Origin of the sequence: Aestuariibaculum sp. YM273 (assembly GCF_030908365.1) — a bacterium.
Classification (GTDB): Bacteria; Bacteroidota; Bacteroidia; order Flavobacteriales; family Flavobacteriaceae; genus Aestuariibaculum; species Aestuariibaculum marinum.
In genome coordinates this window covers 2,726,717-2,784,387 of record NZ_CP133090.1, presented here as the reverse complement: position 1 = coordinate 2,784,387, position 57,671 = coordinate 2,726,717, and the positions used below count along the sequence as shown (strand labels likewise).

52 protein-coding genes and 1 tRNA gene (2 of these 53 running past the window's edge) are annotated in these 57,671 nt (G+C 34.8%); 19 read left to right on the top strand and 34 right to left on the bottom strand.

Going from position 1 to position 57,671, the window contains the following annotated elements:
• The 14 genes from RBH94_RS12000 to RBH94_RS11935 form a co-directional block, all read right to left on the bottom strand.
• Positions 1-98: the beginning of an ABC transporter ATP-binding protein gene (locus RBH94_RS12000; RefSeq protein WP_307881112.1), read on the bottom strand. Its footprint begins 775 nt before the window's first position; only the first 98 of its 873 coding nucleotides appear in the window; its start codon is at positions 96-98; its stop codon lies beyond the left edge, outside the window.
• Between the two features lie 32 nt (positions 99-130).
• Complete coding sequence (locus RBH94_RS11995) at positions 131-1,357, bottom strand: alpha/beta hydrolase-fold protein (protein ID WP_307881111.1); 1,227 nt, start codon at positions 1,355-1,357, stop codon at positions 131-133.
• Positions 1,354-2,079 (bottom strand): DUF4386 domain-containing protein, encoded by a 726-nt coding sequence (locus RBH94_RS11990; RefSeq protein ID WP_307881110.1) that lies wholly within the window; start codon positions 2,077-2,079, stop codon positions 1,354-1,356. Before RBH94_RS11990 ends, RBH94_RS11995 begins: the two co-directional genes overlap by 4 nt.
• A gap of 98 nt (positions 2,080-2,177) precedes the next feature.
• Positions 2,178-3,155: an AraC family transcriptional regulator gene (locus RBH94_RS11985; RefSeq protein WP_307881109.1), complete on the bottom strand. Its 978-nt coding sequence runs from the start codon at positions 3,153-3,155 to the stop codon at positions 2,178-2,180.
• Positions 3,156-3,159: 4 nt separating this feature from the next.
• Complete coding sequence (locus tag RBH94_RS11980; protein ID WP_307881108.1) at positions 3,160-3,783, bottom strand: CatB-related O-acetyltransferase; 624 nt, start codon at positions 3,781-3,783, stop codon at positions 3,160-3,162.
• Between the two features lie 583 nt (positions 3,784-4,366).
• Positions 4,367-4,711: a 5-carboxymethyl-2-hydroxymuconate Delta-isomerase gene (locus RBH94_RS11975; RefSeq protein WP_307881107.1), complete on the bottom strand. Its 345-nt coding sequence runs from the start codon at positions 4,709-4,711 to the stop codon at positions 4,367-4,369.
• A 7-nt stretch (positions 4,712-4,718) separates the two neighbouring features.
• Positions 4,719-5,252: an NADPH-dependent FMN reductase gene (locus tag RBH94_RS11970; RefSeq protein ID WP_307881106.1), complete on the bottom strand. Its 534-nt coding sequence runs from the start codon at positions 5,250-5,252 to the stop codon at positions 4,719-4,721.
• Between the two features lie 174 nt (positions 5,253-5,426).
• Positions 5,427-5,798 (bottom strand): DoxX family protein, encoded by a 372-nt coding sequence (locus RBH94_RS11965; RefSeq protein ID WP_307881105.1) that lies wholly within the window; start codon positions 5,796-5,798, stop codon positions 5,427-5,429.
• Between the two features lie 22 nt (positions 5,799-5,820).
• Complete coding sequence (locus RBH94_RS11960) at positions 5,821-6,465, bottom strand: hypothetical protein (protein ID WP_307881104.1); 645 nt, start codon at positions 6,463-6,465, stop codon at positions 5,821-5,823.
• Between the two features lie 53 nt (positions 6,466-6,518).
• Positions 6,519-7,112 (bottom strand): Crp/Fnr family transcriptional regulator, encoded by a 594-nt coding sequence (locus RBH94_RS11955; protein WP_307881103.1) that lies wholly within the window; start codon positions 7,110-7,112, stop codon positions 6,519-6,521.
• Between the two features lie 464 nt (positions 7,113-7,576).
• Entirely contained in the window at positions 7,577-8,032 is a 456-nt protein-coding gene (locus tag RBH94_RS11950) for a hypothetical protein (RefSeq protein WP_307881102.1), read from the bottom strand.
• A gap of 52 nt (positions 8,033-8,084) precedes the next feature.
• Complete coding sequence (locus tag RBH94_RS11945; RefSeq protein WP_307881101.1) at positions 8,085-8,807, bottom strand: hypothetical protein; 723 nt, start codon at positions 8,805-8,807, stop codon at positions 8,085-8,087.
• A complete protein-coding gene (locus tag RBH94_RS11940; protein ID WP_307881100.1) occupies positions 8,800-10,128 on the bottom strand; it encodes a site-specific integrase in 1,329 nt (442 codons plus the stop codon). The genes RBH94_RS11945 and RBH94_RS11940 overlap by 8 nt, the downstream gene beginning before the upstream one ends.
• 54 nt (positions 10,129-10,182) lie before the next feature.
• Positions 10,183-10,256, bottom strand: a tRNA-Met gene (locus RBH94_RS11935).
• A 133-nt stretch (positions 10,257-10,389) separates the two neighbouring features.
• Here RBH94_RS11935 and RBH94_RS11930 point away from each other — a divergent pair.
• Positions 10,390-10,779 carry an START-like domain-containing protein gene (locus RBH94_RS11930; protein WP_188221731.1) on the top strand — a complete coding sequence of 130 codons (390 nt, stop codon included), beginning with the start codon at positions 10,390-10,392 and terminating at the stop codon, positions 10,777-10,779.
• Between the two features lie 69 nt (positions 10,780-10,848).
• Entirely contained in the window at positions 10,849-11,691 is an 843-nt protein-coding gene (locus tag RBH94_RS11925; RefSeq protein WP_307881099.1) for an aminotransferase class IV, read from the top strand.
• Here RBH94_RS11925 and RBH94_RS11920 read toward each other — a convergent pair.
• From RBH94_RS11920 to RBH94_RS11900, 5 genes are all read right to left on the bottom strand, one after another.
• The gene (locus RBH94_RS11920; RefSeq protein WP_188221733.1) at positions 11,688-12,248 is read right to left on the bottom strand and encodes a YqgE/AlgH family protein; all 561 of its coding nucleotides are present in this window, start codon (positions 12,246-12,248) and stop codon (positions 11,688-11,690) included. The two genes, RBH94_RS11925 and RBH94_RS11920, sit on opposite strands and share 4 nt — an antisense overlap.
• A 124-nt stretch (positions 12,249-12,372) precedes the next feature.
• Positions 12,373-12,645: an HU family DNA-binding protein gene (locus RBH94_RS11915; protein WP_188221734.1), complete on the bottom strand. Its 273-nt coding sequence runs from the start codon at positions 12,643-12,645 to the stop codon at positions 12,373-12,375.
• Positions 12,646-12,834: 189 nt separating this feature from the next.
• On the bottom strand, positions 12,835-13,782 hold the full coding sequence (gene fmt, locus RBH94_RS11910) for a methionyl-tRNA formyltransferase (protein ID WP_307881098.1): 948 nt from the start codon (positions 13,780-13,782) through the stop codon (positions 12,835-12,837).
• A 45-nt stretch (positions 13,783-13,827) separates the two neighbouring features.
• Positions 13,828-15,735: an ATP-dependent DNA helicase RecQ gene (locus RBH94_RS11905; protein ID WP_307881097.1), complete on the bottom strand. Its 1,908-nt coding sequence runs from the start codon at positions 15,733-15,735 to the stop codon at positions 13,828-13,830.
• Complete coding sequence (locus RBH94_RS11900; RefSeq protein ID WP_307881096.1) at positions 15,736-16,275, bottom strand: ATP-binding protein; 540 nt, start codon at positions 16,273-16,275, stop codon at positions 15,736-15,738.
• Positions 16,276-16,422: 147 nt separating this feature from the next.
• Between RBH94_RS11900 and RBH94_RS11895 the strand changes: the two genes are divergently transcribed.
• The 3 genes from RBH94_RS11895 to murA all read left to right on the top strand — a co-directional run bounded on the left by RBH94_RS11895 (position 16,423) and on the right by murA (position 18,748).
• Positions 16,423-16,716, top strand: coding sequence for a DUF493 family protein (locus RBH94_RS11895; RefSeq protein ID WP_307881095.1), 294 nt, complete (start codon positions 16,423-16,425; stop codon positions 16,714-16,716).
• 67 nt (positions 16,717-16,783) lie between these two features.
• Positions 16,784-17,431: a DUF4290 domain-containing protein gene (locus tag RBH94_RS11890; RefSeq protein ID WP_188221739.1), complete on the top strand. Its 648-nt coding sequence runs from the start codon at positions 16,784-16,786 to the stop codon at positions 17,429-17,431.
• A gap of 6 nt (positions 17,432-17,437) precedes the next feature.
• Positions 17,438-18,748 (top strand): UDP-N-acetylglucosamine 1-carboxyvinyltransferase, encoded by a 1,311-nt coding sequence (gene murA / locus RBH94_RS11885; RefSeq protein WP_307881094.1) that lies wholly within the window; start codon positions 17,438-17,440, stop codon positions 18,746-18,748.
• Positions 18,749-18,817: 69 nt separating this feature from the next.
• Here murA and RBH94_RS11880 read toward each other — a convergent pair whose 3' ends face one another.
• The gene (locus tag RBH94_RS11880; RefSeq protein ID WP_307881093.1) at positions 18,818-19,837 is read right to left on the bottom strand and encodes an LLM class flavin-dependent oxidoreductase; all 1,020 of its coding nucleotides are present in this window, start codon (positions 19,835-19,837) and stop codon (positions 18,818-18,820) included.
• Between the two features lie 90 nt (positions 19,838-19,927).
• On the bottom strand, positions 19,928-20,308 hold the full coding sequence (locus RBH94_RS11875) for a helix-turn-helix domain-containing protein (RefSeq protein WP_307881092.1): 381 nt from the start codon (positions 20,306-20,308) through the stop codon (positions 19,928-19,930).
• 160 nt (positions 20,309-20,468) lie between these two features.
• Here RBH94_RS11875 and RBH94_RS11870 point away from each other — a divergent pair, with 160 nt between their 5' ends.
• From RBH94_RS11870 to ygiD, 6 genes are all read left to right on the top strand, one after another.
• Positions 20,469-21,311 (top strand): SDR family oxidoreductase, encoded by an 843-nt coding sequence (locus RBH94_RS11870; RefSeq protein WP_307881091.1) that lies wholly within the window; start codon positions 20,469-20,471, stop codon positions 21,309-21,311.
• An 89-nt stretch (positions 21,312-21,400) separates the two neighbouring features.
• Entirely contained in the window at positions 21,401-22,234 is an 834-nt protein-coding gene (locus RBH94_RS11865; protein ID WP_307881090.1) for an AraC family transcriptional regulator, read from the top strand.
• An 84-nt stretch (positions 22,235-22,318) separates the two neighbouring features.
• Complete coding sequence (locus RBH94_RS11860) at positions 22,319-22,915, top strand: YceI family protein (RefSeq protein ID WP_307881089.1); 597 nt, start codon at positions 22,319-22,321, stop codon at positions 22,913-22,915.
• Between the two features lie 132 nt (positions 22,916-23,047).
• Positions 23,048-23,635: an ester cyclase gene (locus RBH94_RS11855; protein ID WP_307881088.1), complete on the top strand. Its 588-nt coding sequence runs from the start codon at positions 23,048-23,050 to the stop codon at positions 23,633-23,635.
• Positions 23,636-23,671: 36 nt separating this feature from the next.
• Entirely contained in the window at positions 23,672-24,199 is a 528-nt protein-coding gene (locus RBH94_RS11850) for a YceI family protein (protein ID WP_307881087.1), read from the top strand.
• Positions 24,200-24,213: 14 nt separating this feature from the next.
• Positions 24,214-25,101, top strand: a complete 888-nt coding sequence (gene ygiD, locus RBH94_RS11845) for a 4,5-DOPA dioxygenase extradiol (protein ID WP_307881086.1) — start codon at positions 24,214-24,216, stop codon at positions 25,099-25,101.
• Positions 25,102-25,134: 33 nt separating this feature from the next.
• On the opposite strand, the gene RBH94_RS11840 is transcribed toward ygiD, so the two are convergent.
• The 8 genes from RBH94_RS11840 to RBH94_RS11805 form a co-directional block, all read right to left on the bottom strand.
• Positions 25,135-26,718 carry a BCCT family transporter gene (locus tag RBH94_RS11840; RefSeq protein WP_307881085.1) on the bottom strand — a complete coding sequence of 528 codons (1,584 nt, stop codon included), beginning with the start codon at positions 26,716-26,718 and terminating at the stop codon, positions 25,135-25,137.
• A gap of 352 nt (positions 26,719-27,070) precedes the next feature.
• On the bottom strand, positions 27,071-29,182 hold the full coding sequence (locus RBH94_RS11835; RefSeq protein WP_307881084.1) for a glycoside hydrolase family 97 protein: 2,112 nt from the start codon (positions 29,180-29,182) through the stop codon (positions 27,071-27,073).
• Between the two features lie 28 nt (positions 29,183-29,210).
• The gene (locus tag RBH94_RS11830) at positions 29,211-30,656 is read right to left on the bottom strand and encodes an alpha-amylase family glycosyl hydrolase (protein WP_307881083.1); all 1,446 of its coding nucleotides are present in this window, start codon (positions 30,654-30,656) and stop codon (positions 29,211-29,213) included.
• 21 nt (positions 30,657-30,677) lie between these two features.
• The gene (locus RBH94_RS11825; RefSeq protein ID WP_307881082.1) at positions 30,678-32,567 is read right to left on the bottom strand and encodes a glycoside hydrolase family 13 protein; all 1,890 of its coding nucleotides are present in this window, start codon (positions 32,565-32,567) and stop codon (positions 30,678-30,680) included.
• A gap of 46 nt (positions 32,568-32,613) precedes the next feature.
• Complete coding sequence (locus RBH94_RS11820) at positions 32,614-34,926, bottom strand: glycoside hydrolase family 65 protein (RefSeq protein WP_307881081.1); 2,313 nt, start codon at positions 34,924-34,926, stop codon at positions 32,614-32,616.
• 47 nt (positions 34,927-34,973) lie between these two features.
• The gene (pgmB, locus tag RBH94_RS11815) at positions 34,974-35,630 is read right to left on the bottom strand and encodes a beta-phosphoglucomutase (RefSeq protein ID WP_307881080.1); all 657 of its coding nucleotides are present in this window, start codon (positions 35,628-35,630) and stop codon (positions 34,974-34,976) included.
• A gap of 12 nt (positions 35,631-35,642) precedes the next feature.
• Positions 35,643-36,998, bottom strand: coding sequence for an MFS transporter (locus RBH94_RS11810; protein ID WP_307881079.1), 1,356 nt, complete (start codon positions 36,996-36,998; stop codon positions 35,643-35,645).
• A 131-nt stretch (positions 36,999-37,129) separates the two neighbouring features.
• Complete coding sequence (locus RBH94_RS11805; RefSeq protein WP_307881078.1) at positions 37,130-38,203, bottom strand: LacI family DNA-binding transcriptional regulator; 1,074 nt, start codon at positions 38,201-38,203, stop codon at positions 37,130-37,132.
• Between the two features lie 279 nt (positions 38,204-38,482).
• Here RBH94_RS11805 and RBH94_RS11800 point away from each other — a divergent pair, with 279 nt between their 5' ends.
• From RBH94_RS11800 to RBH94_RS11775, 6 genes are all read left to right on the top strand, one after another.
• On the top strand, positions 38,483-41,602 hold the full coding sequence (locus RBH94_RS11800; RefSeq protein WP_307881077.1) for a SusC/RagA family TonB-linked outer membrane protein: 3,120 nt from the start codon (positions 38,483-38,485) through the stop codon (positions 41,600-41,602).
• Between the two features lie 10 nt (positions 41,603-41,612).
• Positions 41,613-43,157, top strand: coding sequence for a RagB/SusD family nutrient uptake outer membrane protein (locus tag RBH94_RS11795; RefSeq protein WP_307881076.1), 1,545 nt, complete (start codon positions 41,613-41,615; stop codon positions 43,155-43,157).
• 18 nt (positions 43,158-43,175) lie between these two features.
• Positions 43,176-44,528: a SusE domain-containing protein gene (locus tag RBH94_RS11790; RefSeq protein ID WP_307881075.1), complete on the top strand. Its 1,353-nt coding sequence runs from the start codon at positions 43,176-43,178 to the stop codon at positions 44,526-44,528.
• A 94-nt stretch (positions 44,529-44,622) separates the two neighbouring features.
• The gene (locus RBH94_RS11785; protein WP_307881074.1) at positions 44,623-47,511 is read left to right on the top strand and encodes an alpha-amylase family glycosyl hydrolase; all 2,889 of its coding nucleotides are present in this window, start codon (positions 44,623-44,625) and stop codon (positions 47,509-47,511) included.
• Positions 47,512-47,755: 244 nt separating this feature from the next.
• Positions 47,756-48,583 carry a universal stress protein gene (locus RBH94_RS11780; protein WP_188224643.1) on the top strand — a complete coding sequence of 276 codons (828 nt, stop codon included), beginning with the start codon at positions 47,756-47,758 and terminating at the stop codon, positions 48,581-48,583.
• A gap of 232 nt (positions 48,584-48,815) precedes the next feature.
• Positions 48,816-49,667: a hypothetical protein gene (locus tag RBH94_RS11775; protein WP_307881073.1), complete on the top strand. Its 852-nt coding sequence runs from the start codon at positions 48,816-48,818 to the stop codon at positions 49,665-49,667.
• A 14-nt stretch (positions 49,668-49,681) separates the two neighbouring features.
• On the opposite strand, the gene RBH94_RS11770 is transcribed toward RBH94_RS11775, so the two are convergent.
• The 3 genes from RBH94_RS11770 to RBH94_RS11760 are packed head-to-tail and all read right to left on the bottom strand — an operon-like array spanning position 49,682 to position 52,546.
• The gene (locus RBH94_RS11770; protein ID WP_307881072.1) at positions 49,682-50,722 is read right to left on the bottom strand and encodes a DUF481 domain-containing protein; all 1,041 of its coding nucleotides are present in this window, start codon (positions 50,720-50,722) and stop codon (positions 49,682-49,684) included.
• A gap of 43 nt (positions 50,723-50,765) precedes the next feature.
• Positions 50,766-51,476: a porin family protein gene (locus RBH94_RS11765; protein WP_307881071.1), complete on the bottom strand. Its 711-nt coding sequence runs from the start codon at positions 51,474-51,476 to the stop codon at positions 50,766-50,768.
• Entirely contained in the window at positions 51,473-52,546 is a 1,074-nt protein-coding gene (locus RBH94_RS11760; protein WP_307881070.1) for a hypothetical protein, read from the bottom strand. Before RBH94_RS11760 ends, RBH94_RS11765 begins: the two co-directional genes overlap by 4 nt.
• A 321-nt stretch (positions 52,547-52,867) precedes the next feature.
• On the opposite strand from RBH94_RS11760, the gene RBH94_RS11755 reads away from it, so the two are divergent.
• The gene (locus RBH94_RS11755) at positions 52,868-54,556 is read left to right on the top strand and encodes a histidinol-phosphatase HisJ family protein (RefSeq protein WP_188224647.1); all 1,689 of its coding nucleotides are present in this window, start codon (positions 52,868-52,870) and stop codon (positions 54,554-54,556) included.
• A gap of 198 nt (positions 54,557-54,754) precedes the next feature.
• Here the strand turns inward: RBH94_RS11755 and RBH94_RS11750 are convergent, their stop codons facing one another.
• Positions 54,755-55,420 (bottom strand): response regulator, encoded by a 666-nt coding sequence (locus tag RBH94_RS11750; RefSeq protein ID WP_307881069.1) that lies wholly within the window; start codon positions 55,418-55,420, stop codon positions 54,755-54,757.
• A 2-nt stretch (positions 55,421-55,422) separates the two neighbouring features.
• Positions 55,423-57,096: a tetratricopeptide repeat-containing sensor histidine kinase gene (locus RBH94_RS11745; protein WP_307881068.1), complete on the bottom strand. Its 1,674-nt coding sequence runs from the start codon at positions 57,094-57,096 to the stop codon at positions 55,423-55,425.
• 209 nt (positions 57,097-57,305) lie between these two features.
• On the opposite strand from RBH94_RS11745, the gene RBH94_RS11740 reads away from it, so the two are divergent.
• Positions 57,306-57,671 carry the 5' end (the start) of a hypothetical protein gene (locus RBH94_RS11740; RefSeq protein WP_307881067.1) on the top strand. The gene runs 756 nt beyond the window's last position, so 366 of the gene's 1,122 nt are visible here — the first part of the coding sequence; it begins with the start codon at positions 57,306-57,308; its stop codon lies beyond the right edge, outside the window.

Here is a 57,671-nt window from a genome sequence, read left to right as displayed (position 1 = left end):
CCAAACATTCCATTTTTAATGTTTAGAGAAATTCCATTAATAGCGTTGTAACCATTCTTGTAGGTGAGATTAAGGTTTGTAATTTTTAAATTATTCATAATGTTCATCTCTTTATTGATTATTAATGGGTTTAGTTTTGAATTTCATGCAATCTGTCTATTTCTATTTGCAAATCATCTTCTTGTCCAAGCTGATATCTTTTTGAAACTTCAACTCCAAGTAGATAGGTATCAATTGCTTCATTCTTTTGATCTGTCCTTTCATATAACTTTGCCAAATACGTTAACAACCCAATGTACCTAGGGTATGCTTCTGAAGCACTTTTGAGTACTGTTATGGCACCTAAATTATTTTCTTGGTCAACCAATACTGAAACAAGATTAAAATACTCTTCAGCAGGTCGCCGTGCCATTGGACCATATTTATCCTTTAACTGTTCTTCTGCTGTTAGAAAAGCCTTAGCACTAAAATTACCAATCAAATCTTCGTTTATTCCTAAATCTGAGAATAAAAACCTTAAACCATTGTAGTTTAATAATAATCTAGATGCCATGTGACCTTCATCTCCATCCTCTTCATGAAGCCATTTAAAGTTTTTTGGATTGTTTCGCTTTATAACATTAATATATCTAATCAGTTCCTGACGCATTCCCCAACCATCTCCACCACCAATTCCGAAATAGACTGTTTTGTTTAGGCTCAAATCGGGTTTAAAGAAGATTTTTGCTTTTTCCGTCATTTCTTCCTCATTCCACCAAAGTGCAGGTGCTTCAACTATAAACGCATCAAAAAGATCGTTGTTTTCCATAAGTGCATAAACACTGAACAAACCTCCCAATGAATGCCCTTCCAGAATACGATAAGGATGTGTCCTATAATTAGAGTCCACATATGGAACCAATTCTTCGCTCAAAAACTCAAGAAATTTAGGAGCACCTCCACTTTGTGATAAACCCGTGTTTCCAACACCTCCATGGATATTCTGTCCTGCCTTGGAAGGAGTTAAATCTCTAGTTCTATCTAAACTCTCTATACCAACTACAATTATTGGAGGTATTAAACCTGATTCGGTTAAAAGTTCTACTGTTCCAACAGTGTGTTTAATATTTTGTAGCCCATCCAATACATATATTACTGGATAATTTGCTTTTGAATTGTCATACCCAACAGGTAATGAAATGATAATTGGACGCTCTTCATTCAAAATATCAGACTTAATAATATGTTGTGTGCCCAAACCCAATAGTTGATTATCATTTGTCATTTCAATCTTATTGGCTAACTGCCCATATAATTCTACTTTAACTAATCCTAAAATGATTAGGAATGTCAAAATCTTTAAAACCCTCTTTTTCATTCTGTTATTTTTTTTAAACGTTTGTATGATGTTGTGGCTCCTTTAGTTAGCATATAAATCGTAATTCCCACTTCTCCTATGGCAGCAGTAAAACCAACTATTAAAGCGGTGTAGGTTTCATACCCAGGAAAATTGAAGTTTCCAAACGTTTCTATCAGGTACCCTATTCCGGACCCCAAAAGCAAGCCTCCGAAGAATTTTGGAAATACATTAGATTTATAGATAAGTACACCAAGTAAAACACAGTGAATACCAAAGAATCCCCCAGCAATCAGATAGCCATAGTGATGTGCTTCCATTAATAGACCGCTCATTTCCTGAAGTTGACCAATGCTAAAAGACCCCGTCAAAACATTAAAATCCAACACCTTCATTGCCATATAGTGGTTTAGAAGATTAATACTACCTATGGCAGGATGTGCAATGAGTCTAAAACTGGAACTTATTAGAGCGAGACCTTTGTGAAAAGGCTTAAAAATTTGAAATAATAGCACCGAAATGACAACATCGAGTAAAAAAGCAATAAGGTCTGTCGTAAGCCCCAATCTAAAAAGCGTTTTATTTTGTAAAATGTTTTCAGCGTTTACAATGGCGTCTCCTGGCACTACTAAAGTGCCTCGAACATAACCTTGACTAAATCCCGCACAAATAATTACCAACACGTAAAATAAACCGGTAAGACGTATCAGTTTTAAACTGACAAATGAGTTGTTGCGCTCCATAACTTCTTAGTAATTGTTATAAAAGCAAATTTCTAAGAAAAGAACGACTATTTTTTGACTGAATGTTCCAAACAGTTGACAATTGAGGACAATTATTATTAATTGGCCTTACGGTATTGATTTGGTGTTTGACCGGTCCATTTTTTAAATGCCCTGTTGAATGCACTTTGTTCAGAAAAGCCTGTTAGAAAGGCAATTTCTCCAATAGATTGTGAGGTTTGAGATAATAATTCAATAGCTGTTTGTTCTCGGTTCTTTTGAACTAAATCCCTAAAAGTTAAATTACGGTCGGAAAGTCTTCGTTTTAGCGTTCTACCACTAATTCCTAAATAGTCACCAATCTGAGTTAAACTTGGAATACCACTTGCCATCGATTCCTTGAGAATTGTATTGATTTCTTCAGTAAGCTCATCCTCTTTTTGGGATAGCTTTTTCTTTTCCTCCTCCATACGCTGGGTTAGGAAATCGTGGATAAATCGATCAGCTTTAAGAGTGGCTATTTGAAGTGTTTTCGAATCAAACTTTATTGAGTTTACTCTGGCATTTGATTTCACATGGCAACCGAAATAGGCGATAAAATCTTCTAGATTAGAACTATCATGTTTAAAACAAACCTCTATTGGATTTATTTTTTTTCCTGTTACTTCATTTATGACTTCAAGTAACATTACAAAAGGCACCTCGATAGTAGTTTTAACTCCTTTTCGGTAAACATCTCGGTCTAAAGTTAAAGTAATTGTAGACGTGTTTTCACTTAAGTCAATACTTCCATCATTAGTCACTAAAACCATGTAACGCTTAACATTGCGTAAAACATCTATAGCCTGTAAACAAGTCTTCCATGACAAACCTAAGGTACCATAATCATTAGAATTTAATTGTTTTCCTTGTCGTAACCCAAAATTTGGTAATAAGTGTTCTTCGGCAAGCTCATATACATCCAAAAGCGATGTCATCGGTACATAAGCATCAGTCTGCTTTAAAGGGTAATGGTTACCCAATAACTCAGTTGACAATCCTTCACTTATGACAAGTTGTAATGCTTTTTTATAAATTGAAGAAGAAACAAAGGGCATAATATTATTCCATTAATTTACCTAGGTCTTTGCCTGTTAATAGCTGTACATTTTTGGTAATCTTTTCAATACTCCAATGCCACCACTGTAATTCTAAAAGTTGGTTAATCTTATTGTCATCAAAACGTTTTCGTATAGCTTTTGCAGGGTTTCCGCCCACAATGGTATATGGTTCAACATCTTTAGTTACTACAGATTTGGTAGCAATAATAGCGCCATCTCCTATCGTCACTCCCGGCATAATCGTCGCATCATGTCCAATCCAAACATCATTACCAATAACTGTGTCTCCCTTACTTGGATAACTTTTTCCTTCCATGGCATTCAGCCAATCTCCACCAAATACGGCAAAAGGATATGTAGTTATTGCCTCAGTAAGATGATTTCCTCCATTCATAATAAAAGTAACGCCTGAAGCTATCATACAGAACTTTCCAATAATTAGTTTATCTCCAATAAAATCAAAGTGGTATTTTACGTTGTTCTCAAAATTCTGAACATCTTCAAAATCATCATAATACGTGTAGTCACCAACAATGATATTAGGATTTTTAATAATATTCTTTAAATAGCAAAGCTTGTTGTAATGCTCTAGCGGAAAAGTTGTATTTGCGTCAGGGATTTTCATAGGATGAATTTAAAAATACTTTTTAATACTACGAAGGTTAATCAACAACTTTTAAGTAATAGAAGAATTAATTACCATTATTTACCAATATACGCGGTAACAAAAAAGAACTTCAATCGTTGAAAAGTAAAGCCAATTAACAATGAAAAACTTCTTATTACTACTTACTTTTTTAGTATCAATAACAGCATATTGTCAAACGACTAAAATAGATGACTTCATTAAAACAAAAATGACTGAAAGAAACATTCCTGGTCTTCAGCTTGCTATTGTAAAATTTCTACATTTTCAAAATCATAGTAACAGGTATAATCTTCTAAAATAATATTTGGGTTCGGAATAATGCTTTTAAGAACACACAGTCTTTTATAGTTTTTAAGAGGAAAAATTCTATTCTTGTCAGGTAATTTCATTCTTTGAAGTTTTATAGTTCGGTCATTATCCCTGATAGTTTTGTACCGGAGCGGAGGAGGATTAATTACTATTATTTTTCTTGAGCAAGATACTTTATTTAACATAAAAACGGTTCAAGTCTATTCTTAAACCGCTTTTGATTTTATACTTTGTAATCAATAATTTGGTTTTAAATCATTTCCTTGTTAAAATATGTAGCTTTCTCAAAATCTCTTATGTTCATAGAAATGATAGGAATTTCAGGAAATATTGATTTCAGTTTAGTAATAATTATTTTTGATAGGTTAGCCTTTTGACCTTCGCTTCGACCCTGCATAATATTGCCGAAGACATGTATAAAGTTGTCCTTTGTGTTTCCGGTATTGTAATATTCAAAAGAATTAATACGTACTTTTATTTCTTCCGGCAGAAATAATCTGGTTGACTTTGCAGCATCATACACTTTTTGCATGATATCTTCTGGTGACTTTTGTTCTAAAATTTGCTTTGAACAGTCTATTATAAAGTGTGGCATAATTGTATTATTTAATTGTTTTTTGAAATTTATTAACCTTAGTTTGAATGTCCGCTTTCAAATTTTCATCTTTGATTTCATCGTTATCGAATTTATCAAAGAACGAGGGCAGTGAAAATGTATCTGTGATAGTGGCCCCCATAAATGGAAAGTATGCGTTTGCAGATTGTAATACACTTGCGCCACCTCGACCTCCCGGTGAGGCCGCCATTAACAACATAGGTTTTTCTTTCCATATTTTCATGTTTACTCGAGATAACCAGTCCAAAATATTTTTGAACACCGCTGAATAACTTCCATTGTGTTCTGCAAGAGATACTATAAATCCATCGGCAGTATCTAATAACTCGTCAAGTCTTTTAACTGCTCTTGGAATACCATTTTCAGCCTCAAAATCTGCACCATAAATAGGCAACACATAATCGTTTAAGTCGATTGAAATAATTTCGAAATTATCCAACAAACCCGCGGTATATGTTATTAAACTTTTATTTATAGATTTTTGACTATTACTTCCTGCAACTGTGATTATTTTTTTCATTATTACTGTTTTTTAAAGATTAAATTATAAATTCACCATTTTCCACTACCATTTATCAAAATGGTCTATCAAGACCAATTACTAGTATAGAATATTAATAACCTTCGCCTGATTGATTACCAAATCAGTTCACTTAAAAACCGTCGTTACTTTAAAACCTCGGAAACCTAATGACTATACTATTACTTTGAAATTTTTATCTGTAACAAGTATAACCATGCTAGCAATACAACAATATAAAGCTGTATAAAAGTATTCATAATCGTTATGTGCGAAATGAGTTATCAATGCACCAATTGCGAAGGGCAATAACCATAAAGTTGATACGTTTTTGACTTGATGAATCCAAAACCCAACAACCAAACCAACTACTCCCAACAATTCGCCATAACCAATAAATAAAGTCCATATTTTCCCGAAACCAAAATTGTTCATGTTTTCCATCATACTTTGTTTTTGGAAAACTTTAAAAAGACTTGCATAGCCAAATGCATAAATTAAATATCCATATGCTACCCAATGTGAAACTTGTACTAAATTTTTCATAATGTTTAAGATTTAAAATTGTTTATAATGTTTTTCGGTAATACGCACCGAAAGATGATTTTTCTACAGGCTTAGGCCCATATTGGTCAAAGTCTAGCCCAAAACCGAATTGGTGCCCATTGAATGATACGCCAGCGCGCCATTGCTGAAAACTTCTTGAATGCCTCTTGAATTCATCCCACACCGTTAAAAACTGTCCACTTAACCAAAGAGATACTTTGTTATTTATGGGAGTGTTGAACTGAAACTGAACAAAGGCTTCAGCATAGCTAGTCTCAGTTTGCTCAGAATGGGCAACTGTGGGAATAACGATAAATAATATTCGTGAATTTTTTAGCGTGAATTTTACTGATAATCGTTGCGAATATCCTGCAACACTGTTGTAATATAAAGAAGACCCAATGGAAACATTCTTATGAATGTTCCAAAATAAAGTTGGTTGAACTCCTGCCTCATTAAAACCCACATTCTCCTTTTTATTGAATTTTTGAAAAAAAGCGAGGGTAGCAATACTAAGAGTATTTTCATTATTAATAGGGGCGCTGGAATACAGCGTAAACTCAGTTTTATCAAAGCCAGAAAATATTTCTACTTGTGTAAATTGCGCCTGCAAATAGTTTGCAAAACCAATTGTTAAAAATGATGTAATGATTATTATTTTTTTCATGCTTCAAAATTCCGACAGAAGCACATGAAAAAAAATGAACTAGTTTAAGGCTTTTACGTTCTATTAACTTTAGTAATAATTTTACTCATAAATTCTGGCGTAATGCCAATGTACCCTGCTAAGTCTTTTTGGGTAATTCTATTGACAATTTTTGGGTATTTCTTTTTGAAAGCAAGATAGCGTTCTTCAGCGGTCAAAGATATTCCATGATTAGAACGCCGTATGTAACTTATAAGTGATCTTTGATATAAGATTCGATAGAATCGCTCTAATTTTGGTATTTCTCGAAAAAGTAAATCATAATTGGCTCGGGAGATTCCTAATAATTCGGAATGCTCAGTAGCTCTTATAAAATATCGCGTTGGTTCTTTGGTCATAAAACTAGCCATGTCACCTGTCCAATAATCTTCAACTGCAAACATAGAGATATGAGGCACCCCCTCTTCGTCTAAAGTATACACTTTTAGGCAGCCTTTTGTAATGAAGTACTCATATCTAGCAATTTCACCCGCCTGTATTAAAAATGTTTTCTTCTTAACCTTTATTTCCGTAAGCAAAGAAATATATTTCTGTTTTTCAACCTCAGTTAAATCGATAAACCTTGCTATATTGTTAAGAATTAAAGTATGTGATTCTTTGTAAGTCACTTAGTTTTTTGTTTGTATTTAGTTTATAGAATAAATTCATACAATTGTTAATATATCGCACTCATGATGGTGATGCTTACAAACATTAATAAAAGACGGCTCCTGCTAAATGCACTCTAACAATTTGTTTATATGTTCGTGTTATTAAACTAAGATAGTCAATTTAAGAAGACTTTCCTTTTGGAAAGTCGGAAGGAATACACTATAGCATACATGCAAAAGAAGTAAATCGAGTTTTTTAAACGTCTCTAAAACAATTAAGATTTGGAATTACAACTTACTACTAACTCCAAATTACACATGGATAACCTTAAACTAACAAAGTAATCATTCAACTATTTGTTCATTTTTTTTTTATGCTGGTCTACTATTTATTTGTTTATGAATGGTGTTTTTTTGATAAAGACAGAACAAAATACAGAAAATTAAATTTTAATCCAGTGACAGGATCATATTGGCTAGACTTACTCATTGTTCATGTGAAAATACTCAACATGACCAGTTTCTATATCAAAATAAGGTGCTTTTCCTAACTGATCATATGGTAGGTTATGAATTGGAAAATATCTAGTAGTAAGCAGATCTTTTAATTCTTGAATATCTTTTTTAGTAGCTGGTCTATTTTGTGTAGAAGTAAACATTTTTTTCCCAATTTCTACTATTGCCGCTCCAGCAGCAGCATTACCAACTCCAGCAAAATTCATTTTTTCTTCTTGAGGATTAGATGCTGGTTTAACTTCAGTAGTTGGTAAGTTTTCTTCAGAAATTTGCGGCAAATTATTTTTCTTTGAGACTTTATTTTGCGGCTGTTTTTCATACCAATATCTGCTTCTACAAGAGTTGCTACAAAATTTTTGAGTACCACGTCTTTTTGGGATGTAATCACCACCACAGTGTTGGCAAATTTCAGTGTTTTTCATATTTATACGTAAATTAAACGTTTAATTCACGTATAAATACAACTTTTCTATTTTAACCACCAACTTTAAAAACACTTTTTAATATACTTATTTCTGCTTCATCCTGACTAATAAGTGGTTGTTTTTTGATTTTAGAGCGTATTTTTGTGGTGTTCTGCGTGGTTTCTGTATCTGTTAATTTATCCTCTTGTAAACTACTATTCAACTCTACCTTTTGCCCTTTAGATATTACATTTTTTAAATTGGTGTAATGGGCTTTAAGTAAATTTTCAAGGTCAGGATTATGGTCTTTTCCTATACCTTTTTTTGAACTAAAATGTTGAATAAACGTATTGAGATGTGCTTGGTAGTTGGTTTGCTGTAATTTAAAAAGGCCTGAAATATTACTATCATATTTAATGAAAGTTATAAGGTTTTCAGCCAACCAATTTGCAATATAGGATAAGGCTTCTATTTGCTCTAAATACTTTTCTAAAATATAGTTAAACTCATAAGTTTCTAGCTCTCCCCTTTTCTTAAGTAATTCAAATATGTTTTGTTCTAAAGCTGCATTTTTTAGTATGGTTTTTGAATTATCACGATCCTCCTTTAAAAAGATAGGACCTTTGTAATAATCGAGTACAAAAACAGTATTAAAATGACGCTTATTCGTAAACAAGTCAATATGTTTTAGTGCTTCTATAAATATTGGTGTATCTGGAATGTAGAACACAAATTCAACCCACAAATGTTTTAGTAGCTCAAGATAAGTTTCTTGTAATTCGGTTCTATTCATGTGCGGTTTTTAGCATTTCTGAATAATCTTCTGGTAATTCGGCGTCAATATCTCTTAGATACTTTTCGAGAGCAGTCATCGTGGTATGTCCTGTTATGAGCATTAATTTACTTTTAGCTTCGAAAGGCGATGATTCTTTCACTAGCGCTCTGTAGAGTTTAGTAATATAAGTGTGCCTAAAACTATATAATCCATAATCTGCACCTAGATTGAAATGATCCTTCACTACCTTTTTAAAGCGTTTTGAAAAGTAATTTCTTTTGTTATTGATATCGGTATCCCATTCGGCTCCAATTTTATCCGGTGTAAATAGCATCGCTTCTTTATCTAAAGTTGATAAATCAGGTAAATCATTCCACAGTATTTCGGGAATAATTTTAGTTTTTAATGGACTATTTTTAGCCTTAAATTGAATGGTTCGATTGGCAATATCAATATTCTTAACTTTTAATCGACAAACTTCAATAGGTCTTAAAAAATTGTAAGATATAAACTTAATATACAGTAATAGTATAGGATCATTAACCTGTAAGTGCTTAAAAATGGCTTCCTGAATTTCTAAAGAATAGGTTTTATTCCTTTCAGGTGTAGACTTTAAAACAGGTATTTTCTTAATAAAATTTACTTCAATAATATCGTTATCCTCTAAAACCTGCATCAAACTACTAAGATCAGTACGATAATTGTTTCTGTTACGCGCACTGGTTCGTTGTAGAGTGTCATTTAAAAAAGCGGAAACGACTTTTTTATTAAGTTGATTAACATTTTTTAGTCCTGGTGCATTTTCATCCAACCATTTTAGAAATGAATCAACACGGTTTTGGTACCCTCTGGTAGTTGTTTTACTTAATAATTGTCGTTTTATATTTAGAGAAAATTCAAAAGCTTCTTTAATAGGCATACCATTAGCTTCTATCAATTCGGTTTTCTTTTCTCCTGCTTTAGTATTATTTATGCTTTTCGTATTGGTTTCTGAAGTCTCCTTTTTAGAATTTAATTTGTTGTATAATTCCGTGTTATCTTGAAAAGGGTTATAACCTAGTTTTAGAAGTTTTATTAACGTCTTTCTGTAAATCGTTAAGGCTTCCATGCGTTCTTCTTTGGTTTTATACTTATTGACATCGCCATAGAAGGGAGTAACACGTTTTAATTTTCCTGTTTTTGGATTTCGAAATGAAAAATAAACGTACCAACGTTTACTTAAATCACCTTTTGCAGTGTAAATTTTAGGAGCTGTGAAATTCTTTTTTTGGGACAAATCGTATGCAGTTTCGTATTCACTTTCGTATGCAAATGTAAGGATTTGTTTAGATGTAAACATAAAAAAACGGTTTAACAAAGGTTAAACCGTTAGTTTTGAATTGATTACATTTTGTAGCGAGAGCGGGGCACGATCCCGCGACCTCCGGGTTATGAATCCGACGCTCTAACCAACTGAGCTACCTCGCCGTTTTGTGGGTGCAAATATAGAAACATTATTCATTCACACAAACACAAAATGAAAAAAAATATTATTAAAAAATATTATCACAGGTCTTAATTAATGTATATATTGGGCTAAATAATTTTTTAATAGTACTTTATGGACGATAAAATTAAATTTGAAATAGAATTCTCAATACACGCTTCCCCTCAATTATTATTCCAATACATCTCCACGCCCTCTGGTTTATCAGAATGGTTCTCTGATAATGTAAATTCTCGTGGTGAATTATTTACTTTTATTTGGGATGGTAGTGAAGAAAAAGCGAAGCTACTTAGTAAAAAAAGTGGTGAGCGTGTAAAATTCAGATGGCTGAATGACGAAGAAGACACAACATCTTATTTTGAAATTAAAATACAAGTAGATGAAATTACTAAAGATGTGTCTTTAATCGTAACCGATTTCGCCGAAGAAGATGAGGTTGACGAAGCAAAAATGCTTTGGGATAATCAAATTTCTAGTTTAAAGCAGGTATTAGGATCTGCATAATCGCTAAATAATATATTTCAATTATATTTGTGCCCTGTTCTCTAAAAAAAGAGGACAGGGTATTTTTTTATGACAAATTACAACGGAAATATTTTAGCAGAAACCAATATTCTTTCAACACAAAACAGAGGTTATGCTTTCGGCGATGCGCTTTTTGAAACTATTAAAGCTTCTCATGGAAAATTATTATTTTGGGAAGATCACTATTTCAGGTTAATGGCCTCAATGCGCATTATGCGTATGGAAATTCCAATGAATTTTACCATGGAATTTTTAGAAGATCAAATTCAAAACACCTTAAAAGCAAATAATTTATCAGCTGCGTCAGCTCGTGTAAAACTTATGGTGCACAGAAATGAAGGCGGACTATATTTACCTCAAACCAATGCAATTGGTTTCAATATTTCTGTAAAACAATTAGAAGACGAGTTTTACCAATTAAGCGAAGGATTTTACGAAGTAGATTTATTTAAAGATTACTATATTTCTCCAAGTTTATTGTCTACCCTAAAAACAAATAACAAGGCTTTACATGTGGTTGGTAGTATTTACGCCAATGAGAACAATTTAAATAATTGTTTAATTTTAAATACCAATAAACATGTGGTTGAAGCACTTAATGGAAATGTATTTTTAGTAAAAGGAAATACTATTAAAACGCCTCCGCTTAGCGACGGCTGTTTGAAAGGTGTAATGCGCAAACAGATTATAGATGCTATTAAGACTTTAGAAGATTATGAATTAATTGAAGAATCGGTATCACCATTTGAACTTCAAAAATCTGATGAAATTTTTATTACTAACGTAATTTCAGGAATTATACCAGTATCAAAATACCGTAAGAAAACGTTTGGTAATGAAGTAGCTAAAACAATTTTACAGAAATTAAACGTAAAAATCAGGTTAAGTTAATTGTAGTTTGGATTTTCTGGAGCGTTAGACCAAATGCTGTATTCATCTCCGAATTCCAGCATTTTTTCTTTCCAGAATGATTCGTAATCTTTACCTATAATTTCATTTTTGTAGACATTCTCAGTAACCAACCAGGAATTCGATTTTAATTCGTCGTCCAATTGGTGAGCTGCCCAGCCCGAATAGCCAAGAAAAAATCGTATTTCGTCTTCCTTTATACTGTTTGATGAAATTAATTCGGCGACTTTGGTAAAATCTCCACCCCAATAGATACCCAGTGAAATTTCAACACTATCGGGAATTAAATCGGGTATTCTATGTATAAAATACAGGTTATCCTGTTCTACAGGTCCGCCATTGTAGACTCTAAAATTAGCCTCTACTTCTGGCACCAAGTCGTTGATACTGTAGTCTAAAGGTTTATTTAAAATAAACCCCACAGACCCTTCCTGAGAGTGTTCTGCTAATAACACAATAGATCGATTGAAAGAAACGTCGCCAATTATAGCAGGTTCAGCGATTAACAGATTTCCTTTTTTTGGTTGGATTGTAATCATACTATCGATGAATTAGTAATCTAAATCTAACATTTATTTATTAAAAATGCAACACTTTAGGTTTATATATAAAAAATGCCTTCAAATTTTGAAGGCATTTTCAATATTAATGTTGTAATTCTAATTAGTTTACTGCGTCTGATAAATCTGAACCAGCTTTAAACTTTACAATGTTTTTAGCTTTGATTTTGATAGTCTCTCCAGTTTGTGGGTTTCTACCTTCTCTAGCTGCTCTTTTCGAAACTGACCAAGAACCAAATCCTACTAAAGAAACTCTGTTACCTTTTTGTAAAGCTCCTTCAATTTCAATTAGTGCACATTCTAAAGCCTTTTTTGCTGCAGCCTTAGTAATTCCAGCATGTTCTGCCATCGCATCGATTAAATCTGTTTTGTTCATAATGTAAAATTTAATTATTAATAAATTGGTTAAACGTTTGTGTTAAATCCTACTACAAATTTATACGGATATCTCAATAATGCAAGTAATAGCAAGGGAAATGCCAAGTTTTGTTGATAACTTCTGTCATTTGTTAATAACAAAGATGTTTTTTGTCGATGTTTTCGAAATATCAGTATTAACAGGGCTTTACAGCATTTTAGCATTTGAATGAAACTCATAACCATTTAAAAGCGCTTTTACATCCATAGCGCGTTTACCTGGCAATTTAATCTCCTTTATATTAATGTATCCATCTTGTACAGCTACTTTTAATTCTTTTTTCGAAGCGACCACATCTCCTAAATTATAATTATGATCAGCCTGTTCTTTGCTTGAAGCGTAAATTTTCACATCTAAATGCTCTTCACCATTAACTAAGGTACACCAGGCTCCGGGATACGGATTTAGCCCGCGAATTAAGTTATAAATATCATTCATCGGTGCTTCCCAATTAATTTTACAGTTGTCCCGATTTAATTTATAGGCTGTTTTAATCTCTGCGGTATCCTGCTGTGGTGTCGTTGTAACATCTTCGGATGCTATTAACTTTACTGTTTTTAAAACCAAAGCGCTACCAATTGTCATTAATTTATCATGAAGGCTTCCAACATTTTCTTCGGGATCTATATCAATAGATTCTTGCATGATCATGTCGCCGGTATCGATATCTTCATTAATAAAGAAGGTTGAAACTCCTGTTGTATTTTCACCGTTTATAATTGCCCAGTTTATTGGTGCCGCCCCTCGGTAATTAGGCAATAATGATGCATGAAGATTGAATGTGCCGTATTCCGGCATTTGCCAAACCACTTTTGGTAACATTCTAAATGCAACTACGACTTGTAAATTTGCCTCTAATGCTTTTAATTCATTTAAAAATTCTTCATTTTTTAAATTGGTAGGCTGCAAAACATTCAAGTTTTTCGAAACTGCATATTGTTTTACTGCACTTTCATGAAGCTTTCTACCACGACCAGCTGGTTTATCAGGCGCGGTAATAACACCTACTATATTATAATTGTTTTCTACTAAAGTTTTTAAAGTATCCACCGCAAAATCCGGGGTACCCATAAATACAATTCGTAAATCTTTCATTGTATACTATTTATTGTTTTGAATCATTTATGAAGAAAGCCTCTTTTATAAATGACTTAATTTATATGTATTTGTTTTTGTAATATTAATTATATCGTGTTCGAGTAATAAACGAAGTACATTTTTTAACTCGGTTTCATTACAGTTTAAATTTGAAATTAATTCGCGTGACGATTGTTCCTTTTCCTGTAACAGCTCAATCACTTTATGTTTTAAAAGACTAGTGTCTTGTGATTTTTGTGGCGTTTTCTTGTTAGCAATACAAACCGAACAAATACCACAGGGCTCAATTTCTTTTTCTCCGAAATAAGAAAGCAACTGTATGCTCTTACAAATTGAATCGTTATTAATGTAATCCAGCATTGCATCAACCTGATCTTCCTTTAATTTGTTTTGTTGTTTGATTATTGAAGCCACTCTGTTAATGGTTTTATCATCTTCTCGAGGTTCTATAAAAGTGACCTGAGCATCGGTTCTGGCCAAATTTAAAGTAATAACTTCATCTGCTTCAAGCTGAAGTAAAATTTCAGTGATTTGTTTCTCTGAAACCGAAGCTTTCTCTGCAATTTTAGCTACATTTATTTTTGTATCATGATCGAAAATCCCTCCGTACATTCGTAAAATGGACTTTACAATAATATCGTAATTCTTCCGTGTTTCTAAATATTTAAAAAGTGCCGGACTTGAGATAATGAACTGAGCTGACACTTTATTTTTAAACTGTTTTGAAAGTGCAACAATACTATTTCGGTCTAATAGTAACAGGGCGTTATAGGCTAAAATAGCGTTAAAATTATAGGTTTTACAAAAGGTATTGTAATCGAAGTCGAATGTCATGTATTCTCCTTCGCCATAAGATACTTGAAAATAATTACACAACTTTCGGTATACTTGTTTTACAAAATCAACAGTTGGTAATATTTTTAAAAACTGATTTTTAACCAGTTCTTCATCACTTTTATTTTTTAAAATAACAGCGAAGGCTTTTTCGCCATTTCTACCTGCTCGACCAGCTTCCTGAAAATAGCTTTCAATACTCTCAGGTAGATTTAAATGCACCACCGTTTTAACATTGGGCTTGTCTATACCCATGCCAAATGCATTGGTAGCCACCATAACCTGTTTTTGGTCACTTAACCATAGGTTCATATGTTTATCTTTATCATCTGTAGGTAACCCGCCGTGGTAATAAGTTGCCGAAATATGTTTAGATTCTAAAAACGAACTGACCTCTAAGGTCATTTTCCGGTTACGAACATAAATGATAGAGGGTTGCTTATATTTATTAAGAATGGTTTGAAGTCGATAGTATTTATCTTCTTCATGAAACACCATATAGCCCAAATTATCTCTAAAAAACGATTGTTTAAAGATTTTAGGACTAATAAAATCTAATTCTTTTACTATATCTTCAATTACCTCTGGTTTGGCCGATGCCGTTAGTGCAATAACATTAACCGATGGATGTAATTGACGTAAAATAGCAATGTTTTTGTATGCCGGTCTAAAGTCGCTTCCCCACTGCGAAATACAATGGGCTTCATCAACAGCAACTAAATTAACATTCATTTGGCGGATACGCTCCTGAACTAGTTCCTGTTGTAATCGTTCTGGTGATAAGTATAAAAACTTGTAATTTCCGTACACACAATTATCGAGCATGGTGTCTAGTTGTGTGTAACTAATACCACTCGTTAAGGCCATAGCCTTGATGCCTTTATCATTTAACTGCTTTACCTGATCTTTCATTAAAGCAATTAAAGGCGACACTACAATACAAATGCCTTTTTTAGCTAAAGCCGGAATTTGAAAGCACAACGATTTACCACCTCCTGTTGTCAGTAGAGCAAAGGTATCTTCACCTTCTAAAACCGCATTAATAATAGCTTCTTGTTGCGGTCTGAAAGACGTATAATTCCAATAGCGTTCTAATATGTTTATGGGATGCTCCATTTACATTTGTAAAGCTCTTAAAATATAATCCGCTCGATTTTCAATCGTATCAAAAGGTACATCAATCAATTTGTAATTATACTGACTGTAAGTATTTAATAAATGGTCGTGAATTTGCAAGGCTTGTTCGAAACTTTCGTAACGTTCGTTATCTGAAGTGTAAATCGCTTCCCATGGTTTTAAAATGAAAACTGTGTCGTAAACCAAATTTTCACAGGCATCAACAAAATGTTTCGGGTAGGTGTCGCCAATAAAATCCATATAAGCAATAACATCATGCACACCACGATCAAAAAAGATAGTATCAGATGTGTGAGTATTAGCTTCTTCAAATTGTTGTTGTCGCCCTTTTAAAAGCAACTCACTAAACAGTAACGGGTTTGTTAGGAATAATTGATCCACGCCTTCTTTTTGGGCTTCCAAAATAACCTGACGCGATATTTCTTCAAGACACGTATGTCCTCGCCTTATTAATTCGTTAATTAACGAAGATTTCCCCGTTCCGGGACCACCAGTAATCACAATTCTTTTAGTATTCAACCCTGTTCTGTTTTAGCTGTAAAATTCGGAATTTAACTGTTATAAAAAAAATGCACAAGGTAGAGATTGTATACAGCCTACTTTTGCCCTATAAAAAATGTGCTTTCTACTATTATAAGCTTATATTTGCAGTATACAAGAAAGATTATGAGTACACCTTCAAATTCAGAAGAATTTTATAAAAAATTAAGAGAGCAATTATTCGAAACAGCAAGTTGGCCTTCGGAATATTTATATAAATTTATTGTAAAAACAGAAGCCGCTAAAATTTCAGATTTAGAGAATATCTTTAATAATATGGGAGCTGTAATACATACTACAGCCTCAAAAAATGGCAAGTACACCAGTGTTTCTATAAATTTATGTATGTCTGACCCTGATGCTGTAATTGCTAAATATAAAGAAGTTGCAGAAAAAATAGAGGGTGTTATTAGCCTTTAGTTTTTTTTTGTATTTTGCACTAGCAGAATAACTACATGCAAGAATTTTTAACTTCACACACTTTATTTTGACAATAGATAATTTAGAATACAATACCGAGCGCGAGCACTTAATTATACCGGAATATGGTCGTCATATTCAAAAAATGATTAGCTATGCCAAGTCTCGTGAAACAAAAGAAGAACGTAATAAAGTAGCTAAGGCTATTATTGCAGTTATGGGAAACATGCAACCACATTTACGTGATGTTCCCGACTTCCAGCATAAACTTTGGGATCAGTTATTTATGATGTCTAATTTTGAATTAGACGTTGATTCGCCTTACGAAAAACCTACAAAAGAACTTTTCGAAGAACGACCAGAGCCTTTAAAATACCCGCAAAATTTTCCTAAATATCGTTTTTACGGAAACAATATAAAAACCATGATTGATGTAGCAAACACCTGGGAAGAAGGAGATCTTAAAGAGGCCTTGACCTATACCATTGCTAACCACATGAAAAAATGTTTCCTAAATTGGAACAAAGATACGGTTGAAGACGATGTAATTTATGACCATTTGTTTGAACTTTCAGGAGGAAAAATCAACCTGAAAAATTCAGAAGAAGACTTGTCTGACGCTTCTAGTTTAATGAGAAGTAAAACCAAGTATAGCAATAAAAAAAGTGGTCATCACAAAAAGAATTCATCAAACCGTCAAAGAAAACGCTTCTAAGTATTTATGGGAACATTTAAAATTGAAGGAGGTCATCAATTAAAAGGTAGCATCCAGCCTCAAGGAGCCAAAAACGAAGCCTTACAAATTTTATGTGCTGTGTTACTTACGCCGGAAGTCGTTACAATCAATAATATTCCTGATATTGTTGATGTTAACAAGCTTATAAAGCTACTTGGAAATCTTGGTGTAAAAATTAAGAACATAGGAAAAGGATCTTATACTTTTCAAGCAGACGACGTTGATTTAGAATATTTAGAATCTGATGCTTTTAAAGTTGATGGTCGCGGTTTACGTGGATCTATTATGATTGTCGGACCGCTTTTAGCACGTTTTGGTAAAGGGTATATTCCCAAACCGGGAGGTGATAAAATTGGTCGCCGTCGTTTAGACACGCACTTTGAAGGACTTATTAATTTAGGTGCTAAATTCCGTTATAGCAAAGAAGAGCAGTTTTATGGTGTTGAAGCCGATAGACTAAAAGGAACCTATATGTTACTTGAAGAAGCTTCGGTAACAGGTACAGCAAATATTGTTATGGCCGCCGTTTTAGCCGAAGGACGAACCACGATTTACAACGCAGCTTGCGAGCCGTATTTACAGCAATTATGTAAGATGCTGAATAGAATGGGCGCAAAAATTAGTGGTGTTGGTTCTAACATGTTAATTATTGATGGGGTTGAAAGCTTAGGTGGAACAGACCATACCATGTTACCAGATATGATTGAAATTGGTAGCTGGATTGGTTTAGCTGCCATGACAAAAAGTGAACTTACCATTAAAAATGTATCTTGGAACGATTTAGGAATTATCCCTAGTGTCTTTAGAAAGTTAGGAATCACCGTTGAAAAACAAGGTGACGATATTCACATTCCAGCGCATACTGATGGCTATGAAATTCAAAGTTTTATCGATGGTTCTATTTTAACTATTTCTGATGCACCTTGGCCTGGATTTACACCAGATTTACTAAGTATTGTTTTAGTAGTTGCTACACAAGCCAGAGGAAGTGTCTTGATTCACCAGAAAATGTTTGAAAGCCGTTTATTCTTCGTCGATAAGTTAATCGATATGGGAGCTAAAATCATTCTTTGTGATCCACACAGAGCTACAGTTATCGGGCATGATTTTAAATCAACTTTAAAAGCCATGACCATGACTTCTCCTGACATACGTGCCGGGGTATCTTTACTAATTGCTGCCCTTTCTGCAAAAGGAACTTCTACCATTCAAAATATTGAACAAATCGATAGAGGTTACGAAAATATAGATGAGCGTTTAAGAGCCATAGGTGCAAAGATTGAGCGTGTAGAATAGTCTACAATCTTTATGATAAAACAAATGAAGGAGCAATAAAATTGCTCCTTTTTATATTTAAAAATACTTCTATTCTACTTCATTCCCATTAATCTCTCGCATTACCTCCGCAAATTTTTCAACGGAATACAAGCGATCGTTAATATCATAAACATTTGTAGAAATAATCAATTCATTAGCTTGCGTTTTATTCAAAAATGAAATAACCTTTTCTTTAACCGTTTCCTTGCTTCCAACGAAACTGTATTTAATCATATTCTGAATTTGAGGATGCTGAATAATTTCCTTTAAATCTGAAGTCATCTCCGTTGGTGGATTTATATAATCACGTTTGCCTGTAAACATACCTATAATCATTCTTAATGATGATGTAAACAAACGCTCGGCTTCAGCATCATTTTCAGCTATAATAACATTTACCCCAGCGATAACATAAGTAGATTCTAAATCTACCGAAGGCTTAAATTCATTTCTGTAAATCGCCAATGCGTTCTCTAAATGTGCTGTTGCAAAATGACTTGCAAAAGCATATGGCAACCCTTTTTTCGAGGCCAAATGCGCACTATCAGTACTTGATCCTAAAATGTAAATAGGCACCTCTACCCCTTCGGCTACAACGGCACGAACTTTAGCTGTATCATTTTGTTTGGAAAATAATAGTTGTATTTGTTCCACATCATTTGGAAAAGAATGCGAGGCCTGTAAAAAATCAGATTTTATCGCCAATGCAGTATCTCTGTCGGTTCCAGGTGCTCTACCCAAACCCAAATCAATTCGGTTTGGATATAAATTACCTAAAGTTCCAAATTGCTCTGCAACCACTAACGGAGAATGGTTTGGCAACATTACACCTCCCGATCCTACACGAATTGTTGATGTTTTTTCGGCAATATGCCCAATTAAAACCGTAGGCGCATTACTTCCTACAGCCATCATGTTATGATGCTCTGCAAACCAAATACGCTTATACCCTTCCCCTTCAGCCTTTTGAGCTAAAGCAACAGCATTTTTATAAGTTTGTTTTAAAGATTGACCTTTAGAAATTAGTGCTAATTCTAAAATAGAATAAGCTGTATGTTTAGATATCATATGATTTAAGTTCAATTTATAATGGATTTTACTCGTGGCAAATTTCCAAAAAATTAAACCAAATAACGGAATAAACTCAGGTTTAGCGAGTTACTTTTTAGTAACCAACTCATAGTTTTTCCTTGATGCTTTTATACCGTTAATATGATCTTTAGACCAATCTACTAAACTATGGATATGAGGTAAAAGAGATTGAGCACGCTCAGTTAATTCATACTCCACTTTCGGTGGAACTTGGGGGTAAATGGTACGTTTCACTAAGCCGTCTGCTTCCAGACTTTTTAATGTAACGCTCAGCATTTTTTGAGATATGGTTACAATGTAGTTATGCAATTCATTAAAACGTAACACCTTTTCTTCCTCTAACACCAACAACACTAATAAGGTCCACTTATTACCAATGCGGTCTAAAACATTTCTAACCGGACATTCCTCTACATTACTATATTTTTTTAAAATTTCTTGATCCATAAATCCTTGATTATTATTAAAACTAACTCTAAGGTTAGTATAACACTACAATGTAACCTGTTGCTTTTTAAACATTTATACATTATCTTTGACTAACCAAAAGTAAGTTAAAAACTTTTATAAATCAAATATACAATAGAAATCTATATAAACAAGTATTATGAAAATAGGAATAACAGGAGCTACCGGTCAACTTGGAACACTGGTAGTAGAACAATTGAAAAAAAGAGGGTTTAGTGATAATCTGGTAGCTTTAGTCCGCTCTACAGAAAAAGCCAAAGCGTTAGGAATTGAAGCCCGTGAATTCGACTATAACAATTCTGAAAGTTTAGAAAAAGCACTTATCGGAATTGACAGATTAGTATTTATTTCTGCTAACGAAATAGGACAAAGAGCAAGACAACATAAAAACGTTATTGACGCTGCTAAAAAATCGAATGTTAACTGGGTTGCTTATACCAGCCTTCTTAGAGCAGATAGCTCTACTTTAAATTTAGCAGGCGAACATTTAGCTACAGAACAAGAACTTAAAAACTCTGGTGTAAATCACACCATATTGCGCAACGGTTGGTATAGCGAAAACTATACGGCTTCTGTACCGAGTGCCATAGAAAATGGCGCTTTTATTGGTAGCGCTGGTGATGGAAAAATATCTTCTGCTGCCCGATTAGATTATGCCGAAGCTTTAGCTATTGTTATTACAAATGAAGAACATAAAGGAAAAGTTTTTGAACTTGCTGGAGATGAAAGTTACACACTAACCGAACTAGCTTCCGAAATTTCTAATCAAACAGGAAAAAACATTCCTTATAACAATCTTCCTGAAGAAGCTTATGCTGGTATTTTGCTACAAGTAGGACTACCAGAAGGTCTTGCAAAAGGTTTAGCGAGTTGGGACGTATCGGCATCTAAAGGCGATTTATTTGACGACAATCATCAACTTTCCACATTATTAGGAAGACCTACAACTCCATTATCCAAATCAATAAGTGAAGTTTTATAAACAAAAACCTAACGTTAAAACAAAAAAAGGATTCATTTTAAGAATCCTTTTTTTGTATATTTCTGTATCAGAAAACAAACAACGTTTTTATGGATAAACTGTTTCAAATATTTAAAGTTGATGCATTAGAAGCTGCTAAAATCGCCGCTCAACCAGACGAACCTCACAACCATGACTTTGAAGAATTACTTATTGGGGTTAAAGGTGAATTAGAACATTTTATCGATTTTGATTCTATCACCATTCAAGCGCCATTTATCAGTTTTATTACCAAAGGTAAAATGCACCGCGTAATCCCTAAACCGGTAATGGGTATATGCGACCTTTGGGCCATTCGATTTAAAAGCGAATTTATTCCTGAAACCACTTTTCAACTTTACTCGTTGTATCACAACCAGGCTAACTTAAAACTTGAAAACGACTATTGCTTTCAACGCTTAGTAACCCTTTGTGAAATGATTCATGATGAAACCCAACAAGATGACCCCAATTTTGGTATTATTAGACAGATTCTAAGCGTTATTTTCACCATGATTGAAGTTGAGCGAAAAAAAGAAATCCCGGAAAGCGAAGCCCTTAACAAAACACAAAACACAACCTTTAAAAACTTCCTAACCATACTCGAGGAAAATTATCACCGTCCTTTAGGTGTCGAATTTTACGCTGAAAAGCTTTTTATGTCGTCTCGAAACCTAAATATGATTTGCCAAAATATCATGGAACAAAGTGTTTCTGAAATAATAGAAACCCGAAAACTTATAGAAGCTAAAAATCTACTGTTATCAACAAACAAAACTGTTTCTGAGATTGCCTTCGAATTAGGCTATAACGAAGGATCTTATTTTTCAAAAGTATTCAAAAAAAAATCTGGTCAATCTCCGGGAGACTTCCGGGAAGAGATTCAAAACGCACTCATTTCCTAAAATTACCCAAGCTCTTCCGAATAGTATAAAAAATGAGGCTTAATAAATTTCGACCTTTGTTTTATCAATTTAAAACAATTAGAAATGAAACAATTAAGATTAATTTTAGGAACTATTTTATTTATAAGTGCATTTACAGCAAGCGCACAGTCACAAAAACAAATCTGGACTAACGATCCTCCACATTCTCAACTATATTTCACCGTAGTTCATTTAGGTTTCAATGATATAAGCGGAACTTTTGATGATGTTACTATCGATGTAAAAACCTCAAAATCCGATTTTAGCGACGCTAGTTTTTATTTAAAGGCTAAAGCAAACACCATTAATACTCTTGTAGAAGCCAGAAATACTCACCTAAAAAGTGCTGACTTTTTTGATGTTGAAAAATACCCAACGCTAACCTTTAAAAGTACCGGGTTAAAAGCAAAAGGAAAAGGAACCTACAAACTTACTGGTGATTTAACCATGCACGGGATTACAAAACCCGTTACTCTGGATGTAGTTTACCGTGGAAAAACTGAAAACCCGATGAATAACAAATCAACCACCTCTTTTTATGTTTCAGGAACTGTAAAACGTTCAGATTTCGCAATTGGAGGCAAATTCCCTGAAATGATTATCAGTGATGACGTTAGAATTGAATTTAACGGTGAATTTATTCAATCTGAAAAACAATAAATTGAAAAAGGTTAATTTGGAAATACGAACAATATCTATTTCCTAAAGTTACCTAACCCCTTCCAAAAAGTATAAATAGGGAAGCTCAATTTTGATGCATCTTTACAACAACAAATTAAACCAACATTCAAAATGAAAACAACATTAAAAATTTTATTGAAAATCACTACTACCAGTTTCGTTTTGGTAGTTTTATTAGCCAGCTGTTCAAACAGCCAAACAAAAGAACTTGAAGCAAAAATCGCATCTTTAGAAAGCCAATTAAAAACGTTCACCGATGCTCAGACTTTAACCGAACAACGTCTTATGACATTTGACACGTTAGATTACGATTTTTTCACCAATCAAAAATGGGATAAATTTAGTCATAGTCATACAAACGACATTTTAGTGTACAATGCTGACGGTACTGTTACAGAAGGTTTATTTCCTTCTCATATTGATGATTTAAAACCTATGTTCATTTTTGCACCAGATACAAGAATTGAAAACCATCCTGTACGTTTTGGTAACGGCGATTGGACGGCAGTAATTGGCGAACTGGAAGGCACATTTACAGAGCCCATGCCTATTGGGGAAGGAAAAACAATTCCACCAACTGGTAAAAAATTTAAACTACGAATGGCCACTATCGGACATTGGAAAGAGGGAAAAATGATTGAAGAATATCTATTCTACGACAATCAAGATTTCATGAAACAAATAGGCTTAGCTCAATAAGCCTCAAATATAAATTTAATCATAAAAACAAATATTATGTCTACTACAAAATGGGTTATCGATCCCTCACACAGCGAAATAGGTTTTAAAGTAAAACATTTAATGATTTCTAATGTAAAAGGAACTTTTACTAACTACGAAGCCACTATAGATGGTGAAGATATTTTCACATCACCTGTATCTGTTAGAATTGAAGCTGCATCAATTTCTACAAACAATGACGATAGAGATACGCACTTAAAAAGTGTCGATTTTTTTGATGTTGAGAATCACGAATCCATTACTTTTGAAAGTAAGTCGTTAACTAAAGTTGATGATGAATATAAACTAACTGGTACTCTAACCATAAAAGGAATAAGTAAAGAGGTAGTTTTAGATGTTGAATATGGCGGAACTAACAAAGACCCTTGGGGTAATGAAAAGCTAGCACTAGAGATTACAGGAAAAATTAACCGTAAAGATTGGGAGTTAAACTGGAATGCGGCTTTAGAAACTGGAGGCGTTTTGGTAGCAGATGAAGTAAAAATCGCTGCTGAAGTACAGTTTACAAAACAGGTTTCATAAATGATTTTTATGAAATGGATAGAAAAAAATTTTTAAAATCATTGGCAGTATTGCCTCTAATAGGTTCAAGTATGAATTTAAAAGATTTAGAAAAAATGACCTCAACTATGAGTAATACAGGTAAAATGCCTGTATTATTCCTTGGTCATGGTAGCCCTATGAATGCTATCGAGGAGAATGAGTTCGTGCAAAATTTTAGAAAACTAGGTCAGGAACTTACTCGACCAAATGCTATTTTGTGTATTTCGGCTCACTGGGAAACACGTGGTACCTTTGTAACAGCTATGCAGAATCCGCCAACTATTCACGACTTTGGTGGTTTTCCACAAGCCTTGTTTGATGTACAATATCCTGCTCCCGGCAGTCCTGAATTAGCTCAAGAAACTAAAAACATAATTACAAAAACCGAAGTGGGTTTAGACGAGAAATGGGGGCTCGATCATGGGGCTTGGAGTGTTATTAAACACCTTTACCCTAATGCCGATATTCCTGTAATTCAAATGAGTATAGATTATACACAATCGCCAAAATATCATTATGAACTGGCACAACAGCTATATAAACTACGACACAAGGGTGTATTGATAATCGGCAGTGGTAATATGGTACATAATCTTCGTATGGTGGCCTGGAATAAACTCAACGAAGAATATGCTTATGACTGGGCAACCGAGGCTAACGAAAAAATGAAAAGCTTCATTTTAAATAATGACCATAATAGCCTTATCAATTTCAGATCTCAAGGCAAAGCTTTCGATTTGGCTATTCCTACACCAGAACATTACTTACCGTTACTTTATACCTTGGCTCTAAAAGAAGACAACGAAAAAGTCACCTTGTTTAATGATAAGCCTGTGGCTGGATCACTAACTATGACTTCTTTGAAAATCGATAATATATAATCTTAGGTAAAGCGAATTACAAAAACCACAATACTATTCATCTTCCTGATCTTCAATAAATCTTTCAATTTGTGTAGTTTGTACTCTGGCATTACGCTTTACCTTGTAACGTAAATTCCTTAAACGTTCCCTGCGTAACCCCTTCAATAAAGAAAACGTCATAACCAGTAAAATAATAGCAAAGGGAAAAGCCGCCAACATAACGGCGGTTTGTAAAGTGCTTAAACCGCCTCCTATTAGTAATGAGATAGCCAAAAGTCCTTCTATTAAAGCCCAAAATATACGCGTACCTACCGGAGCATCAAGTTTTCCTCCGGTAGTAATAAAGTCTACAACCAATGAACCACTATCACTTGAAGTCACAAAAAAGCTGATAATTAAAAGTATAGCAATAACACTTAAAATAGAACTAAACGGATAGTTCTTTAACATTTCAAAAAGAGCTGTAGAAATATCTTTACTTACCGCTCCTGAAATATCTGCTAAATGATTTAACTCTAAATGAATTGCTGAAGAACCAAACACCGTAAACCATAAAAACGAAAATACCGTTGGTAAAATAACTACCCCAGTTAAAAACTCTCTTATGGTTCTACCTTTTGATATTCTTGCAATAAAAATCCCAACAAAAGGACTCCAGGCAATCCACCAGGCCCAATAAAAAATAGTCCAGTTATTTTGCCATTTTGTTTCGGCATAAACCTCCGTGTAAGTTCCCAATTCTATTATGTTTTGAACATACAAGCCGATGTTCTCAAGAAACGAATCTAAAAGGAAAACTGTTGGCCCTATAATCAACATTAATAACATAAATACTACAGCTATTTTAATATTAAGCTCGCTTAGTATTTTTACGCCTTTGTCTAATCCAGAAACTATAGATGCTGTTGCCAGTAAGGTTGTAATTGAAATAAAAATGATTTGGTTTCTAACACTATTTTCTATATCAAATAAAAAATGTAAACCCGATCCCACCTGTTGAGCACCAAAACCAAGGGTTGTGGCTAAACCAAACAAACATGCGATTACAGCTAAAGTATCTACAACGTGTCCAAAAACCCCATGAATTCTTTTTCCTAAAAGCGGAGCAAATAATGATCTTACTGTGAGTGGTAGTTTTCTGTTAAAAGTGAAAAAAGCAAACGCCAAAGCAATCATACCATAGACTGCCCAAGGGTGTAAACCATAATGTAAAAACGTGAATTTGAAAGCCTGTCTAGCTGCATCCACGTCTCCATCAACAGGGATTGGTGGAACAGCAAAATGCTGAATTGGTTCTGCAACACCATAAAATATAAGGCCTATTCCCATTCCTGCCGAAAACAACATCGAATACCAGGCAAAATTGCTGAAATCTGGTGACGCACTTCTTCCGCCCAACTTTATTTTCCCAAACTTACTAAAGGCTAATAAGATTGCAACTACCAGTAAGGTGTTTACCGTAAACACAAAAAACCATCCAATTTTATCGTAAATCAAGTTTCTAATTTCCAGAAAAAAATCACTTAAGGGTTCGCCTAATATTATAGCAACCGAGACAAAAATTAAAATTATTAAAGCTGCGGGAATAAATACCGGATAATGAAAATCAAGTATTTTATTTTGAGATTTTTTCAAGACTCTTATGTTTTAGATTTAAAAAATATATGTGCTTTTGCTATGATGATAGTCACAAAAAGACAATAAAAACGATTCCGGAAGATTAAGTGAATACTTAAATTAGATAAACAACCAAAATCATTAAAGGCTAAATGTAAGGATATTATCAAGTAATTACAAATAACTCACCGCTGCAAATCATACGCTATTTGAGTTTTAAATTAAATCATTGCCCAATATCAAAATAGATTCCTGAGAAGATTACCCGAAAAAACATAACATACTGATCTTAAAATATAAATGTAAAAGCCGAAAAAAAGCCTCTTGAATACATCCAAGAGGCTTTTTTATTTTGATAATACTATCTATTTTATTCTTCTATTATGCTTATGGCATACCCACCTCCTTCAACACTACTTAATGATAATTTAGACTTACTTGTTACTTTCATTTTTTTAATCGTGTAAGCCTGCGGGTTAGTTTTATAATTGGCATCTTTTGCATCAGCATAAATAGCTGCTATATATTTTTTACCTATATCTAGGAAGTTTAATGAAATTTTAGATTCACGAGCTTCTTTTCCATTAACATTCCCCACAAACCAATTGTTAGAACCTTTAGCCTTTCTTGCTATGGTAATATAACTTCCTGGTTCTGCTTCTAAATACACACTTTTATCCCAATCTACCGCGACATCTTTTATAAACTGAAATGCATCTAAAAACTTATTGTAATTTTCTGGTAAATCAGCGGCCATCTGTAACGGACTATACATTGTAACGTAAAGTGCCAACTGGTTAGCTATGGTACTATTAACATGTGAATTATTATTTGGGTTTAACTTACTGATGTCCATTTCAAAAATACCAGGAGTATAATCCATTGGGCCACCTATTAAACGTGTGAATGGCAATACCGTAACATGATTTGGTTTAGATCCTCCAAATGCCTGATATTCGGTACCACGCGCCGACTCATTTCCTATTAAATTAGGATAGGTTCTCGCTATTCCTGTAGGTCTTACTGCTTCATGGGCATTGACCATTATCTCATAATCTGCAGCTTTTTCAATAGCATACTGATAATGATTAATCATCCATTGACTGTAGTGATTTTCACCTCTTGGCAAAATATCTCCCACATAACCACTCTTCACGGCGTTATAACCATGGTCTTTCATAAACTGATAAGCTTCATCTAGATGTCTTTCATAATTTCTAACTGAAGATGAGGTTTCGTGATGCATTATCATTTCAACTCCTTTAGATTTGGCATACGCTTGAATTTCATCAACATTAAAATCGGGGTAAGGTGTTACAAAGTCGAACACATAATCTTTAGAATGCCCATACCAATCTTCCCAGCCTACATTCCAACCTTCAACTAAAACACCGTCAAAACCATGCAACACTGCAAAATCAATGAGTTCCTTTACGCGCTTGTTATTAGCCGCATGTGTACCATTTGGTTTGGCTTTACTATAATCGGTAACTCCTAATTTAACCGCTTTAAAATCGTTGGTATATGCCCAAGAGCTCTTTCCTGTAATCATTTCCCACCAAACGCCAACATACTTCACTGGTTTAATCCAAGAAGTATCTTCAAGAGCACAAGGCTCGTTTAAATTATAAATTATTCGTGACGCTAAAATATCCCTAGCATCGTCACTAACCATAACAGTACGCCAAGGGGTATTTGCTGGAGCTATCATATAGGGCTTTATACCTTGTACATCGGGGGTTAACCAGGCATTAAACACCATGTTTTTATCGTCTAATTCCAGATGTAATACTGAAAAATCAATCAATGCCGCTTCATGAATATTAATATACAGACCTTCATCGGTTTTAATCATTAATGAGGTTTGAACGCCTGTTGAAGAAAATGGGTTTTGAGATAAATTTTCTGTAATCGATTCTTCCATTAACCCTCGAATTTCAGATAAGCGAGATTCGGTATAATCATATTCCTGAGTGTCATAATCACCCGGAATCCAGAATGCTGTATGATCTCCAGTCATGGCGAACTGTGTTTTTTCATCTTCAATAATAAAGTGCCCTAAATTAGGTTGCTCGGGAAATTCATAACGAAAACCAATACCTTCATTAAAAGCTCGAAAACGAATATTCATTGAACGCTGCGTTGATTCCTGTTTTAATCTTACTAAAAGTTCATTATAATGATTTCTTATTTCACTTTCTTCTCCCCAAACCGGTTTCCAGGTGTCATCAAATGCTGATGTTTCGCTATCTACAAGGGTAAATCCACTATCAAGATTTTCAGATTCTTTAAGTGTAAATCCGAGATTACTGGTTTTTACAGCTATTTCATCTTTAAAAGCTATTTGGTAAACGGGTGTTCCATCTGAGTTTAAGGAAAACTCCATGATAACATCTCCATCTGGTGATGATAATTGCTGTGCTGCTACTCCAAAATAGGTTAATAGTGCAAACAGCAGTATATAGATACTCTGCCTTTTCATGCTTATTTTATTTAGTTAGTTGGTACGTTTATTTACTGATTAGAATTTTAAATTCCCAAGGGTGCAATTTTAAAACCTCTCCTTGTTTTAGATCAGTTATCGTGTTGGTTTTAAAATCGGCAAACTGCCCTAAAACAGGTAAATTCACCTCTTGTTCAATTTTTGAAAAATTACCTACAAAAACCACTTTATCCTGTTGTTTAATTCTTTCTAAAATCAATACGTTTGGATTTTCAACATCTAAAACTTTTAGTTGTGCTGAAGTTTTCCCGCCATTTAAAGCAGCATTCGTATTCTTAAGCTGACCTAACTTCTCTAACAAATTCCAGGTGTCTCCTTTAGTTTTTGGTATGGAGTCCTTTTCAAAAAACTTTAAACGATAATCTAAACCATATTCCTGCCCTGAATAAATTAACGGCATCCCGGGCATCACATAAGTTAAAGCCGTCATTAAATCACCTGCTTCACCCAAGCGTTCCTTAACCGTACCATTCCATGAATTTTCATCGTGATTGGTAACAAAGTTCATTAAAATATCATCCGATTCGTATTCGGTTTTGCTTTTATCAATATAGGTTTTAATATCATTTACATTCATTTTGCCTTGAGCGACTTCATTTAAAATATGATGAAACTCCCAGCCATAAGCCATATCAAATAATTTTGCTTTTAATAGCTCTGGTTGTGATGCTTCGGCTAACATAAAAATGTCCTTTTTTGTTCGAAGTTCAGGAATGGCTTGTGCCCAGAAATCGGTTGGCACATTACTTGCCACGTCACATCGAAAACCATCAACATTTTCTTCAGTAATCCAGTAACTCATATCGGCTATCATTTCTTTGCGCATCTCTGGATTGTCGTAGTTTAAATCGGCAACATCTCCCCACCCCCAGGATTCACCGGTATCGGGATTAATTGGATCTATAATCTCTCCTTTTTCATTCTGAGTGTAATAATCTGGATGATTTGTTATCCATTCGTGATCCCAACCTGTGTGATTAGGCACCCAGTCTAAAATCACATAAATATCATTATCGTGAGCTGTTTTAACAAGGCTTCTGAAGTCTTCAATAGTTCCAAATTCCGGATTTATTTTAGTATAATCTGAAACTGCGTAATAGCTTCCTAACATTTTAGCACGCTCGGCTTCATCTTCAATTTTATAGGCAAAATCGCCGCCAGTAGCTTTTCTATTGGTTTCTGAAATTGGAAATACCGGCATCAACCAGATAATTTTCACCCCTAATTGTTTTAACTGCGGAATATCTTGAGTAAAGGCCTTAAACGAACCTTCGTTAGAATACTGACGAATATTGGCTTCGTAAATAACTGCAGATTCTAAAACAGCATTATTAATAGGCTCAATTACTTTTATTTCCTGAGATATTTCAGATTCCTGCACAACCTGTTTCTTTTCTTTTTTACACGAAATGAAGATGATTAAAGCAGGTATTAATAACATTAGTTTTTTCATTATTATGTCTTATTTTTAGTTTTAATTTTTAGTTGAAAATAAAGTGACTCCATTAGGTTTGATTGTAATAGAATCTTCCCAAACACTTATATCTCCACTAATTATATTTTTAATGTTCTTTCCTTTTAAACCAAGCTCTTCAAACCTTGATGTCTGTATACTTATCTCCTTAGATTTATTGAGAATAATGGCAACAACCTCATCATCCAATACACGAAATAACAGATAAATACCTTCTTCTGGGGCAAAATGAATGGTCTTACCTTCATGTATGGCCTTACTTCCCTTTCGAAAGTTCACTATTTTTTTAACGAACTGCTGCATGTCTAATTGTTTTTTTGACAATCCATTTCCGGTAAACGCGTTGACTGAATCACCTTCCCAACCACCAGGAAAATCAGTTCGAATTAATCCGTGGTCGCCAGGTTTAGCCGTGTCGTTCATTAATATTTCGGTACCATAGTAAAACTGAGGAATTCTTGGCATAAGAAAAATATATCCTAAAACCATTTTTATCTTATCGACATCATCATAAACCTGAGTACTAATACGGCTCATATCATGGTTATCAGCAAAAATGAGTATGTCTTTTGGTGAGGCATAATAAAAGTCGTTAGCCAGTCCTTCATACATTTTAATGAGTCTGGTATCCCAACCTTCCTCTTCATTAAGAGCATTCACAATTTGACGTTGCATGGCAAAATCCATTGGTGATTTTAAATTGGAATCGTAACCATCACGGTTGTTGGCACCTTCCTGCCAATAACCAATAATTAACGGATTAATACTCCATTCCTCTCCAACAATGGAAAAATTAGGATATTCATTCATAATAGCTCCCGCCCAACGACTCATAAAATTTTTATCGGAATACGGATAGGTGTCCTGACGAATACCTCCTAATCCTGCCGTTTCTATCCACCAAATACTATTTTGAATAATGTACTTCGCCATAAATGGATTCTTCTGATTCAAGTCTGGCATAGACGGCACAAACCAACCATCGCTCATGTCCTGCTTATCTTTAGCAGATGCATAAGGGTCCTGATTACTAGTACGCCTGTGATTGGAATTGGTTAAATGCGATTTATCTTCAAAATTTTTCTGTTGGTTTATCCAATCTACAAACGGTAAATCTTTCATCCACCAGTGCTCAGAACCGCAATGATTAGCCACCTGATCCATAATGAGTTTGATGCCTTTTTCTCCTGCTTGTTCAGATAATTCTAAATACTCCTCTAAAGTTCCGAATCGTGGATCAATTTCGTAAAAATCGGTCATAGCATAGCCATGATATGAACTTTCAGGCATATCGTTAGTCAGTAGCGGACAAGGCCAGATGGCTGTAAACCCTAAATCTTCAATGTAATCTAGGTGGTTGGTTATCCCTTTAATATCACCACCATGGCGCGCATAATCATTCGTTCTATCAATGGTTTTCTCCAGAAGGTTTTCATTAATATCATTTGAAGGATCTCCGTTCGCAAATCGGTCTGGTGTGATTAAATAAATGGCGTCTGAACTGTTAAAACCTATATATTCTTCAGAAGGCTTTACTCTTGATTTCAACTCATAAGTTTGATGTTTTTCTTCACCATTTTCAAACTTAAATTCAATATTAAATTTTCCTGCTTTAGCTTGTTTATCAATTTGTAAATCGATAAACAAGTAATTCGGACTATCACCTTTATGAACTGCTTCAATAGTTACTCCTTGATAAGTAATTTCCGGTCGAGCATTTGAAATACCAGGACTCTTTACAAGCAATTGTAAATTCTGATTCTTAAAACCTACCCACCAATTTAAAGGTTCTATGCGTTCCACATCGTTGTGTTCTGAAATTTTAACATCGTTATAAGATACTACTTCTTTTGCCTTTGTCTCATTTTTACAAGCACTATTTAAGGCCATTGTAAAAAGTAGAAAACCTAATTTTAAAATGCTATATGTTTTACAGTTAACCAGAGACATTTTCATAATTATTAGGAGTAATTACCTGTAATTCATCATTCACCAAAATCTTTAATTCTTTAGCACTTTCCAGTTCAAATTTGGTTTCCTGTTGGGTTACAACCACCTTAAGAATTTGATTTCTGAAATTGATTTTAAATGAATATCCTTCCCATTGCTTCGGTATCTTTGGCGTAAACGACAACATATTATCTTTTACTCGCATCCCGCCAAAACCTTCAACGATACTCATCCACGTTCCAGCCATTGAAGTGATATGCAAACCTTCATGTACCTCCTTATTATAATCGTCTAAATCTAAACGAGACGTTCGTAAATAGAAGGTGTAGGCCTGCTCCATACGATCTAATTTAGCAGCCTGAATGCTATGTACACAAGGAGATAAAGAACTTTCGTGAACCGTAAATGGCTCGTAAAAATCGAAATGACGTTTTAAATCATCCTGAGAAAACTGATCTTCGAAAAAGTAAAACCCTTGCAACACATCGGCTTGTTTAATGTATGGTGAACGTAGAATACGATCCCAACTCCACTTTTGATTAATAGGACGTTGCGACTTGTCTAAATCGGCAACAGTTACCAAATCCTTATCTAAAAAACCATCTTGTTGTAAATACACCTGATGCTTTTCTGAATAGGGGAAATACATATTTTCTGCAACCTCTCCCCACTGCTGAATTTCAGACTCCGACAACTTTGTTTTATTCATAATCCGGATATAATCTGAATTATATTCCGTCTCAACTTTCTTAATGTTTTCAACAGCATAATGAATACACCATTGCGCTAAATAATTAGTATACCAGTTGTTATTCACATTGTTTTCGTACTCGTTTGGTCCGGTGACACCAAGAATAACATACTTGTTTTTGTCGGTTGAAAAAGTGGCGCGTTGCTGCCAAAAACGAGCTATTCCTATCAAAACTTCTAATCCCTTATCTGGAATATAGCTGTAATCGTTCGTGTAACGGTAGTAATTATAAATTGCAAAGGCTATGGCGCCATTTCGATGAATTTCCTCGAAGGTAATTTCCCATTCGTTATGGCATTCTTCACCATTCATAGTTACCATAGGGTATAATGCAGCTCCATTGGTAAACCCTAATTTGCTGGCGTTTTCAATAGCGCGTTCTAAATGATTGTAACGGTATTCCAAAAGGCTTCTCGCCACACTCTGGTTTTTAGTCGCCATGTAAAACGGAATGCAATAGGCTTCGGTATCCCAATACGTACTTCCACCATATTTCTCACCAGTAAACCCTTTTGGACCTATATTTAGTCTTGAATCTTTACCTAAATACGTCTGGTTTAACTGAAAAATATTGAAACGAATACCTTGTTGAGCCTTAACATCCCCTTCAATAGTAATATCGGCCATATCCCAGATGTTTGCCCAGGCCTGCATTTGCCTTTCCAACAAACCCAAAAAGCCTAAATCTTTTGCTTTGGCCAGTACATTTTGAGAAGCAGTTACCAACTCCGACTTATCATGATTTCTGTCTACCGTATAACCCCCAAATTTTTCGATTTTATAGGTTTCTCCTGCTTTAAGGTCTTTTGAATAACTGAATGAAACAGTGTTTTCGGTAGCTTCAATTTCAGGGCTAGTGTCTAGCAATATATCATTAACAAATACCTGTGACTCCATAAATGTACAGGTATGAAATTCGGTTTTCATTGTTTTTGCTACAATAAAGCCTTGGTTCCCTTCATAGCTAACGTTCAAAACATCCCAAAATTTATCATCCCAATTGGTGTCCTCGTTGGTGATTCCGGCGTCTAAATACGGAGAGAATGTAATTGAAACATCTGTATTTAACGGAGTAATTTCGTATCGAATAGCTCCAAGTTCATCTAAATCTAAACTTAAAAAGCGTTTGGTTTTAACAGCAACCTGAACATCATTTTGAAGTGTTGCCTTAAAGCTTCGGCTTAACCAACCTTCTTTCATATTAAGCTCTCTGTGAAAATTTTCAACACTTTTACAATTGAATAAATCTAAAGCTTCGCCATTCACCTTAACATTAATCCCGATCCAGTTAGGTGCATTTAACACTTTTGCAAAATATTCGGGATAGCCATTTTTCCACCAGCCTACACGGGTTTTATCTGGGTAATACACGCCGGCTATATAACTGCCTTGAAATGTTGGTCCTGAATACTGTTCTTCAAAATTGGCCCGTTGCCCCATAGCTCCATTACCGATACTGAACAGGCTCTCTGAAGACTTTACACGACTCGCATCGAAGCCTTCTTCTATGATAGACCATTGATCTGGTTTTATATAATCTTGATTCATTTGTATTTTGTACTGTATTTAATTGAAATTTATTCAACCAAGACAGCTTATTTTTTAGGGTTAATTAGTTTGTCTATGAAGTCTAAAGACATCTCTGTAAAATCTTTGAACACATAATCTGCCTCATGCAAAATACTGGCATCGCCAATACCTACACTTACCATCTTTGCTGCATTTGCAGCCTGTATTCCAGCTACCGCATCTTCAAACACAATACAATCTTCTGGTTGCATATGCATTTGTTCAGCTGCATTTAAAAACACTTCAGGATCTGGCTTGGCATGAGTTACCTGATTACCATCTACAATAGCATCGAAAAAACGAGTTAAATTGACTTTGTCAAGAATACCCACGGCATTTTTACTAGCCGATCCCAATGCTATTTTTTGATTTTTTGAGGATAAATAATTTAAAACCTTTGAAACATCTGGTAAGATTTCATCTTCACCCATTGTTTCAATAAAACTCAAATAGTGGTTATTTTTTTCAGTCATTAAAACGGTAAACTCATCATCGGAAATTGTTTTTTGCCCCCAATGAAGAATCTTTTTTAAAGACTCTACTCTACTCACTCCTTTAAGTTGTTCGTTTTGTTCCAACGAAAACTCTATTCCAATGTTGTTAGCTAATTGCTTCCAAGCCTGGTAATGATACTTTGCAGTATCTACAATGACCCCATCGAGGTCAAAAATAAAACCGTTCATTACGATGATTTTTTAAGATTGGATAACGTCGTCGACGTCTTTAACTTTAAATACTAGCGTAGCAGCAATTAAGAAACTAACCCCACTTATCATGAGTGCCATAATGGCCTGATCTCCGTAAGCATACTTCACTAACGGACCACCAATTAAGGCATTGATAATTTGTGGAATAACGATGAAAAAGTTGAAGATTCCCATATACACACCCATTTTTTTGGGCGAGATAGACCCAGCCAGAATAGCATAAGGCATAGCCAGAATACTGGCCCAGGCAACACCAACACCAATCATAGAAAGTATAAGCCAGTCTTTATCTGGCATGATATAAACCGAAAGCAATCCTATACCTCCAATAATTAAGGATAAGGCATGCGTACGTTTTCTTCCTATTTTTTTTGCGATAAAGGGTAAAGCAAAAGCATATAAGGCTGAAATTAGATTATAAACGCCGAAAAGGATACCTACCCAGTCGCCAGCATCTTGATAATCGACACTGCTACTATCGCTTACAGGTAAACCATAAATGTGCTGAGCAATAGCCGGAACAGCAAATACCCACATGCCAAATAACCCAAACCATGAGAAAAACTGCACCCAGCTTAACTGACGCATTGTGGTTGGCATGTTTTTGAAATCTTCGGAAATCGTTTTTAAGCCTGCTTTTTCTGAAGTGTCTTCATCTTCTGAATTTGTAGATTGATCATCTTGAAACTGTGCTAATTCCTCTGGTGAGTATTCCTTTGTTGTGAATACCGTAACCAGAATAGAAAGCACTAAAATAATCGCTCCAATAATAAAGGATAAAATTAAGTTTAATGGAACTTCTCCTGCAACTGTTGCGTTTGATACACCAAACCAATTGGTTAACGTGTAAGGCAACCATGAACCGATAACAGCACCAAACCCAATTAAAGCCGTTTGCACACTGAATCCTAAGGTGCGTTGGTCTTTTCTTAAATTATCACCCACCAAAGCTCGAAACGGCTCCATAGCAATATTAAAAGACGCATCCATAACCATTAAGAATCCGGCACCTACCCAAATGGCGGGTAAAAAGGCAGTAAAAATATCGGCTTGTGGCATTAATACCAAACCTAATGATGCCAAGATAGCTCCAACCAAGAAGAACGGTTTCCTTCTTCCGAATCTACTCCAGGTATTGTCGCTATAATACCCAACAATAGGTTGAACAATTAAGCCCATTAAAGGCGCTATAATCCAAAACCATGACAGCTGATGTACATCGGCTCCAAAAATTTGAAGTATTCTGCTTGCATTGGCATTTTGCAGGGCGAAACCCATTTGAATTCCCATAAACCCGAAACTCATGTTCCAGATTTGAAGAAAACTTAACTTACGCTTTTCCATCGAAATAGTATTTTAATTGATACTATTGATAAGCATAAAACTTATCAAAACTTACATGTGAGAAGTGAATATATAAGTCTTGATTCTGCGTCAAAGATATAGAAAAGAATTTTAAAAATCCTAAAAAAAAATTATTTAGTCGATTCTCTTTCAATAATTTCGGTCTCTATCACATAGGTTTCAAATGCCTGTTCTCTAGTGTTTTCGTTAATATTTGTATCGCTCTCATCGTCGTCCATTTCTAAACGATCGATTAGCAAATCGGCCGCTTTCTCTCCTATTTTTTGTCCGTGTTGACTTACAATAGTCAGACTTGGCGAAGCATGTTTTGACAAAACGCCATCGGTAAATCCGATGACTTGTACATCATCTGGAATAGCTAATCCTAATTTTTTTGCCACCTTCATTGCGGTAACAGCATACAATTCATTCACCGCAAATACACCATCGATTTTCGGATTCCTTTTAAATAATTGTTCTATCTCACTTTCCAAAATATCAAGGTTTTCTTCTAACGACACCATATCGTCTAATTTCAGAATTAAATTTGGTTCAGCATACACCTGGCTTTCTTCTAAAGCACGTAAATATCCCTGTGTACGAAGTCTACCAACACTTACGTAATCCATCGTAGTGATTAAACCAATATGTTTACATCCATTGTCCACTAGTTTTTTAACTGCCTTGACTGATCCTTTAAAATCGTCAACAATTACTTTATCACATTCCACCTCATTAACGACACGGTCGAACATAACAATGGGGATGCCCTGACTTATGGTTTCATTAAAATGATGATAATCCTGTTTAAGCAAAGTCTCTTTTGAAATGGATAATACGAAACCATCAATACTTCCGTTAGCCAGCATTTCCATATTTAAAACCTCTTTACTAAATGATTCGTTAGAGAGACCAACAATAACATTGTAGCCACGCTCATTAGCCACTATTTCGATACCTCGGATAACCGTAGAGAAAAAGTGATGAACAATTTCAGGAATTAAAACCCCTATAGTTTTTGTCTTTTTGTTTTTTAGACTTAGTGCAATATTATTAGGTTTATAATTCAGAAATTTAGCAAATGCCTGTATACGTCTTCTGGTATTCTCTCCAATTTCCTTACTATCGGCCAAGGCTCTGGAAACTGTAGACACCGAAACATCGAGTTCTCTGGCGATTTGCTTTAATGTAACTTTTTTCTTCATTTTTTATTTTAAATATGGCTAAATTTATGAAGCATTACTAATAAATACGACTAACCTAGTAATGCTAATTTAGTTTGTTTCTTCTAAATAACCTAAGCATCAGAAAAATATCAATACGGAAACGTTTGCGTTAAAAATTTCGTAAAAGTTATTAACACGGAAACGTTTGCGTTGCGAATTTGACAATTTCCTAATGGACCGAATTATTACATTAGCAATAATTCATGGTGAGAAGTGAAGATATAATAAACTAAACAAAGACATTAACAAAAGAACTGTATGAAGACAATTATTAATGGCATACTGTTTTTTCTCTTATTTGTGCCCGTAACCATTTTGGCGCAAACAAGTATAAAAGGAACAGTAACAGAACAATCTACATCTTTGCCACTTCCTGGAGTAAATATTCTCGTTAAGGGTACTACTAATGGTACCGCTTCAGATTTTGACGGGGAATACCAACTTCAAGTGAATCAAGGAGATGTAATCACCTTTACATTCATTGGATATCAATCTCAGGAAATCACATATACCGGACAATCGGTAATCGATGTGGTTTTAGTTGAGGACGCTGCCAGCTTAGACGAAGTTGTCGTTATCGGATACGGTAGCGTTAAGAAAGAAGACTTGACCGGATCTGTCGATGTTGTTTCCTCAAAGGAGTTTAATAAAGGAGCAATAGTATCTGCCGATCAGCTGCTAAATGGTAAAGCCCCAGGGGTTAGAATTACCACTGCTGGTGGTCAGCCCGATGCAGAACCTAATATTCGTATTAGAAGTGGTGCCTCGTTAAGTGCCAACAGTAGCCCGTTGATTGTTATTGATGGAATTGCTATCGACAATACCAACCCTGCCGGTGTAAAAAACCCCTTAACATTAGTCAATCCTAATGATATTGAAAGCTTTAGTGTTCTTAAGGATGCTTCGGCAACGGCTATCTATGGATCACGAGCTTCTAATGGGGTAATCATTATTACCACTAAAAAAGGAACTTCAGGAGAACCACAATTCAATTTTTCGACTAGCATGTCGTCAAATTCTGTAAGTAAGAAAATTGATGTTTTAGATGGCTCTGAATTTGTACGATTCATTAACGAATATGAAGCAAAAGGTATTTTTGAAGCAGGAACTTCAGATCGCTTAGGCGTTCCGATAAACTCAGTTGATACCAGAGAGCAGGTTATTCAAACCTTTACCGATTCAAACGGTATGCAACGTGGCATCTACAATACAGATTGGCAAGATGCAATTTATAGAACGGCGATATCCACAAATTACGATTTTAGTGCACGTGCTAATTTATTTGAAAAAATTCCTTTCCGTGCATCGGTAGGTTACAATAATACTGAAGGTGTTGTGAAAACAAGTGATTACGAACGTATCACGGCTTCGTTAAAATTAACGCCTAAGTTTTTTCAAGATCATTTAAAAGTAGATTTAAACCTTAAAGGTATTTCAGCAGATAAGAATGCTATTGATGAAGGTGGCGCTCTATTTGGTGCGGTAGTTATGGATCCTACAAAACCAATTTACGATACAAACTCTCCTTTTGGAGGCTACTTTACAACCACATCGTCTACCTCTAATCCAACAGGTATGTTAATCGGGCAATCGAATCCGTTAGCTCTTTTAATGCAACGTACACGCCCTGAGGAAACTCAAAAAATATTAGGAAATGTAGAATTCGATTATAAAATGCATTTTCTTCCTGCATTGCGTGCTGTTTTAAACCTTGGTGTTGAAGCCTCTCGCTCAACTATTGAAGAAAACTATTCTGAAAATGCGATTTCAACATACAGATTAAGTAATGCTTCTAACAGTTACATCTTCAATCCTGGAGTGAACTTTAAAGAAAATCAGCATATTACGAACACCACGCTTGAAGGCTATTTAGTATACAACAAGAGTTATGATGATTCTTTTATAAACAGCTTTGAAGTACAAGGAGGTTATGGTTACCAAAACTTTAAAAATGATGGTAATAAAGAACAATACCTATACAATACAGAAACAGGGTTAAGAGAGCTTCAGGAAAACGAAAGCAATCCGAATTTCAGATATTATAATGTATTAAACTTACAATCGTTCTTTGGAAGAAGTAATATTAATATTCTAGATAAATTCTTAGTAACGCTATCTGTAAGAGCTGATGCTTCTTCTCTTTTTGTTACCGATGATGTATGGGGTAACGACGTATGGGGTATTTTCCCTGCAGCAGCCTTAGCCTGGAAATTAAAAGAAGAGAGTTTCCTTAGAGATGCCGATTTTGTTCAAGAACTTAAACTAAGACTTGGATACGGTAAAACTGGACAGCAGGATATTACAGGGCTAGCCGGAGGTTACTTCCCCTCTACCCCTTTATTTACCGTAGGTAACAGTACTACGCAATATTTGCCGGGCGTATCTTTATACTCTGCAAGAGCATATAACGAGAACTTAACCTGGGAAAAAACAACCACTTACAATGCTGGTTTAGATTTTAGTTTCTTTAATTCAGGTGCCCTTTCAGGATCGTTTGATGTATTTAAAAGAAAAACAAAAGACCTTTTAGTATTAGCTCCTGTTGCGCCAGGACAAGGATTCACCAACTTATTCCCACAAAATATAGGCGAAACAGAAAATGAAGGTTTTGAACTTAATTTAGGCATCACGCCAGTAGAAAATGACGATTTTAGTTTAGACCTTAATGGGAATATTGCGTACAGTAAAACTGAAGTTACAAACTTAAATGGTGTGAGTAGTATTTCGGCCGACGAATCTACTATTCCTACCGGAACTGGCGTAAAATTAGCCAGACATGCTGTGGGAGAGGAAGTATATTCTGCTTGGGTTTTCAAACAAGTTTATGATGAAAACCACCGTCCTATTCTTGGTGCCTTTGTCGATTTAAATGGCGATGGACAAATCACGAATGACGACAGATACTACAAAGCTTTACGACCAAACTGGACATTCGGTTTAGGATTTTCAACACAGTATAAAAACTGGGATTTAAGTGCTAGCTTTAGAGGACAGTTAGATGGCCAAATATACAACACTCGTAATTTAGCTATTGGATACATTGAAGCGGCTATTCCGTCTAACACAGAAAGTTTAAATAATGTTGTAGACTTTTACAATGGCGTTTCTGACACTAATTTCGTGAATCGAAACGGTAATGTTCCTTTCTCTGATTATTATTTAGAAAATGCATCTTTTTTAAGATGTGAAAATATCACCTTAGGATTAACGGTTGGGGAAGCTATTAAAGATGTGTCTTTTAAAGTGTATGCCTCAGTAAACAATCCGTTTGTTATTACTGATTATTCTGGTCAGGATCCGGAAAACTTCAACGCTATAGATAATAATTTCTACCCTAGACCACGTGTCTATACTTTAGGTCTAAACATTGATTTTTAAAAATTTAGTTATGAAAAATAAGATATATATCATTTTATTAAGTTTTACACTAGCGCTTTCAAGTGGCAGCTGTACAAGCGACCTGGACACTGAGCCATTAGTAGAACTTACCTTAGATGAACTGCTTGCTAAAGACCCTGATGCGGTTAAAGGTATTTTAGCCCGACTTTATGCATCGTTTGCTTTATCGAGTATTGAAGCTGCCGATAAATCGGATATTCAAGGTGACGATCCTGGAGAATCTCCGTTTTTAAGAAACCTTGTAAACCTACAGGATTTCTCAGCAGACGGGATGAAAAACCGTTGGGGAGACGACGGATTAGACCAGCTTACAACGACCTCTAATTGGGATGAAAACAATAAATTCTTCAGATACTTATTCAACAGAATTTATTTTACCATTCCGCAATGTAACAACCTGTTAACCGTTTTACAAAACGTTAGTGTTGATAATCAAGAACAAATTACTTCTGAAGTTCGGTTTTTAAGATCGTTAGCTTATTACTATCTAATCGATGTATTTGGTAAAGGTGTATTATCTACCGAAGAAAACTTTGGTGGTACAGAACTCCTTCCTGAAGTATCAAGAGCAGATTTATTCGCTTATGTAGAAAGTGAACTTTTAGCTATTGAAAGCACCTTACCTACTACCAACGATTACGGTAGAGCAACAAATTCAGCAGCTCAAATGTTATTGGCTAAATTGTATTTAAATGCCGAAGTATACACGGGCACTGCCAGATACGATGATGCTTTAACCTATATTTCGAAAGTCATTGACGAAGGGGGGTATCAATTAGACCCTAATTTCATCAGATTGTTTTCAGCTGATAACGACACTTCAAATGAAATTATATTTCCATTAATTGCCGATGCCGACAACAGTAGAAGTTACGGTAACACCACGTATATAGTAAACGGAAATTTAAGTACAGATACTATGGATCCAGGAGATTTTGGCTCTACTGCCGGATGGACAGGTCATAGAGCGACCAAAGCTTGGTATGGCTTATATGGAGATTTAGCAACATCTACCGATGACAGAGCTGAATTATTCTGGACAGAAGGGCATAACTACGAAATGGACGACTACCGTGAATGGGAAGATGGTTATCCTTCAATAAAATTTAGAAATATCAATACTGATGGTTCCGGAACGATTACCGAATTTTCAAGTACCGACTTTCCTTTATTCAGATTGGCTGATGCTTATCTTATATATGCAGAATGTGTGCTTAGAAATGCTGGTGGTAATCCAACAACTGCGCTTCAGTACGTAAATGATGTTAGAGAACGATCGAATGCTTCAACCATTACGTCTTCAGAATTAACATTAGATTTTATTCTGGATGAGCGTGCCAGAGAATTAAACCTTGAAGGACACAGACGTTCAGATTTAATTCGCTTTGGCAAGTTTACAGGAAATGCATACATATGGCCTTGGAAAGGTGGCGTAAAAAACGGAACCTCAATTCCTTCAACATATAATGTGTATCCCATTCCTGCATCTGCTATCCAGGCAAATCCCAACTTAACTCAAAATCCAGGTTACTAAAAAACTAAACTAATTATTATGAAATATATAAAACTTTTATCGCTTTTAATTTTAGCCGCCATTGGCTTTACGTCTTGCGAACAAGAAGACGATTTAGTGTTCATTGCTCATGTGCCTGAAGAAGGTATTAGCTTTTCAAATATATTCTTAGAAGAATACACATTAACTTCTGCAACATCTAAAAATATTGGAGAACGCTTTACTTGGGAAGATGCCTATTTCGGAGTGCCTACCAATGTAGAATACGAATTACAAAATTCAATTTCCGGAGATTTTACAGATGCCACAGTAGTTGGTACAACAGATGCTAACGAATTATCTATTACCATTGGGAACATGTTGACCTATGCCAAAGAAGCAGGTCTTGATAATGACCCTGGTACAGACAATCCTAATACAGGTGCTTTATACTTTAGGTTAATGGCGTCACCAGGCACTAATGGAGGTTTACCTGTTTACACTGAAACTCAAACCTTAAATGTTATTTTACCTGAAGCTACCGAAGGTGGTGGCGCTTACGAAGTATCTACATGGGGTGTTGTTGGTTCAGGATATAACAATTGGGGAGCTTTTGCCGATGCTAAATTCTATACTACCGCAACCGATGGCGTTATTGTTTCTTATGTAAACCTTGTTGATGGTGAGATTAAATTCCGTGAAAACAACACATGGGAAGGTGACCTTGGTGATGCCAATGCCGATGGTATTTTAGATAGCGATGCCGATAATAATATTGCGGTTACTGCTGGTGATTATAAAATAACAATCAATACCAATGACAACTCTTACACTATTGAAGAATTCTCGTGGGGTATAGTGGGTTCAGGATACAATAACTGGGGAGAAACACCTGATGCTAAATTGTATTACGACTACACAACCGATACTTTTAAAGCAAGCGTTCAGCTTTTAGATGGTGAAATTAAATTTAGAATGAACAATACCTGGGGCGGTGATTTGGGCGATGCTAACCTTGATGGCATCTTAGATGCTGATGCTGATAACAATATTGCCGTAACCGAAGGTCATTATCTGGTTACTTTAGACTTAAAAGATAACTCATACTCTATAGTTGAAGCTACCGTTTGGGGTGCTGTTGGGTCAGGATATAATAACTGGGGAGAAACACCTGATGCTGCTTTAAACGAAATTCAACCGGGTGTTTGGTTCGCTGAAAACATCACTTTAGTTGATGGCGAACTTAAATTCAGACCAGATAATGCCTGGAACGGCGATTATGGTGATGCCAATGGTGATAATATTCTTGATCAAGATCCTGATAACAACATTGCAGTTGAGGCAGGAAACTACGTAATCAGTATCGATTTTAACGATGCTGAAGGTCCTAAATACTATTTAGGAAAACGATAAAATATAGTGACTAATTCATATTTATAATGTAAGGACTAAAAGGGTTGCGTTGCCGTTTGATGATGCAACCCTTTTTTATTTAAAGTTTAACAAAATGAAAAAAATCATAACATTACATCTACTCTTGGCCTTTTTTGTTACCCAAGCTCAAAAGCAAACTGTAGATTTCACAATATCGCCTAATCCTTTTAATGAAGATGATTCCATCACCTTAACCTTTGATGGATCTACAATAGATGAATCCGACTGGAATGTTTCCGATAACGCCTTGTATTTATGGGGATGGTCTTTTGATACCAATATTGAAAACCAGCAGGATTGTCCAACTAACGGAAGCTGGGACAACTCTAATGAAACGAATCGATTAACCTATAATGCTACTGCCGATGAATATACTATTACATTTACACCAACAACATTTTATAACCGAACAAATATTGGACGAATTGGCTTTCTTATTAAGGCTAAAGATGGCACAGGACAAAAACAATCGCAAGACGAAACTGTCGATGTTGGTACATTTCTTGTCTCATTAACTGCACCAAACACAACCACATCTATACTAAATAGCGGCGATAACCTGTCTATAGAAGCTAGTAATACCGGTGGAAATGCCGACTATGTATTAAAAGCGAACAATGTAATTATCGATACTCAAAATGGTATTTCTTCATACTCATATACAGATACAAACATTACCGAAAATAGAAGTTATACTTTGGAAGTCACATTTTCCGGAGAAACAAAAACAAAAACATTTTCAGTTATTTTAGATCCTGAAACCGTAACAGCATTTATGCCCGAAAGTTACCAGGATGGTATTAATTACGATGAAGCAGATCCAACAAAAGCGACTTTAGTACTTTATGCTCCAGGTAAAGACTTTGTATACGTCGCAGGAAGCTTTAATAACTGGCAGCCTGATGCTACTTACGCTATGAAACGCGACCCTTCTCGTAACAGTAAATTCTGGATTACCTTAACTGGATTAACACCAGGAGAAATTGAAACGTATCAATACTGGGCTGTCGATAAAACACCCTTAACAAATTCACCAACCTTAGTAAAAACAGCAGACCCTTATTCAACATTGGTTTTATCCCCTTTTGATGACCCTTATATTCCGGCGAACTCCTATCCTAATTTACCTGAATATCCACAAGGACAAGAGCGTGAAGTCACGGTTTTGCAAACGGCACAAACCGATTATAATTGGCAGGTAACCAATTTTTCAAAACCTAAAAAGGAGGATTTAGTTATCTATGAAGTTTTGATTCGTGATTTTGATGCCAACAGATCTTTTCAAGACATTATCGACCGCATCAATTACTTTAAAAATTTAAATATTAATGCTATTGAACTTATGCCTGTTATGGAGTTTGAAGGGAATGAAAGTTGGGGTTACAACACTTCCTTTCATATGGCTTTAGATAAATTTTATGGTACCGAAGAAAAGTTTAAAGAACTGATAGATACCTGTCACCAAAATGGCATTGCCGTTATTTTAGATCTTGCCTTAAACCATGCTTTTGGCAGAAACCCTATGGTTCGCTTATGGATGCAAGATGCCGATGGTGATGGCTGGGGCGACCCGAGTTCTGAAAACCCATATTTTAATCAAACTCCTAAACACACTTACAATGTTGGTTCTGATTTTAATCACTCAAATGGTTTTACAAAAATATATGCTAAACGTGTGGTACAACATTGGATTGAAGAATTTAAAATCGATGGTATTCGCTGGGATTTAACTAAAGGATTTACTCAAAACTGTGAAAATAACGAAGGGTGCACTAACGATTATAATGCCGACCGCGTAGCTGTTTTAAAAGAATATGCAGACTACAGCTGGAGTTTAGACCCCGATCATTATGTTATTTTCGAACATCTTGGTACCGATTGGGACGCTAACAATGACGGACTTACATCTCGAGATGAAGAAACCGAATGGGCAAACTACAGAATTGATGAAGGTAAAGGCATCATGCTGTGGGGAAAAATGACAGATCAATATAATGAATTAACCATGGGTTATAGCGGTGATATTACTGAAATGGGACACACCTCCAGAGGATACACCAGCCCGAGATTAGTAGGTTACGCGGAAAGTCACGACGAAGAACGTTTAATGTATAAAAACATTCAATACGGTAATGGCAATGCTGATTATGATGTAACCAATCTCGAAACCGCTCTATCAAGAATGTCGGCTTTGGGTGCTGTTTCATTAACTATTCCGGGGCCAAAAATGATTTGGCACTTTGGCGATTTGGGTATGGAAAATTCTATTTTCACCTGTAACAATGGGTCTGTAAACACTCCCGATGATGGCACAGATGGCGATTGTAAATTAGACACGAAACCTCAACCGCAATGGACAAATAACTGGTTAGGAGATGCAACTCGAAGCCAAATTTATAACGACTGGGCTCGAATTAATTATTTAAAAATCAGCGAGCCTGTTTTCGAAGGAAACTACACTATAAGTTCCGGGAATTTAACCCCAAGAATTAGTATCTATACCGGCAATGAAAACACCAGCGGTTCTTCTTTAAAAAATGTTATTGTAATTGCTAATTTCGATATTACCACGCAAACTATTAATCCCAATTTTCCATATGCCGGAATCTGGTATGACTTAATGGATGGTTCTATCATAAATGCAGCAACATCCAGTATTCAATTAAACCCGGGTGAATTTAAAATCTACGGAAACCAAGTCAGTACTCTATCAACCTCGGATAAAGAAAATTATTTTGATTTTAAATTATTTCCTAATCCAACCTCAACCTCGTTTAGGGTAAATCAAAATATTCAAAAATTAGAAATCTTCGATATAACAGGTAAACTTATTAAAGCATATGAAGGTAATCTAAGTCAAGGAACTTCTTTTGACATTTCCTTTTTACCTAAAAATATTTATCTCATTAAAATCCATGATTATTCTGGAAATTCCGGAGTTTCAAAATTAGTTAAGCTCTAAATTTCAAAATATTACAGTAGTAAAAAAGGATTCTGACTTCAGAATCCTTTTTTATTTTTTAATGATTTAACTAAAAAATCACAAAAACATCAAAACAACAAAAAGACTGAATTTCAATGAATTTAACAATTTTCATATAGAAAATTTGAGAAATTAGAATTATCTTAATAATATGAATGACATTTGTCATAATTTTAAAAAATTTCATTCTCTAACTTTACTACATATTTAAAACTAATTACTCATGAAAAATATACTATTACCCACAGACTTTTCAGACAATGCTTGGAACGCAGTTGTTTACGCTCTTAAGCTATATGCCGATGAGCCTAGTACATTTTATATTTTAAATACAGTAACGATTCAAACAGCGTCTTACGGTGTTCTTTCAAGCAAATTAAAAGACACCATGAAAGATAACAGTAAAAAGGAATTAGAGGCTTTAAAAAAGCTGGTTGAAACATGCGATCACAATGCAAATCATGAATTTCACTACTTGCAAGGAACGGAAGATATTGTTGTTTCTATGCGTAAAATTGTGAAGGAAAAAAACATCGACCTTATTATTATGGGGACTAAAGGAGCCTCTGGTGCTAAAGAGTTTTTCTTTGGTAGCAACACCGTTCAAGTGGTAAATCATATTCATGATTGTCCTGTATTGGTTATTCCTGAGGATTACGATTTTAAAGTTCCGAAACAAGTGGCGTTCCCTACAGGTTTTCTTAGAGCTTATAGTGAAACCGAATTAGCGCCTATTAAACAATTAGCCGATTTATTCAACTCTAAAATAAGAGTGGTACATATAAATGTTGAAGAAAAGCTTACAGCTAGTCAGGAAGAGAATTTAGAACACTTAAAAACACTTTTAGCAGATTACGACCATAGTTTCCACTGGATGCCTAACTATGCTAATAAAGCTTCAGAAATTAACGATTTTATTGAAGAGCTTAACATAGAAGCATTAACAATGGTAAACTATAAACACAGTTTTATTGAGGACATTATTAAAGAACCAGTAATAAAACGCATCGGGTTCCACCCTACCGTTCCATTTCTGGTTATCCCTAAATAAATGTAATTAATAGCATAATACATATTTTCGAGGTCACTCTTGAACAGCATAAAGCAAACCATCAACCCCTATTTATGTTTGCTTTATGCTTTTTTTATTTACCCATAAAATATCTAACTTATTTTTGATTGTATGATTATCTTTCATTTCTCCATTTGGAATTAAACTATTTCGTACATTTATGTTAGCTAGTTACTGAACACTATCCTGTTAACTATAATTCAAGTTTATAATGAAAAAACAATACGTATTAGTTACCATTTTTTTCTTAGGTTTCTTCTTTTTAAACGCACAGGACTCCATTTCTAATATTTCAGCCGCTCAGAAAAGTAAGCTGCCCAATTGGTATACTCATAAATTTGAATTGCATTTTGGAGCCTTCTTTCCTTTAAATAATACTCAGGTTCGAGTAGGAAGCAATTCTACTGGAAAAGGAACACTTTTAGACCTTGAAGATAATTTGGGGTTCTCTAAATATACAACCTCCTTTTTTGGCACTTTTTCCTGGCAGGCTTCTAAGCGTTCTCGCTTTGATTTGAATTATTTTTACTTAAGTCGCTCCACTCGCTATACCATAGATAGAGACATTGTTTTTGGAGAAAACACCTATCATGCCGATGCCGAATTAGAAGCATTTTTCGACACTCAAATCTTACGATTTTCTTACGGTTACGCCATTATAAATAAACCAAAATACCAGATTGGCGCTTTAATAGGAACCCATGTGTTATTTGGTGATATTGGACTTAGAGCTGAAACCAATATAGGATCGGGAGAAATAAGTGATAATCTGGATTTTACAGCTCCACTTCCGGATTTAGGACTTTGGAACAAATTTTTGATTAGTAAAAAACTGGCCATTTATAGTAACCTCAATTACCTATCTCTTAAAATAGATAACATAAAAGGTCGCATACTAAGTTATAATGCCTCCCTGTCTTATAATGTAATTCCTAACCTTAATTTAAACCTAGGTTATACCGGGCTTAATTTTAGAGTAGATATTGAGAAAGAAAGGCTAAACGGTTTTTTAAAATGGGGGTACAACGGACCAACCATTACAGCCATGTATGCTTTTAAATAACCATGCTATTTATTTTACAGTTCCCAACCAAAAGTTGCTTGCAAAACATAATCGTCTTTTGAAGCATCTTGTACTGGCTGATTATCGAAGTTATAGGTTACACCAAATTTTATAAAGAAATCTAACGGTAAATCATATTTTAAATCCAAGGTATAATCTACCCTCAAACGATTCTTCTCCGTAATACTCGGATAAGCTATTATATTGGTCAATAAATCGAAATCTTTTACATCAAATAGATTAAGTTCTAAAGAACCGAATGCCTCCAAACTGTTTCGGTTTGTACCCACATCGTCTGAGAATCGCTCATTATTTAATGCCAGACCTGCAACGGCTCCGAAATATAAATAATTGGTATGAATAAAATAGTTACCGAAACCTACGCGATTGGTAAAACGATAATCAATCTTTTGCTCATCGTTAGCTAAATACTCCGAATTAAAAATAGCTAACATATCATTCTTTAAAAAGTAGGTAAACTTAATGTTTGCATCGGTTCTATGAATTTCATTACTCCCATCCTGTTTACTTCTAACCGAATTATAATTTCCTAAAATCTGCCAGTAATCAGCCGTATACCCCACTGAACTCCTAACATTCAACTGTCTCAAATTATTGCTTTTGGTTAAATTAAATCCTAGAGATATAGAGGCGTCTAACCGCGACATAAAGCTAGATTTCACCGATTTAACAAAAACAATATCCTGAATACTCACTACTCTTCCATTACCTACATTGGTTAGCTTTACCTTACCTTTTTCAGAAGTTTTGCTTAATGCAGTGTTAAATCGTTCTCCGTCTTTTAATGTCACTAAAAACACCTGATTTCCACTAACTTCGGCTACTTCTATCCATGTGATTTTAAAATCGGAATCACTATAATCTGTTTCAACTGCCAAAACCCCGTTTTGCATGCTCTTTATTTCCCCTACAATACGGTTATTATTTTTTAGCACCAGCGTATCATTCTGGGCCATAACACTATATCCTACAAGTACAAAAACTAAAAAAACTAATCCTTTTAAATTAAAACGTCCCAGACTACTGCTTCTCATAATCTTGTGTTTATTTTTATTATTTTATAATTATTTATCAATACTAATCTCCGGTGTCTTTTCCCTTTCTTCCTAATGGGATATTCGCATAAACAGCCCATTGCTGATGGTTTTGTCTTCCTGAACCATCTATTACATCACTAAAACCGCCATAATAACGCACCCCTACAGAAGTCGTTTTTAAAGGTGCTATATAATACCCTATACCAACTATCCACCCAAAATCCCAAAGGTTCACGATATCCTTAATATTCCGTTTCAACTCTAAACTCCCTTCAGGCGTATCAGCTTCAAAGACATCATTAGCTTTGATTCGCATTGACACATGAGGTCCTGCTTCTGCGTAAACACCTATCGACGTTAAATACTGAATCGCCATAGGAATACTTAAATATTTTATTTCTCTGGACACCTTTCCATCCGCATACAAAGCATCTAAATGATCATCTCCTAATGAATATACAGGGATATCACCTGCCCCACGAGTATATTTAGCAAGCATTTCGGTTTGCGCTCTAAACTTATCACTTATCTTATAATTAAAGTTTAAGCCTAGGTTAAATGCATTTAAACTCCCCGATTCAGGAAGGTTTGAAATATCATTCCAGGAATAATTCATGTGAATTCCAAAAATTAACTTTTCAGAGTTTAAATCATCTCCAAAAATCAACCCCAACAAGATTTGTGATTGTGCATTATAACTTATCAAAAGTATGAAAGCTACTAAAAACGATGTCGTGTATTTCTTTATCATTTCTTCTTAAATAAACTTTCAAATCTATAATTCACCATAATTAAAAACGAGGTACGTTTTCCAAAAGTTCCTAACTCAGTTCTAATTTGCCAATGTTTGTTATGCTGATACTGTGCTCCGAAAATCAAATTCCAAGGCTTCGCCAATTCCTTATCCAATTTATATGTGATTTGGGCATCCCCGACATCTACCCCGCTTAAATGATCGTCTATTTTATTGATTATTTGATTGGCTACAAGTTTTTGACCTGGTGGCAGTCCGTCGGCCCATTCATGTAATCGATCAATGAAGCCCTCCTGAAGTCCATCGGTTCCGTTCGGAAACAGGTCTTTAATTGCTATACTTCCGTTGGTATCTCCGTTAATGTTTTGGCGAAAAGCACCAAACCATACAGCAAGTCCGCGATCGGCACGCTTCGGATTAACAAAATTATGTCCTAACCGAATATCTAAATTATGAGCAGGCACCGGCTCTACCAATGCCTCTACATTTCCAAAATTAAAGTTATTATCAACCACAAAAAACAAAGGACCAAAGCCGCCTGCTACCGTAAACCCAAAACCGGCACTGGTAACATTAAAATGCTGTGTGGTAGAAAAATCAACCGGTCTTACTAAAGGAACAGTTGTACTAGTGGAACCAACACCAAATATTCCGTAAACATTTAAAAATGGTAACACCCACATGTCGGGCCTAAGCGTATAAGCCTCTGTTCTTGCTTCTACCGTTCCAAACTTTATAAAACCACTTAAATCTACAGGGTCTAAATCGTTTAAACCTATTAAGGTGCGTTTAATATTTACATCCTGAACCTGGGTATAGTAAGCCGTACTTACTCCATAAGTAAAAGGTACATCGAACCCCTTTTTATAGGCTTGTTTGGCTAAAATAGGAAACGTATACGGATATTCTCTAGCTTGTAAACTATCGTGATAAGCTTTATGAAATGGATTTAACTCTTTAGAAGTGTACTGAGCAAAACTTGAAAAAGAACACATGATGGTAATAATAATTACCATAAGCGCCCTAAAAGTTTTAAAAATTAAATTGAAGCGTAATTTATATGCCATAAGCAATCCATTTTTTCTCATATTAAATCTAAGAAAAAAAAGACAAAACCTAATATAAAAAATGGGATAACTTGATTTTAATCAAGAAATTACTCTTTTAAAGTTCTCCATTAAAGCCCTCAAAACTTTAGAAAGTTTAACAAGACCTGTATTAGACTAATAAGTTATTAAATTCTTAATAAGCCTTTTATTTTAGACCATTTTTAAAAGAGAATAAGAATACTTATTGAAAAAAATTGAAAAGCTATTAGTTATAGCTTATTATTTGATTTCAATAACTAAATTTGCTCCTTTAAACGCATTTTTAAAGCATTTCGGTTTATGAGAAAACTTAACGAGTTTATTTGGGAAACACATGGAATTCACGCTGGTACAGAACAAGACCATGTGAAGCACGGAATTGATAAACTAGAAGATATTATCGACAAAGCCATTGAGGCTAATCACCCAAGCATTACCTTCATTATTCACTCCCCTCGACTAACAAGTTTTCGCTATACAGCCGAACGCGAAACCAATGTAAAATTTATTCGCGGGAACCGTTCGTATTTAAACTACCCAAAGCGTATTGCTAACCTTCGTAAAAAATATGAAGGACAAATCAATATTAAATACGGCGTGGAATTAGAATGGATGGGTCCTGAATTAGGTTTACAATGGAGCCGTTCTAAAATTTTCCAAGCCGAAGATGCCGATTACGTTATTGGTTCGGTACACTTTGCTCCTGAAGGTCTACCTTATGATGGTTCTAAAGAAGAAGCTATGGAGTTATTGAAACTTCGCGGAAGCTTGGAAGCTTACTGGGATGGCTATTTCAATGAAATGATTCAAATGATTGAATCATTCGGCGACATGATTCAGATTATCGGTCATATTGATTTACCGAAATTAAATGTCGATATGCCGGAAGCTTTAATCAACTTCGAGACCAGTGCACACCCACTTGCAAATAAATTCAGAACCCTTTTAGAACTTATTGCAGATCGTAATCTTGCACTTGATGTGAATATGGCTGGTAAGTTTAAAGGTGTTGGCGTTTACCCGGTTCAAAGCATTTTAAGACGTGCTAAGGAATTACAAATCCCTGTTTGTGTGGGTACCGATACACACCACGTGCGTTACTACGGGCTCAACTTTAAAGAAAGTTTAGAATATATTCAGGAAGCCGGATACGAAAGCTATGTAAGTTACTCTAAGCTTATTCCTGAAAACCGTACCATTTACGACGATCACGAATTAAAAGTAAAATATACCGTTTTAAATAAAGGAATTGAATTATTAAACCAACGCTTAGATACTGAGCAACGACGTATTATTCCTGACTTCTCATTTGGAGGCTCTTTTTCAGAGTTTGTTGATCTTTATAACGGGTCGACAAGCATGGGCGAATATAACGCCATTCGCATTCGTAAAACCGGCAAATCTATAACCGTAACAAACGAAATTCCTGAAAGACCAAAACAAAAAGTAAACGGGTTGTTCTCTAAACATTTAGATAAACCAGGGGTTATTTCGTCTTTATTCAATACCCTGGCATCTGAAGGTATTAACGTGGAAACTGCACGTTTAAAATCTAATAACGATGGTACAGCTGAGGCTTTCCTTTCTATAAATGGCGATAACGAAAATATTAAAAGCGCTATTGATTTCATTAATGGAACCGATGCCGGAACTTTTACTAATTTAACATATAAAGAAGACGCGGAGTTACCTAACTACCACCGTGAAGGCGTTTATTTATTAGAAATGGACGGGGTACGATTAAACTTAGCTCTAAGCGAAAAGGTTATTGTTACCAAACACCACAATGCGCCAGGAGTGTTGCTGATTTTACTTTCAGCTTTAGCTTCTAAAAACATTAATATTATCGATTTACGATTAGGTAAACTTAATAATGTTGGTTATTCTGCTTTGGCTATTGATGGCGATAGCCATACCATTAATAACTTATTAAACAAATTAGGAGACCAATACTACGAAGCAAATTTGATTGAGTTTCACAGTATGTAGTTCTTTTTAACCGATACAAAAAACACCTTAGCATTTTTATGTTAAGGTGTTTTTTTATGGTTAATTATTAGCTAAAAAACAAAAAGCACGCTTATAAAAAGTCGTGCCCAATGTCTCCCTATGGTAAAGGATTAATAGCTTTACAAAGCTATAATTTTACTCCCATTCTATTTTATGGAAAACCGTAACCTATTAATTTTATACAAGCCCCAAGTCTTTAAGGATAGCCACTAAGTGAATAGTATTATTGGCTTTGAATACATCTTTAAGCTTGTTAATGCGTTTTTCTATAGAACTTAAACTACTAGGAGACATCCCCTTGGCTTTAAAAACAAAACTAATCTCACTTTGGGAGAAACCAAGTGATAATTGTTTCACTAATTCAATATCGTAATCATCTATTTCTAAATCATTTTTTTGGTTTAAAGCATTTTCAACTTGAGGCGATAGAAATACTTGTTGATTTGCTATGTGTTGTATAGCTTGAGACAATTCTGAAGCACCCTTCCTACTTTTACAAACATACCCATTAACGCCATGAGTAGTAATGAGAGTTCTAACCTTTTGTAAGCGGTCTTCCATGGAATATACTATAATTTGTAATTCGGGAAACTCAGCTTTAAGAACAGCAGCCAAATCTTCACCCGATTCTAAAGTAACGCTTTGGTAGTCTTTTTTAAAGGATAAATCGGTTATTAATAAATCAAATGGTTCTGCATCTAAAGCAGCACGTTTTACTTTTAAATGAGCTTCATCACAATATTGTGCTTGCACCACATTTGTTATATTATTTTGATTGAGTACCGATAGTACCCCATCGCTTACCACATCATGATCGTCGACTATTAAAACCTTTTTAAACATAGTTATACTGATATTTTTGATTTGAATCCTCTACCCGATTCAGATTCAAAAATAATCGTTCCGTTTATAGATTTTATACGGTTTTCCATATTCTGAATTCCGGTGCCTTTTAAAAGCTTACATCCTTGTCCGTTATCGGTATAAGCAATTTGAATATTATTGTTCTCAAATTTAAAGCTCAATACCACATTAGAAGCACCACTGTGCTTTTTCATATTTACCATCAGTTCCTGAAATACGCGATACAAGGTTATTTTTTTTATATCATCAATCTGTTCCCATGGCACTTGATTAATTCCTTTTGTGATGATATTTACCGAAGCTGTTCTGTAGCCTAACAACAAATCTTTTAGAATACTTAGGTAGTTTTCATTAAGGTCTATGGTACTGTTTTCTTTAGAAATATCTCTCGTTTTAAAGTATATCGATTCTAAATCGTCAAGAATATCATCATTAACCTTCGGAGTGGTTTGAAGTCTTGACATGACCTGATATACATCATTCGCTACCTCGTCATGCACTTTTTTAGAGATACGAGCTTCCGTTAAATATACCTGCTTAACTTTGTCCTTTTTGTATCTTATTTTAAGAATCATCATAAAAAATACAGAAACAAATAAGATGAGAAAACCTAATGCCAGATAGAATAATTTTAAATTCTTTTCTTTCTCCTTTTCAAGTTCTGTTATTTTTAATTCTTGCTCCTTTGCCATTAACTGCCTCTCCTTTTGGGCAACATTGTATTTTATGGCTGCAAACTTATTTTCTCTAGCCAAACGCTCATTTTCTATCTGTTCGTTTAAATCTATATAGGTATTTAAATCCGGATGATTCTCTAAACTTAATTTCAGTTTTAAAGCCTCAGATTCATAACTTGGTGTGCCTATCCTTCTTCCAATAATTTCTAAAGAATCTATAAATGGTTTCGCTTTTAACCTCTTATCCTGATTTAAATAAAATAACGACATGTGCCTGTAGCTGGAGAACAGTCCTGTTAACATTTGGCTTTGTCTTCTCATCACTAATGCCATTTTCATAAGTTCCAGACCGTTATCATCGCCTGTTTTAGTTTTATAGTATCCCAGATTGTCAATAAAAACGACTTTACTACTAATATCTTGTATTGCTAAAGCCTTTTTATATAAGGGACTCAGAACCTCAACCGCCTTTTTATAATCGTCTTGATCAGCATAATTATTAGCTATATTTGTTACAGTGGCAATAATATTATCGGGATTTTCATTGAGCGTCAAAGCCTTTTTAAAATAGTTGTTGGAATTATTATAATCTCTAAGGTTTCTGTAGATTATTCCTAATTGATTATACAAGCGCTCGCGTGCCACTTTTGTTTTAGATTGCTGCTCAACGCCATCTAATATTTTCAAAGCCTGAATGGTATACTGTTCACTTTGATCCAAAAACCCCATTCTGTATTGACCAAAAGCAATCAATTCCAAATAATAAGCTGCAGCTTCAGACTTATTATCTTCTAATGCTTTGTCTACTTTACGCTGAAAATAATCAAAAGCTTTTGTAGACAGATTGATATCCTTAAAATCCTTTATGGCTGTATAATAAATTTGGGTGCTATCTTGCTTTTGTTGTGCAGCAAATTCAGAACTCCAAAAGCACATAAATCCAATAAAAAACAGAAGTAAAACCTTATTGTGAATCATTAGTCAAAAATAAAGAGTATTCTCTGACTTCCCTAAAGTTTCACCTTATAATTAATCATAAAAACAAATTAATTCTTAACAGCAAAAATATTTATTTAAGCACACTAAACACCTAATAACAAATACATTAACCCTAAACCACAACTACTCTTTTCGTTTTTGGCACGCTGTTTGTATTTCTTTAATCGTAACATAAAAAACGAGCAATTATGAAAAAGTTTATATTCTTATTAGCAGGTTTAGCTCTTACCGGGTTTACCATGCATGCAACCACAACCACCAATACAGAACAAGTAGAAACAACTATGTATAACAGAGGTTATGGTAATTCTTTCATATTTGTTGAAAACGGTATTGAGTTTTCAGTATTTAGAGATGGACAATTCGACTTCAATATACTTGGTAACAATTCGCAATTAAATGTTTCTGTAGGTTCTCCAAATTTTAATATCAGTTTTAACTCTGGTTACGATTATAATGCCTACGTGCAGTACGACGAATTTGGAGCTATTATACAAATTGAAAACACGCCTATTTATTACGATTACTTTGGTCGTGTTTCCCAAGTAGGTCAC

What these genes read in the sequence shown, in the direction of transcription:
- RBH94_RS11995 (WP_307881111.1), bottom strand. Translation starts at nt 1,357, where the DNA reads ATGAAAAAGAGGGTTTTAAAGATTTTGACATTCCTAATCATTTTAGGA.
- RBH94_RS11990 (WP_307881110.1), bottom strand. Translation starts at nt 2,079, where the DNA reads ATGGAGCGCAACAACTCATTTGTCAGTTTAAAACTGATACGTCTTACC.
- RBH94_RS11985 (WP_307881109.1), bottom strand. Translation starts at nt 3,155, where the DNA reads ATGCCCTTTGTTTCTTCTTCAATTTATAAAAAAGCATTACAACTTGTC.
- RBH94_RS11980 (WP_307881108.1), bottom strand. Translation starts at nt 3,783, where the DNA reads ATGAAAATCCCTGACGCAAATACAACTTTTCCGCTAGAGCATTACAAC.
- RBH94_RS11975 (WP_307881107.1), bottom strand. Translation starts at nt 4,711, where the DNA reads ATGCCACACTTTATAATAGACTGTTCAAAGCAAATTTTAGAACAAAAG.
- RBH94_RS11970 (WP_307881106.1), bottom strand. Translation starts at nt 5,252, where the DNA reads ATGAAAAAAATAATCACAGTTGCAGGAAGTAATAGTCAAAAATCTATA.
- RBH94_RS11965 (WP_307881105.1), bottom strand. Translation starts at nt 5,798, where the DNA reads ATGAAAAATTTAGTACAAGTTTCACATTGGGTAGCATATGGATATTTA.
- RBH94_RS11960 (WP_307881104.1), bottom strand. Translation starts at nt 6,465, where the DNA reads ATGAAAAAAATAATAATCATTACATCATTTTTAACAATTGGTTTTGCA.
- RBH94_RS11950 (WP_307881102.1), bottom strand. Translation starts at nt 8,032, where the DNA reads ATGAAAAACACTGAAATTTGCCAACACTGTGGTGGTGATTACATCCCA.
- RBH94_RS11945 (WP_307881101.1), bottom strand. Translation starts at nt 8,807, where the DNA reads ATGAATAGAACCGAATTACAAGAAACTTATCTTGAGCTACTAAAACAT.
- RBH94_RS11940 (WP_307881100.1), bottom strand. Translation starts at nt 10,128, where the DNA reads ATGTTTACATCTAAACAAATCCTTACATTTGCATACGAAAGTGAATAC.
- RBH94_RS11930 (WP_188221731.1), top strand. Translation starts at nt 10,390, where the DNA reads ATGGACGATAAAATTAAATTTGAAATAGAATTCTCAATACACGCTTCC.
- RBH94_RS11925 (WP_307881099.1), top strand. Translation starts at nt 10,849, where the DNA reads ATGACAAATTACAACGGAAATATTTTAGCAGAAACCAATATTCTTTCA.
- RBH94_RS11920 (WP_188221733.1), bottom strand. Translation starts at nt 12,248, where the DNA reads ATGATTACAATCCAACCAAAAAAAGGAAATCTGTTAATCGCTGAACCT.
- RBH94_RS11915 (WP_188221734.1), bottom strand. Translation starts at nt 12,645, where the DNA reads ATGAACAAAACAGATTTAATCGATGCGATGGCAGAACATGCTGGAATT.
- fmt (WP_307881098.1), bottom strand. Translation starts at nt 13,782, where the DNA reads ATGAAAGATTTACGAATTGTATTTATGGGTACCCCGGATTTTGCGGTG.
- RBH94_RS11905 (WP_307881097.1), bottom strand. Translation starts at nt 15,735, where the DNA reads ATGGAGCATCCCATAAACATATTAGAACGCTATTGGAATTATACGTCT.
- RBH94_RS11895 (WP_307881095.1), top strand. Translation starts at nt 16,423, where the DNA reads ATGAGTACACCTTCAAATTCAGAAGAATTTTATAAAAAATTAAGAGAG.
- murA (WP_307881094.1), top strand. Translation starts at nt 17,438, where the DNA reads ATGGGAACATTTAAAATTGAAGGAGGTCATCAATTAAAAGGTAGCATC.
- RBH94_RS11880 (WP_307881093.1), bottom strand. Translation starts at nt 19,837, where the DNA reads ATGATATCTAAACATACAGCTTATTCTATTTTAGAATTAGCACTAATT.
- RBH94_RS11875 (WP_307881092.1), bottom strand. Translation starts at nt 20,308, where the DNA reads ATGGATCAAGAAATTTTAAAAAAATATAGTAATGTAGAGGAATGTCCG.
- RBH94_RS11870 (WP_307881091.1), top strand. Translation starts at nt 20,469, where the DNA reads ATGAAAATAGGAATAACAGGAGCTACCGGTCAACTTGGAACACTGGTA.
- RBH94_RS11865 (WP_307881090.1), top strand. Translation starts at nt 21,401, where the DNA reads ATGGATAAACTGTTTCAAATATTTAAAGTTGATGCATTAGAAGCTGCT.
- RBH94_RS11860 (WP_307881089.1), top strand. Translation starts at nt 22,319, where the DNA reads ATGAAACAATTAAGATTAATTTTAGGAACTATTTTATTTATAAGTGCA.
- RBH94_RS11855 (WP_307881088.1), top strand. Translation starts at nt 23,048, where the DNA reads ATGAAAACAACATTAAAAATTTTATTGAAAATCACTACTACCAGTTTC.
- RBH94_RS11850 (WP_307881087.1), top strand. Translation starts at nt 23,672, where the DNA reads ATGTCTACTACAAAATGGGTTATCGATCCCTCACACAGCGAAATAGGT.
- ygiD (WP_307881086.1), top strand. Translation starts at nt 24,214, where the DNA reads ATGGATAGAAAAAAATTTTTAAAATCATTGGCAGTATTGCCTCTAATA.
- RBH94_RS11835 (WP_307881084.1), bottom strand. Translation starts at nt 29,182, where the DNA reads ATGAAAAGGCAGAGTATCTATATACTGCTGTTTGCACTATTAACCTAT.
- RBH94_RS11830 (WP_307881083.1), bottom strand. Translation starts at nt 30,656, where the DNA reads ATGAAAAAACTAATGTTATTAATACCTGCTTTAATCATCTTCATTTCG.
- RBH94_RS11825 (WP_307881082.1), bottom strand. Translation starts at nt 32,567, where the DNA reads ATGGCCTTAAATAGTGCTTGTAAAAATGAGACAAAGGCAAAAGAAGTA.
- RBH94_RS11820 (WP_307881081.1), bottom strand. Translation starts at nt 34,926, where the DNA reads ATGAATCAAGATTATATAAAACCAGATCAATGGTCTATCATAGAAGAA.
- pgmB (WP_307881080.1), bottom strand. Translation starts at nt 35,630, where the DNA reads ATGAACGGTTTTATTTTTGACCTCGATGGGGTCATTGTAGATACTGCA.
- RBH94_RS11810 (WP_307881079.1), bottom strand. Translation starts at nt 36,998, where the DNA reads ATGGAAAAGCGTAAGTTAAGTTTTCTTCAAATCTGGAACATGAGTTTC.
- RBH94_RS11805 (WP_307881078.1), bottom strand. Translation starts at nt 38,203, where the DNA reads ATGAAGAAAAAAGTTACATTAAAGCAAATCGCCAGAGAACTCGATGTT.
- RBH94_RS11800 (WP_307881077.1), top strand. Translation starts at nt 38,483, where the DNA reads ATGAAGACAATTATTAATGGCATACTGTTTTTTCTCTTATTTGTGCCC.
- RBH94_RS11795 (WP_307881076.1), top strand. Translation starts at nt 41,613, where the DNA reads ATGAAAAATAAGATATATATCATTTTATTAAGTTTTACACTAGCGCTT.
- RBH94_RS11790 (WP_307881075.1), top strand. Translation starts at nt 43,176, where the DNA reads ATGAAATATATAAAACTTTTATCGCTTTTAATTTTAGCCGCCATTGGC.
- RBH94_RS11785 (WP_307881074.1), top strand. Translation starts at nt 44,623, where the DNA reads ATGAAAAAAATCATAACATTACATCTACTCTTGGCCTTTTTTGTTACC.
- RBH94_RS11780 (WP_188224643.1), top strand. Translation starts at nt 47,756, where the DNA reads ATGAAAAATATACTATTACCCACAGACTTTTCAGACAATGCTTGGAAC.
- RBH94_RS11775 (WP_307881073.1), top strand. Translation starts at nt 48,816, where the DNA reads ATGAAAAAACAATACGTATTAGTTACCATTTTTTTCTTAGGTTTCTTC.
- RBH94_RS11770 (WP_307881072.1), bottom strand. Translation starts at nt 50,722, where the DNA reads ATGAGAAGCAGTAGTCTGGGACGTTTTAATTTAAAAGGATTAGTTTTT.
- RBH94_RS11765 (WP_307881071.1), bottom strand. Translation starts at nt 51,476, where the DNA reads ATGATAAAGAAATACACGACATCGTTTTTAGTAGCTTTCATACTTTTG.
- RBH94_RS11760 (WP_307881070.1), bottom strand. Translation starts at nt 52,546, where the DNA reads ATGGCATATAAATTACGCTTCAATTTAATTTTTAAAACTTTTAGGGCG.
- RBH94_RS11755 (WP_188224647.1), top strand. Translation starts at nt 52,868, where the DNA reads ATGAGAAAACTTAACGAGTTTATTTGGGAAACACATGGAATTCACGCT.
- RBH94_RS11750 (WP_307881069.1), bottom strand. Translation starts at nt 55,420, where the DNA reads ATGTTTAAAAAGGTTTTAATAGTCGACGATCATGATGTGGTAAGCGAT.
- RBH94_RS11745 (WP_307881068.1), bottom strand. Translation starts at nt 57,096, where the DNA reads ATGATTCACAATAAGGTTTTACTTCTGTTTTTTATTGGATTTATGTGC.